Raw genomic sequence first — 55,800 nt, forward strand, 5'->3', positions numbered from 1 at the left:
GATTTCCGCAGACTCAGCGGCCCTGCGAACATGAACCGCGCGGGGCCGGCCTTGCGTGCGGAAGTGATCGGCGTGACAAGCTTGGGATCTGCGCCGAGCAGCAAGGGCTGGAGCCGTGTGCGCTCGACGCCATTGGCCTCGTAGCTGTCCGCGGCAAGGGGCGAGCAGGTCAGGATCAGGTCCGCCATTGCAATCTCGGCGTCCTTGCGTCTATTCACTTCGCCGGTGTAGGGCGTGTCTGGCGGATTCAACTGTGTGGACACCGTCCTGTGGTGGAACGCTGCAGCATCGAGAACGCAGCGTGCGCCGACAGCCTTGGCCGCCGCAAATGTGTGATACGCCGAGTTTTCGTAGGCAACCACGACTTTCGGACGCAATGCCACTACGCGTTTGGCCGCCCACGCGTCGAACCAATGGAACAGGCGATGCATTCGGTCGTTCCCCTGGCCGCTGTTCAAACGCATGGAAGCTTGCAGCATCAGTTGAAAGCGAATGGGATGAACACGAAGTTCGGAGGGGATGTCGACGCGGCGTACTCGCTTGCGAAAGTGTTCCGGCAGCCACCACGGCAGCGTTTCGCCGCCCTCTGCCACTAGCACACCAGACCAGAAGGCTTGAAGCAGCTTCCTTTCGTACAGGGCCAGAGCAAGTTGATGCGAGTGCTGCAGGCCCGGATGTGTGACGAGGACGGAGCGGGTCATCTGTGCGCCAATACTCGACACGCCAGGTTGCGGAACAGTCGGCCGGGCGGTGCCCTTGCCGAAGCCATCCGGCAAGGAAGATCGCTCTTCACTGCGAGCGGTGCTCATGCTCATCGTCGACTCACTTGTCTGCTGGAGGGTGAGGTGGGTGGTGTATGTATCCTCACATCACGTCTCAGGCGATGGCTTCTTCGCCCTGAAGCGAGCGCTCGAAATCCAGATAGGCGAGTTCGATTCCCGTGCGCAGCGGCGTGACGGCTTGCCAGCCAAGTTGCCGGATCTTCGATACGTCGAGCAGCTTGCGTGGCGCGCCATCGGGCTTGCTTGGATCGGTCTCGATGCGTCCCTTGTAGCCAACCACATCGCCGACCAGTGCCGCGAGTTCTGCAATCGTCAGGTCTTCGCCGGTTCCGACATTGATGTGGCTCTCCATCGCCTCAGTGCGGCGACCGTACTCTTCGGCGGACAGTGTCATGACATGGACTGAGGCACTGGCCATGTCGTCCACATACAGGAACTCGCGCCGGGCAGAGCCCGTCCCCCAGATCACGACCGCAGGTGCGTCGGCGACCTTGGCCTCATGGAACCGGCGAATCATTGCCGGCAGGACATGGCTGTTTTGAGGGTGATAGTTGTCACCCGGTCCATAGAGGTTCGTTGGCATGACGCTGCGGTAGTCGGTGCCATATTGGCGGTTGTAGCTTTCGCAGAGCTTGATGCCGGCGATTTTTGCAATCGCGTAGGGCTCGTTGGTGGGCTCCAGCTTTCCGGTGAGCAGAGCGGCTTCCGTCATCGGTTGCTCCGCCAGCTTCGGATAGATGCAGCTCGAGCCAAGAAACATCAATCGCCGTACACCCGCTCGCCAGGCTTCGTGCACGACATTGGTCTGCAGCATCAAGTTGGAGTAGATGAATTCGGCAGGATAGGTATTGTTCGCGTGGATGCCGCCGACGCGAGCAGCCGCCAAATAGACTTGGTCGGGTCTTTCCTCGGCGAAAAAACTTCGAACCGCGGCCTGGTCGGTCAGGTCGAGTTCGGCATGGGTGCGGGTGATGATGGTCTTGTAGCCCCTGCCCTTGAGATTTCGCACGATCGCGCTTCCCACCATTCCACGATGACCGGCTACGTATACGCGTTCTTGCAATTCGTTCATGGCGTGTCGAGCGGCAGGTGCCGCGTTCAATAGTCAACGCCGGTCGCCGTCGAGACGGCCCGGCCGCCGATCAACAGCGCAAACCGGCTGGCAATCAACGCGACCCGTCCCCGGTGATCACGGCACCGACAGTCTTCAGCAGGATCTTAATGTCAAGCCAAAGCGACCAGTTGTCGACGTACTCCGCGTCGAGTTCGACGCGTTTCGCATAGGGCAGCCGATTGCGGCCGCTGACTTGCCAAAGACCTGTGATGCCGGGTCGCATCTCGCAGTAGTGTGTCCAGTTCTTGCCGTACAAGCTGCGTTGGCGTTCCATGCAGGGACGCGGGCCGACAAGGCTCATGTCGCCTATCAGCACATTCCAGAATTGGGGCAGTTCATCCAGGCTGAGTTTTCGGATGAACTGGCCAACCGGTGTAATCCGGGGGTCTTTTTCGAGCTTCTGAAAAGTATCCCATTCGGTACGTGCCATGTCGTTGCGGCTCAGATACTCATTGAGCACCTGCTCGGAGTTGCGCAGCATCGAGCGAAATTTGTAGAACCGGAAACGCGCGCCGCCTGCGCCAAGACGGTTCTGCCAGAAATGAATGGGGCGGCCCATGCTGATAAGGACGGAAACCGCAACGACAAGATAAATCGGTCCGAACAGCATGAAAAAGGTCAATGCGCCAACGATGTCGAGTGTGCGCTTGGCGGCGCGTTCGCGCCCGGTAAGCCCCCGCGGCAGCGGAAGGGTCGTTGGCGGTAACAAGCCCCTCCCCCCTGGCAACAGGCGGGGTGCAACGGGACCATGAGCGGCGGAATCGGAACGGAACATCAAAATCCCCTGATACGGCACTGCATCGGCTGAAGTTAACTGTGTAACGCTTTACTACTATTCGCAAGAATTTGAACACATTCGGGCTACGTCGTCTTGTCAGCAAAAGGCGTAAGCCATCCGATGAAGGAAGGTACCCGCTGGCCCCCAACCGCCCGTTCGACGCTGCCCTCTGCGTTGCAAGATCCGGTGATGGACCGTAGGTCTTTCGACTCACGCATCCGTAACACCGCTCGTGGCAATGTGTTGTCTTTAAACGCCGCAAAAAAAGGCCCCTGGCGCCGGCAAGGCGGCCAGGGGCTCGTAGGAGACTGACCTGAATCAGGCCAGGGCGTTGTAGGAAACTGACCTGAATCAGGCCAAGGCGTTGTCCTGGGGCATTGCCTCCTCGATGGGCAAAGTCACCTGCGAAAGATCCTTGCGCGTTTCGACCAACACCAGCGGGCCGTCGTCGAGGACGACTGCGGGCGGTCGTTCGCGCGGCACGTGGATCTGCTTTGGCTCGGCGGCAATGGCGGCCTGGGCCTGCGCGATTCGATACGCATCGGAATTGACCCACTGCAGGCCGGATCCTTCTGCGATCTGGGCCAGTTGGGCGATGGGTAGTTCAAAAGGCGTGACCTTGGGCAGGCCGCGGCTGGGAGCAGCCACGACGACCGGCGCCGGAGTGGTCTCGATCGGAGTTGCCGCAGGCAAGGAAGCGTCGCGCTCCGAGGTCGCTGCGAGAGCTTCGCTTGCGCGGACCGGCTTTTCCTCGACGTTGGCAACACCCTCCGTGCCAGCGGTTTCGACGAAAGCCTCGGCGTTCTCGCGGGGAGCCCGGTCGCGTCGATCGCGGCCGTAGCGGTCGCGCGAACGGCCGCGGCGTTCTTCTCCTTCGGGCTGTTGAGTACCGCCGAGTCCTTCGGTTGCCGCGCCCGTCGGTGCGGCCGGCTCCGGCGCGTCACCCAGGGGCGCGTCATTCGCGGCCAAGCCCTCGGGGCGTCGGTCGCGGCGGCCCTCGCCGCGCTCGCGACGCTCACCGCGCTCACCGCGCTCACCGCGTTCGCCGCGTTCGCCTCGTTCGCCGCGCGATCGTGGCTGCCGCTCCGCCGGTGCCGAGCTCTCTTCGCCTGCGACCTGCCCCATGGCGACCTGCTCGTTCGGCACGCCTTCGCCAGCCGCCGCCATCGGGAGTGCGCGCGATTCGCCATCGCGCCGTTCGCCACGGCCACCCCGGCGCTCACCGCCTTCACGGGGAAGACGCGGTTCGCGCTGCTGTTGCGGCTCGCGCGGCTCCCTCGGTTCGCGCATCTCGCGCACGGACGCGTCGGCGCGTGCGCTTTCGGGCCGCCCTTCTCGACGTTCGCCATCGGGGCGTCCTTCGCGACGCTCTCCCGAGCGACCATTGCGACGGTCGCCGTCACGGCCACCGCGTCCGCCACGACGCTGTTCGCCGTCTCGACCGCCCCGAGCTTCGCCGCCCTGGCGACCGTCGCGGCCTTCGCGGCGCGGCTGTCTTGGCGCCTCTTCCGGCGCGACCATCGGGGCAGGGGCCGGCACCGGTGCGGGCGCAGGCGTCGGCGCGACACCAAAGAAATTCTTGAGTCGTGTGAAGAATCCTGATTCGGCGGGAGCCGGCGGCGCGACAGGCACTGCGACAGGTGCCGCGGCAATGGGTGCGGGAACGCGCACCGGTTCGGGCTTCGGCACCGCGATCGGTGCTGGCGCATCGGGAAGCACGCCCTTGATCACCGGCGTTTGCCGATTGGTCGGCTCTTGCGAGCGGCGCGTCACGGAGGTCGGATCCTCGAACTCATCGGCCATCTTGTAGCTGGCTTCGATGTGATCCAGACGCGGGTCGTCGTGCTTCAGGCGCTCGAGCTTGTAGTTGGGCGTTTCGAGCGTCTTGTTCGGCACCATCAGCACGGTGACGCGCTGCTTGAGTTCGATCTTGGCGATTTCGGGGCGCTTTTCGTTCAGAAGGAACGAAGCGACTTCCACCGGCACCTGCACATGCACGGCGGCCGTGTTGTCCTTCAGGCACTCCTCCTGGATGATGCGCAGGATCTGCAGGGCGCTCGACTCGGTATCGCGGATGTGGCCAGAGCCGCCGCAGCGCGGGCAGGGGATCGACGAGCCTTCGCTGAGCGCCGGCTTCAGGCGCTGGCGGCTCATTTCCATCAGGCCGAACTTGCTGATCGATCCGAACTGCACGCGGGCGCGGTCTTGCCGGAGCGCATCGCGCAGGCGGCTCTCCACTTCGCGGCGGTTCTTCGACTCGTCCATGTCGATGAAGTCGATGACGATCAGGCCGCCCAGGTCGCGCAGGCGCATCTGGCGGGCCACTTCGTCGGCGGCTTCGAGGTTGGTGCGGGTGGCGGTCTCCTCGATGTCGCCGCCCTTGATCGCGCGGGCCGAATTGACGTCGACCGAGACCAGCGCCTCTGTGTGGTCGATCACGATGGCGCCACCGCTGGGCAACTGCACGGTGCGGGCGTAGGCCGATTCGATCTGGTGCTCGATCTGGAAGCGGCTGAACAGCGCCGCGTCGTCGCGATAACGCTTTACACGGGCGGCATGCTCGGGCATCACGTGCGCCATGAACTGCTGCGCCTGGTCGTAGATGTCGTCGGTGTCGATCAGGATGTCGCCGATGTCGTGATTGAAGTAGTCACGGATCGCGCGGATCACGAGGCTGGACTCCTGGTAGATCAGGAACGCGCCCTTGCCGCCCTTGGCCGCGCCGTCGATGGCGGTCCAGAGCTTGATGAGGTAGTTCAGGTCCCATTGCAGTTCGGGCGCCGTACGGCCTATGCCGGCGGTACGGGCGATGATGCTGGCACCCTTCGGGTATTCCAACTGGTCCATGGCTTCCTTGAGCTCGGCCCGGTCATCGCCCTCGATGCGGCGCGATACGCCGCCGCCGCGCGGGTTGTTCGGCATCAGCACGACATAGCGGCCGGCCAGGGAGATGAAGGTGGTCAGGGCCGCGCCCTTGTTGCCGCGCTCTTCCTTTTCGACCTGCACGACCAGTTCCTGGCCTTCGCGGATCGCTTCGTTGATGCGCGCAGAATTGGCCGACACGCCTTCGGCAAAGTACTGCTTGGAGATTTCCTTGAATGGCAGGAAGCCGTGGCGGTCTTCACCGTAGTCGACAAAGCAGGCTTCGAGGCTGGGCTCGACGCGCGTGACGACGGCCTTGTAGATGTTGCCCTTGCGCTGCTCGCGTCCTTCTATTTCGATTTCGTAGTCGAGGAGCTTTTGTCCGTCGACGATGGCCAGGCGGCGTTCTTCGGCCTGCGTGGCATTGATCAGCATCCGCTTCATGATGCGTTGTCCTTGTTTCTATCGTTCTTACCGGCCCATGACGGGCGCACGATGCACGGACGACGCTTGCGAAACGAGGGGAATTGCCGCTTTATCCCGCCTGCCTTGGCCGCTTGCGCGAAAGCGCAGGCGACCCATGTCGAGCATCAGCTCAACAAGGACAACGGGGGTGGGGGCGCGTGGATGGGCGCGAGCCAGATGCGGTGTTGATTAGCTATCTTTTTGATAGCGGGGTGCGCAATGATGGCGCGCTCTGCGGACGACTCAATGTTTGCAGTCGCTGGCATCAACCAGCGCAGGCACATTTGAATCAGCAGCATCAACACAGGGGGACTCGCTTTGATCCGCAGACAGCCTTGAGCCTGTCTGCTGGTATTCCGTATCGGTGTTTCGTTGGGCGTCGGCTTGACTTGAACGCTGCGCTTGCCGCCGCGCGCGTTTGCGCTTGGCCTGCAGGCGACGCGCCAAAGCGGCATCGACCTCACAGCGCTGACTTGAGTGCTCTAAACTTCTGTTTTATCAAGCACTTACACGACCGCGCTGGTGAAAAACATTATAGGTGCGAAGCCCGGACCCGCGGCGGCTGAAGTTAGGTTTTTGACGGTTGATGACGAATCTGCCGGCCAGCGACTCGATAACTTTCTGTTCCGCCACCTCAAGGGCGTTCCCAAGACCCACGTCTACCGGATCATCCGGTCGGGGGAGGTGCGCATCAACAAGGGGCGGGTGCAGGCGGAGACGCGCGTCGAGGCCGGGGACGTGCTTCGACTGCCGCCCGTCCGGGTTTCGGCCCGGTCCGAAGACGGCGCCGTGCCGCCCGCGCCGGCGCGCGAATTTCCACCTCTATATGAAGACGATGCCTTGCTGGCCATTGACAAGCCGGCGGGCGTCGCCGTCCACGGCGGCAGTGGCGTGAGCTTCGGCGTCATCGAACAATTGCGTACGGCGCGGCCGGGCGCGAAGTTCCTCGAACTCGTTCATCGGCTCGATCGCGAAACTTCCGGTGTGCTGCTGGTTGCAAAGAAGCGCAGCGCACTGGTTGCGCTGCAGGATCAGTTCCGCGAGCGCGAAACCGGCAAGACCTACCTGGCGCTGGTCGACGGCGAATGGCCTGCCTCCCGGAAGGTGCTCGACGCGCCACTCGCCAAATACCTTCTGCCTGACGGCGAGCGCCGCGTGCGCGTGGTGGCCAAGGACCATGCGGATGCGATGCGCGCCGTGACGCTGGTCCGCGTCAAGGCGCGCATCACATTGCCAGGCGAAAGCCAGCCGATGTCTTTGCTGGCCGTGACGATCAAGACGGGTCGCACCCACCAGATTCGCGTGCACCTCGCCTCGGACGGCCACGCAATTGCCGGCGACGACAAGTACGGCAACTTCGAGCGCAATCGCGCGCTGCAGAAATCGGGGCTCAAGCGCATGTTCCTGCACGCCTGGCGACTGCAGTTCAATCACCCCTCCACCGGCGCGCGCATCGCACTGCAGGCGACGCTTCCGCCGGAACTCCTGCGGCTGCTGCCGCCGGCCACCGTTCTCGAACTGTCCCGCAATGACTGACCCCTACAACCGCCGCTTCGACCTGATCGCCTTCGACTGGGACGGCACGCTGTACGACTCCACGAGCCTGATCGTGCGCTGCATCCAGGCGGCCGTCGTCGATGTGGGCGGCGCCCGGCCGTCCGACAAGGATGCGGCCTGGGTCATCGGATTGGGGCTCGTAGAAGCGCTCGCGAAGGCGGCGCCCGACGTGCCGCGCGCAAAGTACGCCGAACTGGGCGCGCGCTATCGCCACCATTACATCGCCCATCACAATGATCTGGTGCTGTTCGACGGTGTGGTGCCGATGCTCGATGCGCTGCATGCGCGTGGACACAAGCTTGCGGTGGCCACTGGAAAATCGCGCAGCGGCCTGGACGCTGCACTTGCCACCGCGACCCTGCACGATCGTTTCCACAGCTCCCGTACAGCAGACGAAACCGCGGGCAAGCCGCATCCGCGCATGCTGCTCGAACTGATGGAAGAACTGGCCGTTCCGCCCGAGCGCACCTTGATGATCGGCGACACCACGCACGACCTGCAACTGGCCTTGAACGCGGGTTGTGCCAGCGTCGGCGTGAGCTACGGTGCGCACGAGCCCGACGCGTTCGACGCGCTGAGCCCGCTGTTCGTCGCCCATACCGTTGCGTCGCTGCAAGACTGGCTCCTGGCGAATGGCTGAAGCACTGAAATGAAGCACCCCCGACGCGCCTGCGGCGCCTCCCCCTCGAGCCCCTCCAGGGGGCGCACCCTGCGGCCCGGCACAGCCGGTTCCGCGGGTGCCCCCGAACAGACTTCGCCGTGCTCGTCCTGGTTTCATGCGCCGCGGCTCACTCGATAGCGCGGTGGAAAAGGAAAACGTCGTGCCTGAGCGAGCCATCCCCCTGTGCAATGCGGCTGACCTGGTCGAAGGCGGCCTTGCAGTTCCGTTCGATGTGGTCCACGGCGGCGAGACCTGCCGCGCCTTTGCGATCCGCTTCGAAGGCCAGGCCCACGCGTTTCTGAACCGCTGCAGCCACGTGGCGATGGAACTCGATTTCCAGCCGGACCGGTTCTTTGACGACACCGGCCAATGGTTGCTTTGCGCCACGCATGGCGCGGTCTACAAACCCGACACCGGCGAATGCGCCGGTGGCCCTTGCCGAGGTGGATTGGTGAAGATAGCCCTCAGCGAGCGTGAAGGCGTGGTGCACTGGCATACTGCCTGGAACCTTCAACCCTTGGCCTTCTGAGTGGCCTTCCTAAATGACTGACCCCACCCGTAAGGAACCTGAGGGATTCGAACCTTTTGAATCTACGGCCTCCGTTGCCTCTTCGCATGCGGCTGCGACGAATGCGGGCAAAGGCGACCCGACGCAGTCCGCCGGATGGGAACGCGCCGCCCTCGAGAAGCTTGCGTTCGCCTCGCTCAACGAGCAGAGGACGGCGCGTCGCTGGCGGACCTTCGTGCGCCTGAGCTGGTTGGCATTTTTCGTTGTCGTGCTCTGGTTCGGCTTGTCGCGCGGGACGCCGACCACGGCGAAGGCAACGGCCCACACCGCGGTGGTCGAGATCAAGGGAGAGATTGCCAACGGCGCCGATGCCAGCGCCGAATTCGTCGTCGCCGCCATGAAGACTGCGTTTGAAGACGATGGCGCCAAGGCAGTGGTGTTGCTGATCAATTCGCCAGGCGGCAGCCCGGTGCAGGCCGGCATCATCAACGACGAGATCAAGCGCATGCGGGCCAAGTACAACAAGCCGGTGTACGCGGTGGTCGAGGAGACTTGCGCATCCGCGGCCTATTACATCGCCGCTGCGACGGACAAGATATTCGTCGACAAGGCCAGCATCATCGGCAGCATCGGCGTGCTGATGGACGGGTTCGGATTCACCGGCACGATGGAAAAGCTCGGCGTCGAGCGCCGCCTGATCATCTCGGGAGAGAACAAGGGTTTCCTCGACCCGTTCAGCCCGATGAACGATGCACAGCGCGCCCATGCGCAACAGATGATCGATCAGATCCACGACCAGTTCATCAACATCGTCAAGACGGGGCGCGGGGATCGCCTCAAGCTGCAGACGCCGGGCTTGTTCAGTGGCCTGTTCTGGAGCGGACAACAGGCCGTCGAGTTCGGACTGGCCGATCAGCTTGGAAACGTCGACTTCGTGGCGCGCGAGGTGGTCAAGGCCGAAGAGGTTATCGACTACACGCGGCGCGAGAACGTCGCGGAAAAGCTGGCAAAGAAGTTCGGCGCCGCCATGGGCGACGCCGCCTTCCGCGCCGTGCGCCTGTCGCCGGCCGTGCGTTGACCTTCAGTTGCGCGGCGCATCGACTCGGCGCGCCGAAGCCGCGAGCGCGACGGCAAAGCCGACCACCAGCCACAGCGCCAGGCCGAGCGAGCTCACGCGGGCCACGAAACCGATCACCGGCGGGCCTGCCATGAACCCCAGGTAGGCGGCAGCCGAGACGGCCGCGATGCCGCGTGCCGGGTCCACGCCGGGTACCCGTGCTGCGGCCGAGAAGAGGATCGGCACCACATTGGCAAAGCCAATGCCCACGCCGGCAAAACCGAGCAGCGCGAGCCAGGGCTGGCGCGCGACGAGCACCAATGCCATGGCCGCAGCCGCCAATACCGCGCTGCCGCGCAAGAGCACGGCGGGTGCAAAGCGTGCCCGCATGGCGTCGCCGCCGAAGCGTGCAGCGGCCATGGCTGCAGAGAAACTTGCGTAGGCCAGGGCGGCCTCTCCCTGCGGACTGCCGAGATCCTGCTGAAGGTACAGCACGCTCCAGTCGTATATCGCGCCTTCGGCAATCAGCCCCAAGGCCGCCAGCACGCCCAGGATCACCAGGGCGCCGTGCGGGAGATTGAATTCATCCGCCACGGATGAGGCCGAAGTTGTCGCTGCGCGGGGCAGCATGTTTTGCGACGCCAGCAGGACCGCGAGCGCGGTCACTGCCGCCACCCACATCAGATGCGTTTGCGGTTCCATGCCGGCAGCGAGCGCAGCGCCACCGGTGACAGCGCCGGCCATGCCGCCCAGGCTGAACATGCCATGCATCCCGCTCATCAAGGTGCCGCCATCCAGCGACTCCAGTTTCGCGGCCTCGGTGTTGATGGCCACGTCGAACACACTGGTGGCGATGCCGAACACGGCCAGCAACGCGAGCAGTGCGCCATACCCCGGCATGGCGATCAGCCCGGCGATCAGCAGGGCATAGACAGTTCCGCAGACACGTGCCGTGCCGCGTGCGCCGAAGTGGCCGATCCAGCGGCCAGCGCGCGACAGGCCGGCCAGCGCGCCGAAACCTGCCGCCAGCATGGCGAACCCAAGCTGCGCCTCGTCGACGCCGTAGTGCCCTTTGACTGTCGGGATGTGCACACCCCAGGTCGCAAAGACGAAGCCCGAGGCAAAAAATTGCGTGCGCGAGGCCCAACGCAGGCCGGCGCCGATCGCAACTGCCACCTGTCAGCGCCCGATCGCGAAGACCGCGGGCAGGCGCTCATCGGCTTGCACGGTCGCCGCACGCCATCCCTTGACGGTGTCGCTGCGCACCGCGGCGCTCGCCAGCGTCAGGCCCCGTGAAATTGCCAGTCGCGTGTTGTGCTGCAAGGTCTGCAAGAGCGCCTGCTGCAGGGCGGCGTTGCGGTAGGGCGTCTCGATGAAGAGTTGGGTCTGACCTGAGCGCAGTGCGAGTGCCTCGAGTTCGCGGATGCGTTGATTGCGCGCATCGGGCTCCTGCGGCAAGTAGCCGACGAACGCGAAGTTCTGGCCGTTGAGGCCACTGGCCGCAAGCGCCAGCAGGAGCGACACCGGCCCGGTCAGCGGCCTCACCGCAATGCCGAGATCGTGCGCCGCACGTGCGACCGACGAGCCCGGGTCGGCCACGGCCGGCATGCCGGCTTCGCTCAGCAGGCCGATGTCGTGGCCGTTCAGCGCTGCGGTCAACAACGGCCGCGCGTCGAACTGTCCAGCGTGGTCGCCCTTCTTGTGTACCTCGCGCGGCAACTCGGTGATCTCTTGCGCCTGCAGCGGCGCGGCCAGCGGCGCGACGGCGTCGATGCGCTTGAGATAGGCTCGCGCCGACTTTGCGTTCTCGCAAATCCAGTGCGTGATCGACGCTGCCTTTTGCAAGGTGCCGAGGGGCAGCGCGTCCTGCAACGGGGCCTGGACATCGCAGCCAAAATCCAGCGGCGCCGGCACGAGGTAGAGCGTGCCCCGGCTCATAGCAAGTCCACGCCAGCTGCGCGCAGCATGCGGCAGGTGCGGATCAGTGGCAGGCCGACCAGCGCACTGGGGTCGTCGCTGTCGATGGCTTCCAGCAGGGCAATGCCAAGTCCTTCGCTTTTTGCGCTGCCCGCGCAGTCGTACGGTTGTTCGAGGCGCAGGTAGCGTTCGATCGCAGCGTCGTCCAGATCGCGGAACACCACGCGCACCGGGGCAATGTCTTGTTGTGCGAAGCCCGTGGCCTGGCACACCACGGCTACGGCGGTCTGGAAGATCAGCGTCTGGCCGCGCATGCGCTGCAACTGGGCGGTCGCGCGCTCGTGATCGCCGGGTTTGCCGAGCGATTCGCCGGCGAGGTCGGCCACCTGGTCAGAGCCGATCACCACGGCCTCGGGAAAGCGTTGGGCGACGGCGCGCGCCTTTTCCAGCGCCAATCGCCCGGCGAGCGCGCGGGGGCTTTCGCCGGGAACAGGTGTTTCGTCGACGTCGGGCGCGTGCACTTCAAAGGGCAGGCGCAGGCGATTCATCAACTCGCGCCGGTAGCGCGACGTGGAGGCAAGGATCACAGTGCGTTGCATAGTCCGTGATTGTGCGGGACGGGTTTAGACTGGCCGCAATGACCAGAGAATTTGTCCCCAAACGCCTAGACGTGGCCGCCTTTGCCGAGCACGGCGCCAACTTGTCAGGCCGCACGCCGTTGCTGGCCTTCACGCGCCTGGCGGCTGAAACCACCGGCACATCACCCGAGGCCGAAGTGACGTGGGCCGCCGAGGGGGAGCAGCGAACGGGTGTGACGGGTGCGGCGGTACCGTGGCTGCATCTTGTTGCCGGCGCAAATGTGCCGCTGGTTTGTCAGCGCTGCCTGGCACCGGTGGACATCGGGCTGACCGTCGATCGCTGGTTTCGCTTTGTCGAGGACGAGGAAACGGCCGCGATCGAAGATGAGGAGTCCGAGGAGGATATCCTGGTGGCGAGTCGCGATTTCGATCTTCACGCACTGATCGAGGACGAGTTGCTGATGGAAATCCCCGTCACGCCTCGCCATGAAGTCTGTCCGGACGCACCGCCCTTGTCCGCCGCCGATGCCGATTTCGATGCCGCTGGCGGATCCAGACCCAATCCGTTCGCAGTGCTTGGCAAGCTGCGCAGCGGCGAGTCGAAGTAGCGTGAAGGGGTGGCGGGTTGGCTCTTGCGCCAAGGTTGGGCTATAATCGTGGGCTTCGCGCGCCGCTGATACTGTTAGTTTGACTGTTAGTTCGTCGCCCGCACCTCCACCAACCCTATTCAAGTCCAGGAGCCATCATGGCAGTCCAGCAAAACAAGAAGTCGCCTTCCAAGCGCGGCATGCACCGTTCACACAACGCGTTGGACGTGCCCGGCATTGCAGTCGAGCCGACCACCGGCGAAACCCACCTGCGTCACCACATCAGCCCCAACGGCTTCTACCGTGGCCGCAAGGTGCTGAAGACCAAGTCCGAAGCCTGACCCTCCGTTTCGACGCCAAGGCCCGAAGCTACCTTTGCTGTAGCGTCGGGCCTTTGTCTTGATGCTCACGTCCGCTGCCCCCCCTTCGGCGCCCGCCGCGATCACCCTTGCCGTCGATTGCATGGGCGGCGACCATGGCGTTCGCGTCACGCTCGCTGCCTGTCGCGCATTCCTCGAGCGCCATGCCGATGCCTCGCTGCTGCTCGTTGGCGCCCCGGCCGCGCTCCAGGCCCTGAATCATCCCCGCGCCCGCATCGTGCCGGCCAGCGAGGTGGTCGGCATGGATGATCCGATCGAGATTGCCTTGCGGAAGAAGAAGGATTCCTCGATGCGCGTCGCGATCCAGCAAGTCAAGGATGGCGCCGCGCAGGCCGCAGTATCTGCTGGCAACACCGGCGCTTTGATGGCGATCGCGCGGTATCTGCTCAAAACGCTCGATGGAATCGACCGGCCTGCCATTGCACCCCAGATGCCCAACAGCAAGGGCGGCGCTACCACGGTGCTCGACCTCGGCGCCAATGTGGATTGCGATGCCGAGGATCTCCTCCAGTTTGCGGTACTCGGATCGGCGCTGGTTTCCGCGCTGACGGGCAATGATTCGCCGACAGTCGGTTTGCTGAACATCGGCGAAGAAGCCATCAAAGGCAGCGAAGTCATCAAGAAAGCCGGACAACTGCTCAAGATCGCCGGCGAAGCGGGCGACCTCAATTTCTACGGGAACGTCGAAGGCAACGACATTTTCAAGGGCACGACCGATATCGTCGTCTGCGACGGCTTCGTTGGAAACGTCGCGCTGAAGGCCACCGAAGGCGTTGCCACGATGATTGTCGACTTCCTGCGGCAAGAGTATTCGCGCGGTATTTTTAGCAAAATTGCTGCAATCATCTCTTATCCGGTTCTAAAGTCGCTTAAAAATCGACTTGATCACCGCCGGTACAACGGCGCGGCGTTGTTGGGATTGCGCGGGCTGGTCTTCAAGAGCCATGGGTCTGCGGACGAAGTGGCATTCGGACACGCTCTTGATCGCGCTTATGATGCCGCTCGCAACAACCTGCTCGAACGCGTGCGGGCCCGCATCGCACATGCCGCGCCGCTTCTTGCGCGGCAAGAGCAGGCGGCGCCCGTCGACGCGGCCGCAATCCACATTTGATGTCCTTATATTCACGTATCACCGGCACTGGCAGTTTTCTGCCACCTCGCCGGGTGACCAACGACGATCTCGCGAAGCAACTCGCCTCGCATGGCATAGAAACGTCTGATCAATGGATCATCGAGCGCACGGGTATTCGTGCGCGCCATTTCGCGGACGCTGGCGTCAACAGTAGCGACCTCGGCCTGGAAGCAGCGCGCAAGGCGCTCGAGGCGGCGGGTCGCACCGCCGACGATCTCGACCTGATCATCGTGGCGACTTCCACGCCGGACATGGTGTTTCCATCGTCGGCCGCGATTCTGCAGAACAAGCTCGGTATTGCCGGTTGTCCTGCGTTCGATGTGCAGGCCGTCTGCAGCGGCTTCGTCTATGCGCTCACCGTGGCCGACGCATTGATTCGCACGGGTACCGCCCGATGCGCATTGGTTGTCGGCGCGGAAGTCTTCTCGCGCATTCTTGATTTCAACGATCGCACCACCTGCGTGCTGTTTGGAGATGGCGCCGGCGCCGTGGTGCTGGAGGCCAGCGACGAACCCGGCATCTTGGCCAGCGACCTTCATGCCGACGGCAAGCATGCTGGCATTCTTTGCGTGCCGGGCCACGTGTCCGGCGGTGAAGTGCTCGGCAAGCCGTTGTTGCACATGGACGGGCAGGCCGTTTTCAAACTGGCGGTGCGCGTGCTGGAGGAATCGGCGCGGACGACGCTGGCGAAGGCCGGCAAGACTGAAGCTGACATCGACTGGCTCATTCCACACCAGGCGAACATCCGCATCATGGAAGGCACCGCGAAGAAGTTGAAGCTTTCGCGCGAAAAGCTGATCGTGACCGTGGATGAGCACGGCAATACCTCGGCTGCGTCGATCCCCCTGGCATTCGACGACGCGGTGCGCAGCGGCAAGGTGAAGAAGGGTGACACGTGCATGCTGGAGGGCGTGGGCGGTGGCTTCACCTGGGGCTCGGTGCTATTGAATTTGTAGTGCGCAGCGCCCGTGCAATGGGCGCCTCAGCGTGATTGGAGACACAAAAACCATGACGTCCTTCGCTTTTGTATTTCCGGGCCAGGGTTCGCAGGCCGTTGGCATGCTCGACGCCTGGGGTGATCACGCGGCGGTTCGGCAGACGCTTCAGGAGGCCTCCGATGCGCTGGGGGAAGACGTTGCCAAGCTGATCCACGAGGGCCCCAAGGAAGCGCTCGGCCTGACCACGAACACGCAGCCGGTGATGTTGGTGGCGGGTGTGGCCGCCTGGCGTGCCTGGCTCGCCGAGGGCGGCGCGAAGCCGGCTGTCCTCGCCGGCCATTCGCTGGGCGAATATTCGGCGCTGGTGGCGGCGGGTGTTCTGACGTTGGCGCAGGCTGCGCCGCTGGTGCGTTTTCGTGCCGACGCCATGCAGAAGGCCGTGCCGGTCGGTGTTGGCGCAATGGCCGCGATCCTGGGCATGGAGTCCGCCAAAGTCATCGCGGGTTGCGCCGAGGCGACGGCCGGCTTCGGCGCGGGCAGCGCGGAAGTCGTCGAAGCGGTCAACTTCAATGATCCGATGCAAACCGTGATCGCCGGCAGCAAGGCTGCGGTCGAGAAAGCTTGCGAAGTGCTCAAGGCCAACGGGGCCAAGCGCGCGTTGCTGCTTTCGGTGTCGGCGCCGTTTCATTCGAGCCTGATGAAGCCGGCTGCCGAGGCATTGCGCGGGAAGCTTGCGACGATCGAGTTGGCGGCTCCCCAGATCCCGGTTCTGAACAACATCGACGTCGCGGTCGAAACCGAGCCATCCCGCATCCGCGAGGCGTTGGTGCGGCAGGCGGCCGGCCCGGTGCGCTGGGTCGAGAGCGTCCAGGCGCTGAAGGCGCGTGGCGTCACGGCCGTCATCGAATGCGGTCCCGGCCGTGTGCTTGCCGGCATGGCCAAGCGCATTGCGCCCGACCTGGCTGCGGCTTCGGTCTACGATCCAGCGACGCTTGCCGACTCCCAAAACCTGTTGAGCACTACAGCATGAGCAACATCCAATTCGAAGGGCAAGTTGCCCTGGTGACAGGCGCAACGCGTGGCATCGGCGCTTCGATTGCGCTGGAGCTGGCGCAACGCGGACTCAAGGTCATCGGCACCGGCACTACGGAAGAGGGCGCGCAGAAGATCACCGCAGCGCTTGGCGCCCATGGTGGCCGTGGTCGCGCGCTTGACGTCAATGATGGCCCGGCAGTGGAGGCGCTGATCGACGAAATCGTGAAGGCCTATGGCGGACTGCACGTGCTGGTCAACAACGCCGGCATCACGCGCGACATGTTGGCGGCGCGCCTGAAGGACGACGACTGGGATGCGGTACTGAACACCAACCTGCGGTCCGTGTTTCGCATTTCGCGCGCCGTGATCAAACCCATGATGAAGCAGCGCTACGGCCGCATCATCAGCATCACCAGCGTGGTCGGGGCGTCGGGCAATGCGGGCCAGGCCAACTACGCGGCGGCCAAGGCCGGCGTCGCAGGCATGACGCGCGCGCTCGCGCGCGAACTTGGCAGTCGCGCCATCACCGTGAATTGTGTGGCGCCTGGCTTCATTGAAACCGACATGACCGCCAAGCTCCCGGAGGCAGCGCAGCAGGCACTGCTGGGCCAGATTCCACTGGGCCACCTGGGCAAGCCGGCCGACATTGCGCATGCGGTGGCATTCCTCGCGTCGCCGCACGCCGGCTACGTGACGGGGCAGGAACTGCACGTCAATGGCGGCATGCATATGTAAGCAAGGGCAAGGGCCTGCGCTTTTCACCGGACGGCCGATGCGGCAAATGCCACAATTCGGCCGGCTAAAATCCAACGATTCTTTACAACCCTCAGAGGGAACCAAATGAGCGATATCGAAGCACGAGTCAAGAAAATCATTGCCGAGCAACTCGGAGTGGAAGAGTCCCAAGTGACCAACGAGAAGGCTTTTGTGGCTGACCTTGGCGCCGATTCGCTTGACACAGTGGAACTCGTGATGGCGCTCGAAGACGAATTCGGCATCGAGATTCCCGACGAAGACGCCGAGAAGATCACCACGGTGCAAAACGCCGTCGACTACGCTTCCAAGAATCAAAAGGCCTGATAGGCCTCGCTGACGACCGTCCGGGCCCTCCGGCGCACTTCTGCACCCTGCGCGCCCCGACACGGTTCCAACGTTCCCAGAAAGGTTTGCCGGCATGACCAAACGCCGCGTCGTCGTGACCGGACTCGGTTGCATCGCTCCTGTCGGAAACACTGTCGCGGATTGCTGGGCCAACTTGTTGGCCGGCAAGACGGGCATTGACACCATCACCAGCTTCGATGCGGGTCCCTTCGCCTGCAAATTCGCCGGCGAGGTCAAGGGTTTCGACATCACCAAGTACATTGCCGAGAAAGAAGCGCGTCACATGGACCGCTTCATACACCTCGGCCTGGCCGCCGCCATGCAGGCGGTGGTCGACAGCGGCCTGCCCACAGGCGCGGCCCTGTCGCATGAAGACGCTGTTCGCATCGGTTGCAACATCGGCTCCGGCATCGGCGGACTTCCGCTGATTGAAGAGACGCATGCCGAATTGGTGAACCGCGGCCCGCGCCGTGTCTCGCCGTTCTTCGTGCCGGCATCGATCATCAACATGATCTCGGGCCACGTCTCGATCAAGTACGGCTTCAAGGGCCCGAACATCGCCGTGGTCACGGCCTGCACTACCGGCTTGCATGCGATTGGTCTTTCGGCCCGCATGATCGAGTATGGGGATGCCGACGTGATGATTGCCGGGGGCGCCGAGTCCACGGTTTCTCCGCTCGGAATTGGCGGCTTTGCGGCCGCGCGCGCCCTCAGCACGCGCAACGACGATCCCAAGACTGCGTCCCGTCCGTGGGACAAGGATCGCGATGGCTTCGTGCTTGGCGAGGGCGGAGGCGTGCTGGTGCTCGAGGAATACGAGCGCGCGAAGGCACGCGGCGCCAAGATCTACGCGGAGGTGCTCGGCTTCGGCATGAGCGCCGACGCGTATCACATGACCGCGCCCAACGTCGACGGCCCGAAGCGCTCGATGAACATGGCTCTGGCCAACGCCGGCGTGAATGCGGACCAGGTGAACTACCTCAATGCCCATGGCACCTCGACGCCGCTCGGCGACCTGAACGAAACCAACGCGATCAAGAACGCCTTCGGTGATCACGCGAAGAAGGTGGTGGTGAATTCCACCAAGTCCATGACTGGCCACTTGCTTGGCGGTGCGGGCGGCATCGAGTCGGTGTTCACCGTGCTCGCACTGCACCACCAGAAGAGCCCGCCGACGATCAATATCTTCAACCAGGATCCGGCGTGCGACCTGGACTACTGTGCCAACGAGGCGCGGGACATGAAGATCGACATCGCGGTCAAGAACAACTTCGGCTTCGGCGGCACCAACGGCACGCTGGTGTTCAAGCGGGCTTCTTGAGTCTTCCGTTGTTCTCATGCACAGCGCCCCATCGGTGAGCTATCCGGTGGGGCGTTCGCGCGATGCGGGGCGGCTCCTGATGGCTGTCTGGACAGCTGGCGCTTGCTGTGCCGGCGTCGTGTGCTGGCAGATCGGCGTCGATGGCTGGCGCGGCGCGGCGCTGGTGTGCTGCGTGTTGTCGGCTGCACTTGCCGGCGGTGTGCAGCATTGGCGGCAAAACCCCGGCGAGTTGCGCTTCAATGGACGGGACTGGCAGATGAGCGGGGCCGCGACCCTCAGCGAAGCTCGCTTGTGGCCGGCTCTCGATCTCCAATCCCTGATGCTGGTACGCTTGGCCGCGCCGAAGCAGTGCACCCGCTGGCAATGGCTGGAGCGCCGCAGTGCCCCCGATCAATGGCTGAATCTGCGCCGTGCGGTATATTCGCGCGCCCCGTCGCCTGACCCGGACGGTCCAGCCGCTGCGCCGCAGCCATCGGCGCGCCAAGGCGCTTCGCAAGACCCTCCATGACCGCCTCCGCGCCGCCGCCCGTGCCACCCGAGACGGGTTCGATTGCCGATCCCTTGGAGAGTCCGCGCCCGGGGGAAGTTGATTTCCAACTGGTCCAGCGCACCGTCGCGGGCGACCAGAAGGCATTCGAATTGCTCGTCTTGAAGTACCAGCGCCGGATCGAGCGACTTATCGGCCGCATGGTGCGCGACGTCGACTTGATCGAGGACATTGCCCAGGAAACCTTCATCCGCGCCTACCGGGCGCTTCACCAGTTCCGCGGCGAGGCCCAGTTCTACACTTGGCTCTACCGTATTGCCGTCAACACCGCCAAGAAGGCGCTGGTCGACATGAAGCGCGATCCGACGGTCTCCGAAAGCGCATTGCGGCCATCTTCGGAAGACGAAGATGAAACTTACCGCCCGACAAACGAACCAACCACCGACGAAACCCCCGAAACGGTGTTGGCAGCCCAGGAAATTGCAAGGGCGGTCGAGGCCGCCATGGACGCGCTGCCGGCTGAGTTGCGCCAGGCAGTCACGCTGCGCGAGATCGAGGGGATGAGTTATGAAGAGATTGCCGAGATCATGAACTGTCCGATCGGCACCGTGCGTTCGCGGATTTTCCGTGCGCGCGAGGCGATATCGGCGCGGGTCAAACCGCTGCTCGACAACCAATCCGGCAAACGTTGGTAAGCAGGGTGAATGAGATGAATCATCAATCAGACCGTATTCGCGAGCAGGTATCCGCCCTGGTGGACGGGCATTTGAAGGGCGAAGACTTTGCCGAGGCTGTCGGCGAAATTGGCGCGCATGAGGACTCGCGCGCTACTTGGTGTACCTATCACCTGATCGGTGACGTGCTGCGCTCGGGTTCCCATGCGCCGTGCGGCGACAGCAATGCATTCGTGGCCAAGCTGCAGCGACGCCTCTCGGACGAGTCGCCGGTGGCCGTTGCCGTGCCCGTGGTGCCGCCGGCAAGGGCGCTGCCGCGCCGTGCGGAGCCAGCCAATGAGCCGGTATTCCGATGGAAGCTGGTGGCGGGCGCTGCTTCGCTGGTGGCGGTGGCGGCGATCAGCTGGAACTGGGCCGGTACGCTGGGCGGCTCGCCGACGGGCGCCCAACTCGCGCAAACCCAGCCGGCGCCGCCGCAACAACCGATGCAAGTGGGACAGCAGCAACCGCCGGTGGTCTCGGTGCTGGCGGCGTCGGATCCGCATGCGACCAGCGCGGTGGCCGTGCCGACACGGGTGCAGATCGGAAATGGTGGTCCGCAGGTCATGTTGCGGGACCCCCGGCTCGATGAGTTGCTGGCAGCGCATCAGCAGGCGGGCGGCGCATCGCAGATGCCATCGACATTCCTGCGCAACGCTACTTTCGAAGGACCGTCGCGCTGACCGTGCTGCCCCGTTTCGTCGCCATGACCTTCATGTCACCGAGGTCCGCATGCCGGGCCGTGTGTGTGCTGGCCGTGCTTTTCCTGTGGCAGGCAGCCTTCGCGCAGACGCGCGTTGCATCTCCGGTTGCCCCACCCGCTGACAAGGCGGCATCGCCAACGCAGAGTGCCGATCCGCCGCCCTCGATGGGCGTGGTCGAGTGGCTGCAGCGGATGCATGCGGCCTCGCGCCAGCGCAGCTACATCGGCACCTTTGTGGTGTCGGCCGCAGTTGGAAATCTGTCGAGCGCGCGCATTTGGCATGTTTGCGAGGGCGACCAGCAAATGGAGCGGATCGAGGCACTTTCCGGTGCGCCACGCACGACGTTTCGCCGCAACGACCGGGTGATGACATTCCTGCCCGAAAGTCGGGTGGCCAGGAGCGAGCGCCGCGAAAATCTCGAGTTGTTCCCGAACCTGCTGGGCGCACCGGATTCCACGCTGGCCGATCTGTACAGCGCCCGCGTCACCGGCCGCGACCGTGTGGCCGGCTTCGATGCCGATGTCGTTCAGCTGGTGCCGCGCGATTCGCTGCGCTTCGGGTATCGCGTGTGGAGCGAGCGGCGCTCCGGACTGGTCGTCAAGTTGCAGACGCTGGACGGTGAAGGCAACGTGGTCGAACAATCGGCGTTCTCGGAGCTTCAGCTCGACGCGCCGGTCAAGATGCATGCGCTGTCGCAGATGATGGCGAGCACGGCCGGCTACAAGGTCGAGAAGTCCGAGTTGCAGCGCACCACGGCTCAGTCCGAAGGCTGGACGCTGAAGACGCCTGTCGCGGGCTTCAAGCCAATCAGTTGCTACCGGCGTGCGATGGGTGGCAGCGCGAATCCCGAAAACACCCTGCAGTGGACTTTCTCGGACGGGCTGGCGTCGGTATCGCTGTTCCTTGAACCGTACGATGCGCAACGCCGCTCGCAGGAAGTTGTGCTGACGCTCGGCGCCACGTACACGCTGACACGGCGGCTATCCGACAAGGATGGAGATTGGTGGCTGACCGCGGTGGGCGAAGTACCGCCGCAAACTCTCGAGGCCTTTGCCCAGGGATTGGCGCGCACGCGTTGAGCGCGGCCCCGGCGCAGAACCAATTGGGCGAGCCGTATTCATAAAGACGTGTGGTTTGTTTGTTGTTGCCCCTTTTAAGTTGAAAGAAAGCATGATGATTTTCAAGGTTGAGGGAAGTCGTATCCGTTCCGCGTTGCTGGCATTTGCACTTGCCGGTACGGCGAGCGCCACCTTTTTGCCGGTGACCGCAGCCCAGGCGCAGACCCGTACGCTGCCGGACTTCACCGATCTGGTCGACCAGGTTGGGCCGTCGGTGGTCAACATCCGCACCATCGAGAAGGTCGCGCAGCGCGGTAGCAGCCCCGAGATGGACGAGGAGATGCAGGAGTTCTTCCGCCGTTTCTTCGGCCAGCCGATGCCCGGCGCGCCGCGCCAGGGTCCACGCCAGAACCGGCCACAGCAGCCGCCCCAGGAAGAGGAGCGCCCGCGCGGCGTGGGCTCCGGATTCATCCTGACGGGCGACGGCTACGTGATGACCAATGCGCATGTGGTGGATGACGCTTCCGAAGTGCTGGTCACGTTGACTGACAAGCGCGAGTTCAAGGCGAAGATCGTGGGCGCCGACAAGCGCACCGACGTCGCCGTCGTGAAGATCGAAGCCACCGGCCTGCCGGCGGTAAGGATCGGCGACATCACCCGCCTGCGCGTCGGTGAATGGGTGATGGCCATCGGATCGCCGTTCGGCCTCGAGAACACCGTTACCGCCGGCATCGTGAGCGCCAAGCAGCGCGACACCGGCGACTACCTGCCGTTCATCCAGACCGACGTGGCGATCAACCCGGGCAATTCGGGCGGACCGTTGATCAACATGCGCGGCGAAGTGGTCGGCATCAACAGCCAGATCTATTCGCGGTCGGGCGGCTTCATGGGCATTTCGTTCTCGATCCCCATCGACGAGGCGATTCGCGTGAGTGAGCAGTTGCGTATCAACGGCCGCGTCTCGCGCGGACGCATCGGCGTGCAGATCGACCAGGTCACGAAGGATGTGGCGGAGTCGATCGGTCTCGGCAAGGCGCAAGGCGCATTGGTGCGCAGTGTCGAGGCGGGTTCGCCGGGCGAGAAGGGCGGCGTGGAGCCGGGCGACATCATCACCAAGTTCGACGGCAAGCCGATCGAGAAGCCGAGCGATCTGCCGCGCCTGGTCGGCAACACCAAGCCCGGCACTAAGAGCACGCTCACGGTGTTCCGTCGCGGTGCGTCGCGCGACCTCACGGTCGTCATCGCCGAGATCGAGCCTGACAAGCCAGCCAAGCGCGCATCCAATGATCGCGAGGAACCCGCAGCCAAGGCGACGGCATCTGCCGCAGCAAAGTCGCTCGGTCTCGCGGTGAGCGACCTGAACGAGTCCCAGAAGAAAGAGCTGAAGCTCAAGGGCGGCGTGAAGATCGAAGCGGCCTCTGAAGGCGCAGCGCGGGCAGGATTGCGCGAGGGCGACGTGATTCTTGCGGTGTCGAATACGGAAGTTGCGAACCTGAAGGAGTTCGAAAGCGCGATCAGCAAGGCCGACAAGTCCAAGGCCGTGAGTGTGCTGTTCCGGCGCGGCGAGTGGGCACAGTACGCATTGATCCGGCCGGTACGCTGAGGCCCTCGGAGACGTCAAGTGGCCCCATCCGTTAGTCGGGATTGGGGCCTTTTTTGGGGTCTTTCGGCCGGCTAGCGACGCAGTTTGAAAATTTTTTTGTCCTCGAATGGGCGGCAAATTTGGTTGGCGTTCACTAACTTTCGATGTGGCTAATGATGATTTTCGGTAGAATAGGCCCTTCTTTGGCGCAGGGTCGCGCATAAGCGGCAAGGGCTCCTCCACGATGCGAGATTCCAGCCCTCCGTCCACCGGTGCTCCACAGATCACCCACAAGTTGTTAAGAGAGTGATCCACTTCTGCTGTGGATAACATGTATATAAGTTCAATGTTGCTGGCCTGCAACGACCCATCAAGAGCCCGTTCACGGATGTACGCGACCCCCTTTTTGCCTACAATGAAGTTCCAACTACTGCAGTTGCCATTGCTTGTTGGTTCAGGGCGCGTCTCTAGCAGACGCGCCCTTTTTTCTTGCCCCACGCGTTCTGCGTGCAAGGCAATTCAAGTACTTAAGCGTTCCCGTTGATGAATCACATCAGAAACTTTTCGATCATTGCCCACATCGATCACGGCAAGTCGACACTTGCAGACCGCTTGATTCAACGTTGCGGCGGCCTCGCTGACCGCGAGATGGAAGCGCAAGTGCTCGACTCGATGGACATCGAAAAAGAGCGTGGGATAACCATCAAGGCACAGACCGCTGCGCTGCATTACAAGGCACTCGATGGCAAGGTCTACAACCTCAATCTGATCGACACGCCGGGCCATGTCGACTTCTCATATGAAGTGAGTCGCTCGCTCTCTGCATGCGAAGGCGCGTTGCTTGTTGTCGATGCATCGCAAGGTGTTGAAGCGCAGACGGTGGCCAACTGCTACACCGCACTCGATCTGCATGTCGAAGTGGTGCCGGTACTCAACAAGATGGATCTGCCCAACGCAGACCCTGAAAACGCCCGCACCGAAATCGAAGACGTGATCGGCATCGATGCGACCGATGCGATTCCATGCTCGGCGAAGACCGGCATGGGCATCGAGGAGATTCTTGAAGCAGTGGTTGCGCGTGTGCCGCCGCCGAGGGGCAATCCGGACGCGGCACTTCGCGCGATGATCATCGACAGTTGGTTCGATGCGTATGTCGGCGTCGTGATGCTGGTGCGCGTGGTGGACGGCCGCCTTGCGAAAGGCGATCGCATCAAGATGATGGCTTCCGGCGCGATGTACAACGCCGACAGCCTCGGCGTCTTCACGCCGAACAACGAGCCGCGCCAATCGCTTGAAGCGGGCGAGGTGGGCTACATCATTGCGGGCATCAAGGAGTTGCAGGCGGCGAAGGTCGGCGACACGGTGACGCTGATCAAGCCAGGCACGGGCGGCGCGGCTTTCACCGCCACTGAGCCGTTGCCGGGCTTCAAGGAAATCCAGCCGCAGGTATTTGCGGGCCTGTATCCGACCGAGGCCAGCGAGTACGAGTCGCTGCGCGACGCACTCGAGAAACTCAAGCTCAACGATTCGTCGCTGCACTACGAGCCCGAAGTGAGCCAGGCGCTGGGCTTCGGCTTCCGCTGTGGCTTTCTCGGCCTGCTGCACATGGAGATCGTGCAGGAGCGACTCGAGCGCGAGTTCGACCAGGACCTGATCACCACCGCGCCGAGCGTGGTCTACCAGGTGGTCAAGACCGGCGGCGAAGTGATCATGGTCGAGAACCCGTCGAAGATGCCCGACGTCGGCAAGATGAGCGAGATCCGCGAGCCGATCGTCACGGTGCATCTCTACATGCCGCAGGAGTACGTCGGCGTGGTGATGACGCTGGCCAACCAGAAGCGCGGCATCCAGATGAACATGGCCTATCACGGGCGCCAGGTGATGCTCACGTACGAGATGCCGCTGGGCGAGATCGTGCTCGACTTCTTCGACAAGCTGAAGTCGGTGAGCCGCGGCTATGCGTCGATGGACTACGAGTTCAAGGAATATCGAGCATCCGACGTGGTCAAGGTCGACATCCTGCTCAACGGCGAAAAGGTCGATGCGCTGTCGATCATCGTGCACCGCAGCCAGAGCCAGTACCGCGGCCGCGCGGTGGTGAGCAAGATGCGCGAGATCATTTCGAGGCAGATGTACGACGTTGCCATCCAGGCCGCGATCGGGGTCAACATCATCGCGCGTGAGACAATCAAGGCGCTGCGCAAGAACGTGCTTGCCAAGTGCTACGGCGGCGACGTTTCCCGTAAACGCAAGCTGCTCGAAAAGCAGAAGGCAGGCAAGAAGCGCATGAAGCAGATCGGTTCTGTGGAAGTCCCGCAAGAGGCCTTCCTCGCGATCCTGCAAGTCGAAGACTGATCCCCCAATGCCCTTTCTCACTTCCCTGATCCTCGCCGCGTTCGTCGGCTACATCGGTGCCTGGTACACCGGCGCGGTCGAAGGCAACTTCGCGCTGCTGCTGTTCCTGGCCAGCGTGGTCACCGGCATCTACTGGTTGGCCGAGCGCATCTACTTCCTGCCACAACGCCAGAAGGCGGCGCACGCCTACGAAGCCTCGCTGGGCGCGCGTAACGTGCGCCTGGCGCAGCAGGGCATCACCCAGGTCGACACAGTCGACGACAAGGCGCACGGGCGCCTGTTGATGCAGCCCTGGTGGCTCGACTGGACCGCGGGGCTGTTTCCCGTGATCGTCGCGGTGTTCCTGCTGCGCTCGTTCCTGTTCGAGCCGTTCAAGATCCCGTCGGGTTCGATGATGCCGACCTTGCTGACCGGCGACCTGATCCTGGTCAACAAGTTTGTCTACGGTCTGCGCCTGCCGGTGCTCAACACCAAGATCACCGACGGCACGCCGCCGGCGCGTGGCGATGTGATGGTATTCCGCTATCCGCCAAAGCCGAGCATGGACTACATCAAGCGCGTGGTGGGGGTGCCCGGCGACGAGGTGGCCTATCTGAACAAGAAGCTGACCATCAACGGGCAACCGGTCAGCAAGACGCCGTTGCCGCCCTACTTCGGCGACAGCAATGACGACAGAGACACCTATATGAAGGAAACGCCCCAGTTCGAGGAGGTGCTTGGCGGCAAGACGCACAAGATCCTGAACAACGACAGTCGCCGTGCCGGCCTGTCGGAGGCGGAGGTGATTCCGTTCGCGGATCAGAAAAATTGCCGCTATAGCGTGGAGGGTGTGGTGTGCAAAGTGCCGCCGGGCCAATACTTCATGATGGGCGACAACCGGGACAATTCCGCGGACTCGCGTTATTGGGGTTTTGTGCCGGACCAGAATATCGTCGGCCGCGCGTTTTTCGTCTGGATGAATTTCGGCAACTGGAAGCGCATTGGCCGCTTCGAGTAAACGCAGGGCCAGCAGCACATTGAGTGCAAGCCGGGTCGCGGGTGTTGCGGTACTGCCGGCCGTCTCATCGATGCCGAATGGCCGACTTTCTCGTTACCGAATCGTGACAATTGTCGTTACAGTGTCGACGGTTTGATTCGCAAGGTACTGGCAGACACTTCCACGCCGCGTGACGAGCGCGACAATCCGTCGACTCGCACTTTAGGGATTGGTGCCCGACCGGTACCGTGCGAGGCGGGCCTTTCGACCATGAACGGATCTCGATGACTTCGGCCGCATCGGTTCCTTTCAACGAGCAAGAAACATTATTCAAAGGACAGTGGGAATGAGGGCATATCGGTCGACTTCAAATAGCAGGCAGCGTGGTATTTCATTTGTCGGGCTCCTGTTCGTGGCCATCGTGCTGGCATGCGTGGGTGTCGTGGTGGCACAGGTAATTCCGACGTTGGTCGAATATCAGGCCATCGACAAGGCGGCAAACAAGGCCAAGGAAGGCGTGACCGTGCCCGAGGTGCGGTCGATCTTCGATCGAGCCCAGGCCATCGATGACTTCAAGCTGACCGGCAAGGACATCGTCGTGGAAAAAGTCGGGGAGAAGGTGGTCGTTTCGTATTCGTACGAGCGCGAGATCCATCTGTTCGGCCCGGCGTACCTGACGATGAAATACAAGGGCCAGTCGCGCTGAATGTCGTGAGTGAGGGCGGCCATGCTGCGCTGCAGGCGCGCCTACAACACAAGTTTGTCGACGCGCGGCTGCTTCAGCTCGCGCTGACGCACCGCAGCTTTTCAGCGGACCACAACGAGCGCCTCGAATTCCTCGGCGACTCGGTGTTGAACCTGGCGGTTGCGCATTTGCTCTATCGCCGGCTGGCGGAGTTGCCCGAGGGCGATCTTTCGCGTGTGCGGGCCAATCTGGTCAAGCAGGACACGCTGCACCAGATCGCGCTGCGGCTGCAGCTTTCGCCATTGCTGAGATTGGGCGAAGGCGAGGCCAAGTCCGGCGGTCCCGGCCGCCCGTCGATCCTCGCCGACGCGCTGGAAGCATTGATAGGCGCTGTGTTCCTCGATGCCGGCTACGGCGCGGCCGAGGCGCTGGTGCATCGGCTGTTCGAGACGGTCGAGATCAATCCGCGCATGGAAGCCGCGGCAAAAGATCCGAAGACCGAATTGCAGGAATGGCTGCAGGGTCACAAAATGAAGCTGCCGCTCTACCGCGTGCTCAACACGCTTGGGGCGGCGCACAAGCAAACTTTCGATGTCGTCTGCGAAGTGTCCGAGCTGGGCTTGAGCGAACGCGGCATCGGCGGTTCACGTCGCGCCGGGGAGCAGGCGGCCGCGGCAGCCATGTTGATCCGGCTCAAGGCGCGCCGCGCGTGACCGCAAAACACAATCCATGAACGACGCTACTGACGCTATGGTCCCGCCTTCCGGCGAGGCGGACACCGCTGGCCCCACCGGACCCCAGCACTGCGGCCTGATCGCGATCGTCGGCAAGCCCAACGTGGGCAAGTCGACGCTGCTCAACGCGCTGGTCGGCCAGAAGATCAGCATCACCTCGCGCAAGGCGCAGACCACGCGGCATCGCATCACCGGCATGCGCACCATCGGCCCGACGCAGTTTGTCTTCGTCGACACGCCGGGCTTCCAGACGCTGCATGCCAACGCGTTGAACAAGTCGCTCAACAAGACGGTGCAGGGCGCTGTCGGCGACGTGGACCTGATCCTGTTCGTGGTCGAAGCCGGCAGCTTCACACCGGCCGACGAGCGCGTGCTCAAGCTGCTCGGCAAGGGCATTCCGACGGTGCTGCTGGCCAACAAGCTCGACAACGTGCATCGCCGCGGCGACATCGCGCCCTGGCTGCAGACGATGCAGGCCAAACACGACTTCGCCGAGATCGTCCCGATGTCGGCCAAGAACGCCAAGGACATCGAGCGGCTGTTCGGAATCTGCGGGAAATACCTGCCCGAGCAGCCCTGGTTCTATGGCGAGGACGAGTTGACGGATCGCAGCGAGAAGTTCCTGGCGAGCGAATTGGTCCGGGAAAAGCTGTTCCGCCTGACCGGTGACGAGTTGCCCTACACGTCTACCGTGGTCATTGACAAGTTCGAGGAAGAGCCGCCGCAGAAGAAGGGCCAGAAGCGCCTGCTGCGCATCGCCGCGACCATCGTGGTCGAGCGCGACGGCCACAAGGCGATGGTGATCGGCGACAAGGGCGAGCGCATCAAGCGCATCGGCATGGAGACGCGCGTCGAACTCGAGAAGCTGGCGGATGCCAAGGTCTTCCTGGAGCTCTGGGTCAAGGTGCGATCCGGCTGGGCCGACGATGAGGCGCGGGTTCGCAGCTTCGGCTATGAATAGGCTGTGAGAGGGCTGTGAGAGCGGCCACACATCGCGTCGCCCACGAGCCGGCCTATGTGCTGCATCGCTACGACTGGAGCGAGTCGAGCCTGATCCTGGAAGTTTTCACGCGGCACCATGGGCGCATTGCATTGGTCGCGAAGGGAGCCAAGCGGCCGAGTTCGAATTTCCGGCCGGTGCTGCTGCCGCTGCAGCCGCTGCAACTCAACTACAGCGGGGACGCCGAAATCCGCACGCTCAAGGGCGCGGAGTGGATGGGTGGACACGTCATGCCGACCGGCGAGTCATTGCTGTCGGGCTACTACGTCAACGAGCTGATGATGCGGTTGCTGGCGCGCGATGACGCGCACGAAGCGCTGTTCGACGCCTATGCGGCCGTGGTGCAGGTGCTTGCCACGAACCATGGCGATGCCCAGGCGGCCACGCAGTCGTCCGCGCTGCGTGCCTTCGAATTGCTGCTGTTGCGCGAGATCGGCCTGCTGCCGTCGCTGGAGGTCCAGACTTCGACGCTGGCGCCGCTCGACCCCGATGCGCGCTACAGCCTCGTGCCCGAAGCCGGTTTGCGCGAGGCCGGGCCTGGCGAGTTGGCTGCGCTGCGCGGTGCCGAATGGCTGGCGCTGCAGCAGACGCTCGACGATCGCGCGCCGTTCTCCGCCACGGTGCACCACGTGGCGGGCATGGAGCCCGGCCTGGGCGCTGCGTTGCGCACCCAATTGCGCAGCCTGCTCAACTACCATTGCGGCGTGACGACACTGCGTACCCGGCAGATGATCCGGGATCTGCAAGGACTTTGATGGCCAATTCCTCCAAGAACCGAACCGCGACTTCGCTCTCGGTCAATCTCAACAAGGTGGCGCTGGTGCGCAATACACGCGCACTGGGCATCCCGAGCGTGCTGTTCGCCGCGGCGACCTGCCTTGATGCCGGCGCCCACGGCATCACCGTGCATCCACGGCCCGACGCGCGCCATATCCGCACCGAAGACGTGCACCAGCTGTCTGCGCTGATCGCGCGGGAATGGCCTGGCGTCGAGTTCAACATCGAAGGCAATCCCTTCCACAACCTGATGGACTTCGTGCGCGAACTGCGCCCGCACCAGGCGACCTTCGTGCCGGACAGCGAAACGCAGTCGACCAGTGACCACGGCTGGTCCTTTCCGGACGATGCGGCGCGGCTGCGCCCGCTGATCGCCGAGGCGCGCGCACTGGGGGTGCGGGTGAGCCTGTTCATGGACCCCGAGCCCGAGATGATGGCCGCGGCCAAGGCCGTGGGCGCGGACCGGGTCGAGCTCTACACCGAAGGCTATGCTGCCTCGCGCGGCACGTCGCGCGCCGGTGCCGTGCTGGCGCTCTACGCCGAGACCGCGCGAGCCGCCCAGGCCGCAGGTCTTGAAGTCAACGCCGGCCACGACCTCAGCCGGGACAACCTCGCCGAATTCCTGCGCGCCGTGCCCGGTGTGCTCGAGGTGTCGATCGGCCACGCCTTTGTCTCCGATGCGCTGGAGCTGGGCTACGAAGCGACGACCAAGTCCTACCTGCAATGCATTGCCGACGCCGGATGAGCGCTGCCCGAATGCTGGGGGCCGGGCTCTGATGATCTACGGGATCGGGACGGACATCTGCGACGTGCGCCGGATTGCGGCCACGCTCGAACGCCAGGGTGAACGCTTTGCGCAAAAGGTGCTGAGCGACGCTGAATTCGCCACCTGGAAAGCCCGCAGCGCGCGCTGGCCCCGACGCGGCGTGCGCTATCTGGCCACGCGCTTCTCGGCCAAGGAAGCGTTCAGCAAGGCGGTTGGGATGGGCATGCGCATGCCGATGGCCTGGCGCCTCTGCGAGATCGCCAACCTGCGCAGTGGCAAGCCGGTCATCGTGCTGCATGGTGGCCTGAAGGAATGGTTCGAGGCGCAGGGCTTGACGGCCCACGTCACCGTGACCGACGAAACCGACTACGCGGCGAGTTTCGTCGTCGTTGAAAAAGCATGAGTACCGAAACGACACACGCCCCGCTGATCATCGACGTCGCAGGCACCGAACTCACTGCGGCCGACCGCCGCCGCCTGGCCGATCCGCTCGTCGGCGGCATCATCCACTTCGCGCGCAACTGGGAGAGCCGCGCGCAACTCACCGCGCTCAACGCCGAAATCCGGAAGATCCGGACCGACATGCTGATTTGCGTCGATCACGAAGGTGGCCGCGTGCAGCGCTTTCGCACGGATGGCTTCACGCGGCTGCCGTCGATGCGCACGCTGGGCGAACACTGGATGCACGACCCGATGGCCGCCACGCGCGCCGCCACCGCCTGCGGTTTGGTGCTGGCGTCGGAACTGCGCGCTTGCGGCGTGGATTTCAGCTTCACACCGGTGCTCGACCTCGACCATGGCGAGAGCAGCGTCATTGGCGATCGCAGTTTCCACCGTGACCCCCGGGTGGCGTCGCTGCTGGCCAAAAGCCTGACGCATGGGCTGCTGCAAGCCGGCATGGCCAACTGCGGCAAGCACTTTCCGGGGCATGGCTTCGTCAAGGCCGACTCGCACGTCGCCGTGCCGGTGGACCGGCGCAGCCTGAAGGCAATCCTCGCCGACGACGCGCGGCCCTACGACTGGCTGTCCAACACGCTCCTCGCGGTGATGCCGGCCCATGTGATCTATCCGAAGGTCGATGCGCGGCCGGCAGGCTTCTCCAGCAAATGGCTGGGCGATGTCCTGCGCGGCCAGCTGGGCTTCGACGGCGCCGTGTTCAGCGACGACCTGAGCATGGAGGCTGCGCGCCGCATCGACGGCAAGCTGTTGAGCTATGGCGATGCCGCATTGGTCGCGCTCGGTGCGGGTTGCGACCTGGCGTTGCTTTGCAACCAGAGCGTGGGCGAGGGCGCGCCGCTCGACGAATTGCTGTCCGAGATGGCCAAGGCACGCGCCGACGGACGCTGGACCCCGGCTGTGCGCAGCGAACAACGCCGCCGCGCGCTGCTGCCCCGAACGCCTGCGCCGGCGTGGGCCGAGTTGATCGCCTCCGAAAGCTACCGGCACGCTTGCGCATTGTTGCAAGTCTGACCCGGCGATCACCTTGGCGCCCGGCCTTGCAAGCGAAGCGCCAAACGTCAAGCCATGCAGGTGATTTCTCCCTGCCTGAGTGGCGTGAACGGCAGGCCGGCTACGGCGCGCACAAACCTTCAGTCGACCAAAGGCGCTTGCCGCCCGCATCGAGGTGCGTGAGGTACAGGCGCAGGTCGAATTCGAACTGGTGATAGGCCGGTTCCATGTGCGTGCACAGGGCGTAGAAGGCCTTGTCGTGGTCCCGCTGCTTCATGTGCGCGAGTTCGTGCACGACGATCATGCGCAGCCATTCCTCCGGCACCTCCTTGAACAGGCTCGCCACGCGGATCTCGCGCTTGGTCTTCAGCTTGCTACCCTGCACCCGCTGCACCGTCGTGTGGGTGCCGAGGGCGTTGCGGATGACGTGCAGTTTGCTGTCGAAAGCCACCTTCGACAGCGGCTCCGCGTTGCGCATGAATTCGGACTTGAGCCCATTCGCGTAGTCGTAGAGCGAGCGATCGGTGCGAATGTCGTGCGCAGACGGGTAGCGCCCGCGCAGCATGCCGGCGAGACCGCTTTCCGATTGCAGTTGCTGCTTCACCTGCGCGAGCAGCGCGGGCGGATAACCGGCCAGGTATTTCATCTACGCCTTGCCGCGCGCCGCGTAGGCGAGGCCGGCAGCGACGCCGCCGAACAGGTCGCCTTCGACCACCGGCACGCCGACGAAGCCGTGGCGCAATGCCTGCTGGAACGGGCGCAGCGCAGATGAGCCGCCGGTCAGGTAGATCGCGTCGAGGTCACCGCTGCGCAGGCCGGCGCGGTGCACGCAGGCATGTGCGCACGCAACCACGGATTCGAGTTGCGCCGCGAGTTGCAGCGCCATGTCGAGTGGCGTCAGCGTGGTCGTCAGGCCGGGCTCGGCGCTGTCGAGTTCGATGAGGACTTCGGCGTCGGACACCGAGGCTTCGATCTTGGCCTGCTCGACGGCGTTGGCAATGCGATGGCCGTCGGCCTGCTTGAGAACGCGCATGAGCCTGTCGTGCAGCCGCGTGTCGCTGTAGTTGCTGCGCAGGAGTTGAGTCTGGCGGATGGCCTTGGGCGTTTGCTGCCAATGGATCAGGTGCCAGGTCGAGAGTTCGAAGAACACCGTGCTCGGCACTTCGCGGCCTTGCGGGCCGAGATGGCGAAAGCCCAGCAGGGGCATCACGCGCTCGAGGTTCAGGCGCTGGTCGAAGTCGGTGCCCCCGATGTGCACGCCGCTGGTGGCGAGCACGTCGTCGCTGCGATCGTTGCGCGCGATGCGGTCGGGGCCGACGCGCACGATGGTGAAGTCGGAGGTGCCACCGCCGATGTCGGCGATGAGGATCAGCGATTCGCGCGTGACGCGCTGCTCGTAGTCGAACGCGGCGGCGATCGGTTCCAGTTGAAAACTCACCTCGCGAAAGCCCGCAACGCGAGCGGCGTGGCGCAGGCTGTCTTCTGCGCGCTGGTCGCGCTTGGTGTCGTCATCGACGAAGTGCACCGGCCGGCCAATCACGGCCCGCTCCGGCCGATGGCCCAACTCGCGTTCGGCGCGCGTGGCGAGTTCTTGCAGGTAGCGCGCGATGATGTCCTCGAAGCTCAGCATGCCGTCGTACACGGCCGTCTGCTCCTGCATCAAAGCGCTGCCGAGCAGGCTCTTGAGCGAACGCATCAGCCGGCCTTCGGTGCCGGCGAGGTACAGCGCCACGGCTTCCCGGCCGAAGTGCGTGCTGCGGTCTTCGGCGTTGAAGAAGAGCGCGGTCGGCATGGCGGTGGCGCTGCCTTCGAGCGGCAGCAGGCGCGCCGGCCCCTCCGCCACCGCCGAAGCGATGGCCGAGTTGGACGTGCCGAAGTCGATGCCGATCGCCGCGGCCGCAGTGCCGGCGGCCTTGGCGCGGGTCATGCTTCGCGGCGCAAGGCCGGGAACAGGATCACGTCGCGGATGCTTGGCGAGTCGGTCAGCAGCATCATGAATCGGTCGATGCCGATGCCGCAGCCGCCGGTGGGCGGCATCCCGTACTCGAGCGCGCGCACGAAGTCATGGTCGTAGAACATCGCTTCGTCGTCGCCTGAATCCTTGGCCGCGACTTGCGCGTTGAAGCGCGCGGCCTGGTCCTCGGCATCGTTCAACTCGCTGAAGCCGTTGCCGAATTCGCGACCGGTGATGTAGAGCTCGAAACGCTCGGTGACTTCCGGCCGGTCGTCGTTGGCGCGGGCCAGCGGCGAGATCTCGGTGGGGTGTTCCATGATGAAGGTCGGCTGCCAGAGCTTCTCTTCGACGGTCTCCTCGAAGTACATCACCTGCAAGCTGGCCAGGCTGCGTTGCAAAAGCTTGTCCTTCCCTTCGCTCAGGCCGATCCTGCGAAGTGCGTTGATGAGCCAGGCCGTGTCGTCGACATTCGCACCCGCGTCGGTGTGCTTGAGGATGGCTTCGCGGATCGTCAGGCGCTCGAACGGCTGGCTGAGATCGACCGGCTTGCCTTGATACGTGAGCTGCTCGCTGCCGACCGTCTTCTTCGCGATCGTGCGGATGATCATCTCGGTGAAGTCCATCAGGTCCTGGTAGTTCCAGTAGGCCGCATAGAACTCCATCATCGTGAACTCGGGGTTGTGCCGCACCGAGATGCCCTCGTTGCGGTAGCTCCGGTTGATTTCGAACACGCGCTCGAAGCCACCGACGATCAGGCGCTTCAGGTACAGCTCGGGCGCGATGCGCAGGAACATTTCCTGATCGAGCGCGTTGTGGTGCGTCTTGAAGGGCTTGGCATTCGCGCCGCCGGGAATGGGGTGGAGCATCGGCGTCTCGACTTCCAGGAAGTCGTTGGCGACCATGAACTCGCGCAATGCGCTGACAGCGCGGCTGCGCGCGGCAAAGCGTGCACGGGCGTGTTCATCGGTGATTAGGTCGACATAGCGCTGGCGATACTTCTGCTCCTGGTCGGCCATGCCGTGGAACTTGTCGGGCAGCGGGCGCAGGCTCTTGGTGAGCAGGCGCAGCCTGGTCACCTTGACGGACAGCTCGCCGGTCCTGGTCTTCATCAGCGTGCCTTCGGCGCCGACGATGTCGCCCAGATCCCAGCGCTTGAACTCCGCATAGGTTTCTTCGCCGATCGCGTCGCGCGTCACGTAAAGCTGGATGCGGCCTGTCGCGTCCTGCACCGTGGCAAAGCTGGCCTTGCCCATCACGCGCTTGAGCATCATGCGGCCGGCGACGCTGACCGAAACGGCCTGTAAGTCGAGTGCTTCGGCGGCGGTTTCACCGTGCGCGGCGAGTAGCGCGACAGCACGATGACTTGGCTTGAAGTCGTTTGGAAACGCAACTCCCTTGCCCTCGGCTTGCGCTGCACGCAGCGACTTGAGTTTCTCGCGGCGCTCCGCAATGAGCTGGTTGTCCTCGACGGCAGGCTGGGCTGCGACGGGTGCGGGCGTGGGAACAAGAGGCGTCAGGTGATCAGACATGGATGCTGCGAAACAGATGAGGGAGGCGCGGAAGGCGAATGAAGGTCGCGATGCGCAAGGCGGGCATTTTAGCCCATGGGTTTGGCCGAATTCGGGCTGCAGTGCCCGTCAATCCAGCATCGGTAGCTATCAAAAATATAGCAAACTATCCAGCAATGCCACTGCGTCCGAGCAGATCGCTGACCAGTTCGAGGCGCATCAGCGGGCTGTCCAGTTCCATCAATCGTTGCCGGGCTTCGGTCTGGATCGGCAGGAACTCGCACCATCGGTTGGCGACCCAGCCGCAATCGTCGAAGCGATAGGGCGCGTAGATCGGCAATCTCATGTCGTCCATGGCCTGCATGCTGCGCCGTTCCTCGAGCGTGTCGATCAAGCGCTTCAGCGCAGTGGCCGCGTGACGTAGGTCATCGGGAATGGCCAGCGCGACATCGTCGTCGATGGACTCGACCTCCGCCGTCCACAGGCCGTATTGCTGCTGCGCGCTCCTGTGAATGCGAAAGCGCTGGGTGCCCACGCACTCGATCTGCAGCAGGCCGGCCTGCAGCGATTCAAACGAGCGGATGGTGGCGAGCGTGCCAACGGCCGCAAAGCGCTCAGTCTCCGCACCGGCCCTGAGCACCTCGGTGCCACGCGTGAGGCTCACCACGCCGAATGGTGCGCCGCTCTTGAAGCACTTGTTGATGAGGTCGAGGTAGCGCACTTCGAAGATTCGCAACGGCATGAAGCCGCCGGGGAACAGCACGGTGCCGAGCGGAAAGAGCGGAAGCGGCGAAGGCATGGGCAATAGCGACTCCAGCGCGACGATGGAAGCGTCGCTTCGATGACCCTAGCAGATTGCCGCGGCAATTTGGCGCGTTTACCGGGATGGGGCGTGGCTATCATCGCAAATCGTTTTTTGATTGCGCCCATGCTCAACGACATTTGCTCATATCTTCTGGAAGTGATCGTCGGATTGCTCGGCGGCGCATGCCTGCTGCGGCTCTACATGCAATACCAACGCGTTCCATTCGGCAATCCGCTGGGGCGCTTCGTGTTCGCGGTATCCGACTGGATCGTGGTGCCACTGCGGCGTGTCGTGCCCGCGTTCCGCCGCTGGGATCTGTCCAGCGCGGTGGCGGCGTGGCTCCTGGTGCTGGTGAAGTGCTGGCTGCTGTTGTTGCTGGGGCAGTTGAGCCGCATGTCGACGCTGCCGCTGGTCGCGCTGATCGATTTGTTGCGACTGGGCGTGTCGGGATTGATGGCCTTGCTGGTCGTCTACGCCGTGCTGTCCTGGGTGCCCGGGGCTTCCTCCATGCTGCAAGACCTGATCGCCCGGCTGTCCAAGCCGCTAGTGCGCCCGATTCGCCGCTTTGTTCCGCTGATCGGTGGCGTCGACCTGACGCCGCTCATCGCTGTCGTGCTGCTGCAAGTGGTCGCTTTCGTGCTCGTCGACGCCAGGAATTGGGCAAGTCACCTAGGGTGACGGCGGCAAGAGGGCGAACCGGGGCGAACTGGGGCGAACTGGGGCGATTGGCCGGCGCCAACTCGGCCGCTGGCGTCGGCTTCCACCGCCGGGAGGGTGGAGGAGCGTTCGAAGCGCACGAAGTGCGCGGAACCGCCTGAAGGCGACTGCTAACTGACTGCGTCGGCGGGCTGGCGCAGCAGCATGGCGAGTGTGTTGGCAATCGTCTTGCGCAGTTCGCGGCGGTCGCTGATGAAGTCGATCGCACCCTTGGTCTGCAGGAACTCGGCGCGCTGGAAGCCTTCGGGCAAGGTCACCCGCACGGTCGATTCAATGACGCGCGGGCCGGCAAAGCCGATCAGCGCCTTGGGCTCGGCAATCACCACATCGCCCACGAAAGCGAAGCCAGCCGAGACGCCGCCCATGGTCGGGTCGGTCAGCACGCTGATGTAGGGCAATCCTTTCTTGGCCAGACGCGTGAGCGCGGCATTCGTCTTGGCCATCTGCATCAACGACAACAGGCCTTCCTGCATGCGCGCGCCGCCGGTGGCCGTGAAGCAGATGAAGGGCACCTTCTGCTCGATCGCGGTTTCGACGCCACGCACGAAGCGCTCGCCCACCACGCTGCCCATGCTGCCGCCCATGAATTCGAACTCGAAGCAGGCAACCACCACGCTGATCGAGTGCACCGATCCGCCCATCACGATCAGTGAATCGGTTTCGCCGGTGTTCTCAAGCGCTTCTTTCAGGCGCTCGGGGTACTTGCGGCTGTCCTTGAACTTGAGCGCGTCGACCGGCAGCACTTCCTGGCCGATCTCGTAGCGGCCTTCCGCGTCCAGAAAGGCATCGAGCCGGGCACGGGCGCCGATGCGATGGTGATGGCTGCAACTCGGGCAGACGTTCTGGTTGTGCTCGAGGTCAGTCTTGTAGAGCACCGTCTCGCAGCTCGGGCATTTGATCCACAAGCCCTCGGGCACCTGGCGACGCTCGCTCGGGTCGGTTTGGACGATCTTGGATGGAAGCAGTTTTTCAAGCCAGCTCATGAGGGCAATCCTGAGGTTTCACGAAGGGCGGCCCTTCGTGCCGGTAACGCCCTCTCCCGTGTGCGGGGGAGGGTCGGGGGAGGGCAATTGCCCTGATTATCGACTAGCCGCGTTCTTTGCGGCAGCCGCAGGCAACGCATCCAGCGCCTGGCGGATACCCGCCAGGAATTCGCCGACCACCGGCACCACCTTCTCTCGTGGCTGTTCTTCGATCAACTGGATGATTTTGGTGCCGATCACGACGGCATCTGCCGCCGAACCGACCGCTTGCGCCGTGTGCGCATCGCGAATGCCAAAGCCCACGCCGACCGGAATGCTCACATGGGTGCGGATGCGCGGAATCATCTGGCCGACCGCATCGGTGTCCAGGTGCCCCGCGCCGGTCACGCCCTTGAGCGACACGTAATAGACGTAGCCACTCGCCAGTCGCGCCACCTGCGCCATGCGCTCGTCGGTGCTGGTGGGGGCCAGCAGGAAGATCAGGTCGATGTTCGCGGCGCGCAATGCGGCGGCGAAGTCTTCGCATTCCTCGGGCGGGTAGTCGACGATCAGCACGCCGTCGACGCCCGCAGCCGAAGCATCGCGCACGAAGGCGCCCTTGCCATGGATGCCGTCGTAGCGCTCGACCGGGTTCGCGTAGCCCATCAGTACGACCGGCGTGCGGGTGTCGGACTTGCGGAAGTCGGCGACGATCGCCAGCACCTGCTTCATGCCGATTCCGAGCGCCAGCGCCGCTTCGCCCGCTTTCTGTATGACCGGGCCGTCGGCCATCGGATCAGAGAACGGAACGCCGAGTTCGATGACGTCCGCGCCGGCCTTGACCATGCCGTGCATCAACTCGGGCGTGATGTCGGAAAAGGGGAAACCGGCCGTCACATAAGGAATCAGCGCGCGACGGCCGTCTTTCTTCAGGGCCTCGAAGGTTGCAGCAATCCGGCTCATGCCTTGCCTCCCTTCACTTGCAGGCCGCGCATCGATGGGCGGTCATAGAAATCGACGCCGGACAGGTCGGCCACGGTACCGATGTCCTTGTCCCCCCGGCCCGAGAGATTGACGAGGATGGATTGATCAGGTCGCATGGTCTTGGCAAGCTTCATGGCATAGGCCATCGCATGGCTCGATTCGAGCGCCGGGATGATGCCTTCGGTGCGGCACAGGTAGTGGAAGGCGTGCAGCGCCTCTTCGTCGGTGATGCCGACGTATTCGGCACGGCCGACGTCGGCAAGGTACGCGTGCTCCGGGCCCACGCCGGGGTAGTCCAGGCCGGCGCTGATGCTGTGGGTCTCGGTGATCTGGCCGTCCTCGTTTTGAAGCAGGTAGGTGCGGTTGCCATGCAGCACGCCCGAACTGCCGCGCAGGATCGATGCCGAATGCTTGCCGCTGTCCAGTCCTTCGCCAGCGGCTTCGACGCCGATGAGACGCGTGTTCTTGAACGGGATGTACGGATAGAAGATGCCCATCGCGTTGCTGCCGCCGCCGACGCAAGCCACGACCACGTCGGGCTGCTTGCCCTCGGCCTCGCCGGTCATGCCTTGCGCCGCCAGCATGGCCGGCATCTGGTCGATGCACTCGGTGCCGATCACGCTCTGGAAGTCGCGCACCATGGTCGGGTAAGGGTGAGGTCCGGCGACGGTACCGATGATGTAGAAGGTGTTTTCGACGTTGGTGACCCAGTCGCGCATCGCTTCGTTGAGCGCGTCCTTCAGCGTCTTGCTGCCCGACTCCACCGGCACGACGGTGGCGCCCAGCAGGTTCATGCGGTAGACGTTGGGGCTCTGGCGCTTCACGTCCTGGCTGCCCATGTAGACCACGCATTCGAGGCCGTAGCGCGCGCAGATGGTCGCGGTTGCCACGCCGTGCTGGCCGGCGCCGGTCTCGGCGATCACCCGCGGCTTGCCCATGCGCTTGGCCAGCATCGCCTGGCCGATCACGTTGTTGATCTTGTGGGCGCCTGTGTGGTTGAGGTCTTCGCGCTTCAGGTAGATCTGCGCGCCGCCCATTTCCTTGCTGGTGCGTGCCGCGTGGTACACCGGCGAGGGCCGGCCGACGAAGTGCTTCAGTTCGTAGTGGAATTCGGCGAGGAAGGCCGGATCGTCCTTGAAGCGCGCATAGGCGTCGCGCAGTTCGTTGATCGCATGGGTGAGCGTTTCGCTCGCGAAGGTGCCGCCGTAGGGGCCGAAGTGGCCGCTGGCGTCGGGTTGCTGGTAGGTGGTCGTGTCCATGGTTTCCATTCGTTGGCCGCAGCCCACGCGGATTACATGGGTGCGATGTCAGGTGGAGGAATCGGCCGCACGCACTGCGGCGATGAATTCGCGGATCTTGCCGGCGTCCTTGATGCCCTTGGAGGCTTCCACGCCGGAACTCACGTCAACGGCCAGCGTCTTGCAACGCGGCCGCAGCGCACGGATGCCATCGCCGACGTTGGCAGGCGACAACCCACCAGACAAGACGAGGTGAGCGTTTGCGACGTGTGGAAGGTGTGACCAATCGAATGCCTTGCCGCCTCCGCCAAAGCCCTCGACATGGGCGTCGAGCAGGATGGCCTGGGCGTTGGAGAAATCTGCCGCGTATTTTACGAGGTCGAACCGGGCGCCGGCCGGGCCGATCGGGATGCGGGCGGCACGCAGGTAGCGAAAGCGGCCATTGCCTGCACCGGCGTCGCATCGGGCGGGCGTTTCATCGCCGTGGAACTGGGCCATGGCGCCGGGCACGAGAGCGAGCGAAGCGATGGTGGTTGCGGCGTCCTCATTGACGAACAACAGCACGGGTGTCACGAAGGGTGGCAACCGGGATGCGAGTTGCGCAGCCCGCTCGGCCGTCACGGCGCGTGGGCTTTTCGGATAGAGCACGAAACCGATGGCGTTGGCACCGGCTTCGACTGCGGCGTCGACGTCCTGCTCGCGGGTGAGTCCGCAAATCTTGATTCGAGTGATGGTCATGCCCAGCCATCATAGGCAGGGCGATCACTCTGCATCGTGGCCTCGGCCGGCAGGCCCCACCTGGCGTCGTACAACGGGCCGAGAAAATAGAGGCCATCGGGAGAGAACGTCGGTGCAGCGACCCCACGGCTGCGCGCCGCCAGCACCTCACCGATCCATTCGGGGCGCTCGTCTCCGTGGCCGACGCGCACCAGGCAACCCATGATGTTGCGGATCATGTGGTGCAGGAACGCATCCGCCTCGAACTCGAATTGCCACCGGCAGCGCTCGCCTGTGCCGATTCGCGTGATCTCGATGCGCCGCAGGTTCTTGACCGGCGATTTCGCCTGGCAGGCCGAGGCGCGAAACGAACTGAAGTCGTGCTCGCCAACCAGTTGCTTGGCGGCGGCGCGCATCGCATCGCCATCGAGCGTTCTCATCGACCAGCCCACGCGGCCCGCTTCCAGGCTGGGCCGCACCGGCGATTGGGACAGCAGATAGATGTAGCGCCGCGCAAGCGCATTGGCTCGGCAATGGAATTCGTCGGGCACTGGAACGGCCCATTGCACGGCGATGTCGTCCGGCAAGAAGCGGTTGGTGCCGCGCACCCACGAATTGGGCGTGCGCTCGATGTCGGTGTCGAAGTGGATGACTTGCAGGATGCCATGCACACCGGCATCGGTGCGACCCGCGCAAAGGGTACCGATGCGTTGCTGGGCAAAGGCCGCGAGGGCCTTCTCCAGCTTGTCTTGTACCGTGAGGCCCGAGCGCTGGCTCTGCCAGCCTTGATAGCCCTGACCGTTGTAGCGAATGCCGAGGGCCAGCCTCACAGTGCAACGGTCAAGGGCATGGCCCTGATCAGGCGAGTTGCGTCAGCAACTGCCTGGCTTCGGCCTTGAGGTCGCCGGTGGCTTCGTTCGCCACTTCCTCGACCAGCGAGCGGGCGCCTTCGGCATCGCCGATGGCTTGCAGTTCACGCGCCAGCGACAGCTTGATGGCGTGCGGGCTCTCATGCGGGTCGTCGTGCCCTTCGAGGCGGCCGGGGCCGGTTTCGAGGGGCGCGCGGCCGGTCATCGAACTCATGTCGAATTCGACGAAGCCAGTGTCGCCAGGCAAGCCCGCGCGCAGCGTGGCCGGCTGGGTGCGCTCCTCATCGAGGCGCGAGGCGCGACGGTGCGATTCCAGTGCCGCGGGCGCCGTGTCGAAGTCGTTGACAAAGTCCGTGATGTTCTGGTTGCCGTCGTCGAGCGGGGCGCGTACGGTGCGCTCGTAGTCGTCGGGGTCCGCGATCGGCGGCCGGGCCGGCGGCAGGCTGGCGCTCGGCGGCGCCGGCACCGGGGCGGGCGCTGGTGCCTTGATGGTTGGAGCATTCAGGTCGAAATCGAAGTCCAGCGGGGCAACCGACGGCACGAAGGCCGGTGGCGATGCAACCGGCTCGCGCGCGATTCGCTTTGTCGGCAAATCGAGCGGCATGGTGACCGGATCGTCGGCGCCGGCGAGGGGCGTCGCAGTCGCTGCCTGCTGGCGCACGCCGGATTGGTACAGCGGATTGCCCGGGTCCAGTTCGCGACCCATTTCGACCACGCGGTTCCATTCGGTGCCGGTGCCGCCGGTCAGCTTGTGTACATCGGCGGCCATGGCTTCATAGGCGCGGAGGTCGCGGCGCTTGGCATGGATTTCGAGAAGCTTCAGGTGGATGGCGGTGCGTTCGGGCGTGGCACGCAGGGCCTCGCGCAGAATTTCCTCGGCTTGCAGGTCGCGGCCATAGGCAAGGTAGACATCGGCTTCGGCCACTGGGTCCACGTCGCCTGCATCGAGTTGGCTCGGCGAGTACGAGAGCGACGATGCCGTCGCGCCGCGGTTCTTGGTGTCGACCGATTCGCCACCGCTGGCGCCGAAGAACGAATCCTTCGGAATGCGGCTTTCCAGGAATACGCTGTCGCCGGCGTCCTGGCGCTTGCGGCCGAGCACGCGATAGAGCAGGAAGCCGATGAGCAGCGCGATCAACCCCGCGGCACCCAGCATCAACGGGTTGTCCATCAACTCCGCGAAGAAGCCGCGTTCGGCCGGCGCCGGGACCTTCACGGGCGTGGCGGCTGGTGGCTTGGCGACGGCAGGCGACGCAGGGGCTGCGGCAGGCGGCGCGGGCGGAGTGGTTTCAGCCGTTGGGGGCACTGCTGGCGGTGCGGTGACAGGCACCGTCACGCCGGGCGCTGGCGCCGGAGCGGGCGCGGCAGCGGTCGGCGCGGCGCCTGATGGCACGGCAGCGGGCGTTGCAGGCGTTGCGGCGGACGGCGCGGATGAACTCGTCGCGCTCTGCAACTTGTTCAACTCGGAGATGTTTTTCGACAGTTCGGCTACGCGCGAACTGGTGTCCTTGGCTTGGCGTTCCGCCGCCAGCTTTTCGTCGGCGGCCTTGGCCGATGTGCCAGGCGACACGGTGAGCCTGTCGGGCGTGGCAACGCCGGCATTGCGGTCCTCGACATTGGTCTGGACCTTGCCGCCGGCCCGGCGATCGGCGAGCCCCACCCGGGAGGTCGGCGCGTTCCCGGCCAGGCGCTGGCGGTAGTCGTTGAAATCGCGGCTTTGCGCGGTCACCGTCTGGCGGGCCTCCTCGGGCGGTGTCGCGGCGGCCTGCGCGGCGCTCGGCACGGTGATGATGGCACCGGCCTTCATCCGGTTCACGTTGGCGCCGAGGAAGGCATCCGGGTTGTTTCGCAGCATCGCCACAAGCATCTGGTCGAGCGACACGTCGGCCGGCTTGTAGGCGCCGGCGATCTTGCTGGCGGTGTCGCCGGGACGAACCGCGACTTGCTGGCCATCGCCAGTGCCGGCCCGCACGGCGCGTTCGGGCGCCGCGGCGGGCGCGGCGGCGGGCGCGGCGGCGGGCGCGGGGCGCGGGCGAGGGGCTACCTGCGCCACGGGCGGCGCCGCGGGAGCGGGAACAGGAGCAAGGGCCGCGCGTGTCGGTGGCGCGCTCTGGATCTGGGGTCCGACCGGGCTGACCGGGTTGACCGGTGCCACTGCAGCGGCCTGGCGGCTGCGCGGCGGGTCGAGCAGCACGGTGTAGTCGCGTACGACACGACCTCCGCCCCAATTGGCCTCCAGCAGCAGATCGATGAAGGGATCGTTGAGCGAGCGGTTGCCGTTCAGGCGGATGAAGTAACGACCATCGGCACGCCGTTGCAGGACCATGCGAACGTCGGCCAGGGCGGAGTTGTATCCGACGCCCGCCGCCTGGAAGGCTCCGGGCGACGCAATATTGAGCCTCAGGCTATCGGCTTCCGCAGCGCTGATCTCGGTGACGTCGATCTCGGCGCGCAGCGGCTCGCCGAGTGTCGACTGCACGTTGAGCCGGCCCAGCGCCAGCGCGCTGGCATCCATGCTAACGACTCCCAGAGCGAGCGCGATCGCCGCACTCAGCAGCGAGAGCTGACCGCTGCCCGACGACGTCGAGATGGGCAGGATGACCGGATTCGGTTTCACATGCAGCAGAGGTCTTGTCATGCTCATAGGGGGCACGATGGCCCGGAAGTGTAAGGGAACGTTAACACCATCACCCCCCAGTGACAAGGCAGCAGCTTAGATCAGACCAGTGCGCGCCAACTTCAATGGTAGAAACCCGTGGCTGTTTTACAACGGAGGGCTTCTGGTTCAAGCGTCAAGCAGGATGCGCAGCATACGACGCAATGGCTCAGCAGCGCCCCACAGGAGTTGGTCGCCGATTGTGAAGGCTCCGACGTATTCCGGCCCCATCGCCATTTTGCGGATGCGGCCGACAGGGATATTCATGGTACCGGTGACGGTGACGGGCGTCAGGTCCTTGACAGTGTCTTCACGCGTGTTGGGCACGACCTTGACCCAGGCATTGTCGGCGGCGACCAGCGCCTCGATATCGGCCAGGGGCACGTTCTTCTTGAGCTTGAAGGTCAGCGCCTGGCTGTGGCAGCGCATCGCGCCGACGCGCACGCAGAAGCCATCGACCGGCGTCGCCGCGGTGCCGAAGCCCGGGCCCTGGCCGAGGATCTTGTTGGTTTCGGCGCCGCCCTTCCATTCTTCCTTGGACATGCCCCATTCGGCATCGTCCTGCGCCTTGCCGATGCCGAGGTCCTTGTCGATCCAGGGGATCAGCGAGCCGCCCAGTGGCGCGCCGAAATTGGCCGTCTCCGCGGCCGACAGGTTCTGCTGCTTGTGCAGCACCTTGCGGTCGATCTCGAGGATGGCGGACTTCGGATCGTCCAGCAGTGCCTTGACTTCCGAGTTGAGCGTTCCGAATTGCGTCAGCAACTCGCGCATGTGCTGTGCGCCACCGCCGGACGCGGCCTGGTAGGTCATGCTGGTCATCCACTCGACCAGGCCGGCCTTGTAGAGCGCGCCCACGCCCATCAGCATGCAGCTCACCGTGCAGTTGCCGCCGATCCAGTTCTTGCCGCCCTTGGACAGTGCGTTCTGGATGACCGGCAGGTTGACCGGATCGAGAATGATGATCGCGTCATCCTTCATGCGCAGCGTCGAGGCGGCGTCGATCCAGTGGCCGTTCCAGCCGGCAGCGCGCAGCTTGGGGAAAACCTCGGTCGTGTAGTCGCCGCCCTGGGCGGTGATGACGATGTCGCACTTCTTCAGCGCGTCGATGTCGTACGCATCCTTCAACATGGTTTCGTTCTTCGCCATCGACGGGGCCTTGCCGCCCGCGTTGGAGGTCGAGAAGAACAGCGGCTCGATGAGGCCGAAGTCGCCTTCGGCCTGCATGCGATCCATGAGGACCGAGCCGACCATGCCGCGCCAGCCTACCAGGCCGACCAGGGGTTGAGATGCGTACGCCATTTGATTGAATGCCCTTGTCAAAAAAAGAAAAGTTGTTTCTCTTTGCGCCCGGCTCGTCGAGCCGGGTGGGCGTGACGAAGCGGGCTGCGGTTAGCCGGTAATCGTCTTTTTGGTGATCGCTGCGACGACCGCGTCACCCATTTCGCGGGTGCCGACGCGCTTCGTGCCTTCCGACCAGATGTCGCCGGTGCGCAGGCCGGAGGCCAGCACCTGCTGGACCGCCGACTCGATACGAGCGGCAGCTTCGGGTTGGTTGAGGGAGAAGCGGAGCATCATGGCAGCAGACAGGATTGTAGCCAAAGGATTTGCAACCCCCTTGCCTGCAATGTCGGGCGCGCTGCCGTGGCTTGGCTCGTACAGGCCCTGGTTGCTCGAATTCAGCGAGGCCGACGGCAACATTCCGATCGAACCAGTGAGCATGGCGGCCTCGTCCGACAGGATGTCGCCGAACATGTTGCCGGTGACCACCACGTCGAACTTCTTCGGCGCCTTCACGAGCTGCATGGCCGCGTTGTCGACGTACATGTGGTCGAGTTCGACGTCCGGATATTCCTTGCCGACCTCGGTGACGATGTCTTTCCAGAACTGGAAGGTCTCGAGCACGTTGGCCTTGTCGACGCTGGTCACGCGCTTGCTGCGCTTGCGCGCGGCCTGGAACGCGACGTGCGCGATGCGCTCGACCTCCGGGCGCGAGTAGCGCATCGTGTCGAAGGCTTCATCGGCGCCGGGGAAGTGGCCGTCGACGGCGGTGCGGCGGCCGCGCGGCGCGCCGAAGTAGATGTCGCCGGTCAGCTCGCGGATGATGAGGATGTCCAGGCCGGAGATCAGCTCGGGCTTGAGGCTCGACGCGCCGACCAGTTGCTCATAGCAGATCGCAGGACGGAAATTGGCGAACAGGCCGAGGTTCTTGCGCAGGCCGAGGATGGCCTGTTCAGGGCGCAGCGGGCGATCGAGCTTGTCGTATTTCCAGTCGCCGACGGCGCCGAACAGCACGGCGTCGGATTCCTTCGCGAGCTTGAGCGTCGACTCGGGCAGCGGATGGCCGTGCGCTTCGTAGGCTGCACCGCCAACGAGGGCGGTTTCCATCTCGAGCTTCAGGTCGAGGACACCGAGCACGCGTACCGCTTCCGCAACGATTTCGGTGCCGATGCCGTCACCGGGAAGAACTGCGATTTTCATGAGAGTCAGAGGTTGTTGATTGTTTTGATGTAGAGCAGTCCTGCTGAGGTCGGAGCTCAGCTCACCATCGTGTGCGCCAGCCAGGGCTTGGTGGCAAGGCGTTCCTTTTCGAAAGCCTCGATCTTGTCCTTGTGGCGCAGCGTGAGTCCGATGTCGTCGAGCCCGTTGATGAGGCAGGACTTGCGGAACGCCTGCACGTCGAACGGCAACTCGACGCCGTCGGGCTTGATCACGACTTGCCGCTCGAGGTCGATGGTGAGCTGGTAGCCGGGGAAGGCGAACACTTCGTCGAACAATTGCGCGACTTGCGCTTCAGGCAGCACGATAGGCAGCAGGCCGCTCTTGAAGCTGTTGTTGAAGAAGATGTCGGCATAGCTGGGCGCGATGATGACGCGGAAGCCGTACTGGTCGAGTGCCCACGGCGCATGTTCGCGCGAGGAGCCGCAACCGAAGTTCTGGCGTGCCAGCAGGACCGACGCGCCGGCATAGCGTGGCTGGTTCAGCACGAAGTCCGGGTTTGGTTTGCGGCTGGCCGGGTCTTGTCCAGGTTCACCCGTGTCCAGGTAACGCCAGGCGTCGAACAGATTGGGTCCGAAGCCTGTCTTCTTGATCGACTTGAGGAATTGTTTGGGAATGATCGCGTCGGTGTCGACGTTCTCGCGGTCCATCGGGGCCACGAGGCCTTTGTGAATTGTGAATGCTTTCATGAGTTTTTACCCAGTGTTCAAAGTAGTGCCCCGCGTGGGGTGCATCAAACTAACGTGAAGAATAGAGCCAAGACAATCAGGCCCGCGCCAGCACCTGCAAACACCGAACTGAAGGAACGAAGCCTGTCACCGATGAGACCGCAAACAAGGAGCAACGCCGCCAGCGCAATGGGCAGTACGACCGGCCAAAGATAGAGGGGTGAGATCCAACTACCGAATAGCGCCCAACCGAAAAAAAACGTTGCACCAAGCCCTGCAAAAACTGCAAAGAAGCCGCAGGTCAAACCGAGAAGTTCACGCTTCGAGCTTACGGCCCCACCTTGGGCCGGCGCCTTGTTGGAACTGGTTGACGACATGGTGGACAGGCGCCTCATAGGTTTCTGACGTCCACGAAGTGGCCGCGCACCGCCGCCGCGGCGGCCATCGCGGGACTCACGAGATGCGTTCGGCCACCGGCGCCCTGGCGGCCCTCGAAGTTGCGGTTGCTGGTCGATGCACAACGTTCGCCGGGCTCGAGGCGGTCGGCGTTCATCGCGAGACACATCGAGCAGCCCGGTTCGCGCCATTCGAAGCCGGCGGCCTTGAAGATCTGGTCGAGGCCTTCGCGCTCGGCCTGCTCCTTCACGAGACCGGAGCCAGGCACCACCATCGCGAGCTTGACGTTCCGGGCGACCTTCTGGCCGAGCTTCTTCACGACGGCAGCGGCTTCGCGCATGTCCTCGATGCGGCTGTTGGTGCAGGAGCCGATGAACACCTTGTCGACGAAGATGTCGTTCATCGGCTTGTTGGGCTCCAGGCCCATGTAGGTCAGCGCGCGTTCCATGGCGCCGCGCTTGTTGGCATCCTTTTCCTTGTCGGGATCGGGCACGCGGCCGGTGATCTCGATGACCATTTCGGGCGAGGTGCCCCACGTGACTTGCGGCGGAATCTTTGCCGCGTCGAGTTCGACCACGAGGTCGAAGTGCGCGCCGGGGTCGGAGTGCAGCGTCTTCCAGTACGCGACGGCCTGGTCCCACTCCACGCCGGTGGGTGCGAGGGGGCGGCCCTTGACGTAGCTGATGGTCTTCTCGTCGACCGCCACGAGGCCCGCACGCGCGCCGGCTTCGATGGCCATGTTGCAGACCGTCATGCGGCCTTCCATGGTCAGGTCGCGGATGGCCGAACCTGCGAATTCGATCGTGTAGCCGGTGCCGCCGGCGGTGCCGATCTTGCCGATGATCGCGAGCACGATGTCCTTGGCGGTGCAGCCCAGCGGGAGTTTTCCCTCGACCTTCACGAGCAGGTTCTTTGCCTTCTTGGCAAGCAGCGATTGCGTGGCCATCACATGCTCGACTTCGCTCGTGCCGATGCCGTGCGCGAGCGCACCGAATGCGCCATGCGTCGATGTGTGCGAGTCGCCGCAGACCACCGTCATGCCCGGCAGCGTCGCGCCCGACTCGGGGCCGATCACGTGCACGATGCCCTGGCGCTTGCTCAGGAACGGGAAGAACGCGGCCGCGCCGAATTCGGCGATGTTGTGGTCGAGCGTGGTGACCTGTTCCTTGCTGGTCGGGTCGGTGATGCCGTCGTAGCCGCGCTCCCAGCCGGTGGTGGGCGTGTTGTGGTCGGCCGTGGCCACGACCGAGCTGATGCGCCACAGCTTGCGCCCGGCCTCGCGCAGGCCTTCGAAGGCTTGCGGGCTGGTGACTTCATGCACCAGGTGGCGGTCGATGTAGAGGATCGCGGTGCCGTCTTCCTCGGTGTGGACGACGTGTTCGTCCCAGATCTTGTCGTAGAGCGTGCGTGCCATTTGGGCCTTCTTTCGTGGGGATGTGATTGTCTTGTTTTCAAGCGGCCAGTTCGGCGGCCGCGGCGGGTTCGCGGGCCGCTTCGCCGCAGGCTTGCAAATGCGCGACCAGCGTGCGCGCGGCTACGGGCAGTGTCGAAAAATCTCGCGCGACGAGTTGGATCTCCCGCTTCGCCCAGGTGTCGGTGAGCGCCACGCTGGTCAGCCGGCGGCCGACACCGCCGCGCATCAAGTCGAACGCCTGGCCCGGCATCACGCCGATGCCAAGGCCGTTTTCGATCATGCGGCACATCGCGTCGAGGCCGGTGACATGGATGCGCAGCTTGATGGTGCGGCCGGCATCGAGCGCGGCCTGGCGCGTGGCAACGTAGATCGAGCTGTTGGTGTGCAGGCCAACGTGGTCATGGACGAGCGAGTCGACGAAAGCGATCGGGCCTTCGCCCGCGAGGGGGTGCCCGGCGGGCACGATCAGCACGAGGTGATCGCGGCGGTAGGGCAGGGCCTGCAATTCGGTTTCGCCGTCTGCCACGTTGCAGATGCCGAGGTCGGACGCCCCCTCTTGCACCGCGCGCAGCACTTCGCTGCTGAGGTGCTCTTCGAGGTCGATCTTGATGGCTTCGTGCGCCCGCCGGAAGGCGCCGAGGTCTTCCGGCAGGAATTGCACGATGGCCGAGATGTTGGCATGCACGCGCACGTGACCGCGCACGCCGTCTGCGTATTCGCTGAGCTCGCCCTGCATCTTTTCGAGGCTGTAGAGCACCGATCGGGCGTGGTGGAGCAGGCTCTCGCCGGCCGGCGTCAGGTCGACGCCGCGGGTGTGGCGATAGAGCAGGGGGGTGTTGAGCGTCGCTTCGAGATCCGACAGGCGCTTGCTGACCGCCGAAGCCGCGATGAACTCGCGTTCCGCCGCGCGGCCAATGCTGCCGAGCTCGCACACAGCCACGAAGAGCTGCAGCGAAGTCAGGTCGATCCGGCGGACGAAACTGCGTTCAGAGGTGTTCACGGGGCGTTCGAGCCATCGCAACGGGCGATGTAGCGGAGCGCCATTTTGCTAGAGAAAGGTCAGCATCGTCATCGCGATCCGCGATGACACTGCTGCTGCCTCAAGATGAAAAAAGCGGGCTTCCCTCGCCCGCCTGGTCAGTCGAAGACGTGAACCCGACGTCAGTTCTTCTTTTCGGCGGCGTTCTCGACCTTTTGGCCAGCCTTTTGCACGTCCTGGCCGGCACCCTTCATGGTGTTGCAGCCAGACAGCGGGATGCTGAAGGCGAACGCGACGGCCATCAGAGCAGCGATTTTTCTCATTTCAGACTCCTTCGAACAAGTGGTTGAGCGAGATGCGTGGAGTGATCCCTCCGCCTTGAAGGCTAAGGACGCAGGCCCACCGGCCGTGTCAGCCAAAACGCAAAAGGGCTGCCCGAAGGCAGCCCTTTGGAGGGTGAGGCGTATGCCCCCTCGTCGACGCTCAGCGCGTGGCGATCGGTTGCACGTCGCGCTTGACCGAGCCTTCGAACAACTGGCGCGGGCGGCCGATCTTGTATTCCGGGTCGCCGATCATTTCGTTCAACTGGGCGATCCAGCCGACCGTGCGGGCGAGCGCGAAGATCGCGGTGAACAGCGGCACCGGGATGCCGATGGCGCGCTGCACGATGCCCGAGTAGAAGTCGACGTTCGGGTAGAGCTTGCGCGAGACGAAATATTCGTCTTCCAGGGCGATTTTTTCGAGCGCCATGGCCAGCTTGAACAGCGGGTCGTTTTCCAGGCCCAGTTCGCTCAGCACTTCCTTGCAAGTCTCTTGCATGAGCTTGGCGCGCGGGTCGTAGTTCTTGTAGACGCGATGCCCGAAGCCCATCAGCTTGACGTTCGAGTTCTTGTCCTTGACCTGCTTGATGAACTCGCCGATCTTCTCGACGCCGCCGGCCTTCTGGATGTCGTAGAGCATGTTGAGCGCCGCTTCGTTGGCGCCGCCGTGGGCCGGCCCCCAGAGGCAGGCCACGCCGGCTGCGATGGCGGCAAACGGGTTGGTGCCCGACGAGCCGCACAGCCGCACCGTCGAGGTGGACGCGTTTTGTTCGTGGTCTGCGTGCAGGATGAAGATGCGGTCGAGTGCGCGCTCGAGGACCGGGCTCACGTGGTACGGCTCGCACGGCGTGGCGAACATCATGTGCAGGAAGTTGCCGGCGTAGCTCAGGTCGTTCTTCGGGTACATGTACGGCTGGCCGATCGTGTACTTGTAGGCCATGGCGACCAGTGTCGGCATCTTCGCGATCAGGCGGATGGCAGCAATCTCGCGGTGCTTCGGATTGTTGATGTCCGTGCTGTCGTGATAGAAGGCCGACAGTGCGCCAACGAGGCCGGTCATGATGGCCATCGGATGGGCATCACGGCGGAAGCCGCGCAGGAAGAACTGCATCTGCTCGTTGACCATCGTGTGATTGGTCACCAGCTTCGTGAAATCCTTCTTCTTGGTTTCATTCGGGAGCTCACCGTACAGCAGCAGATGGCAAGTTTCCATGAAGTCGCAGTTGGTCGCGAGCTGTTCGATGGGATAGCCGCGGTACAGCAACTCGCCTTTGTCGCCGTCGATGTACGTGATGGCCGACTGGCACGATGCAGTCGACATGAAGCCCGGGTCATAGGTGAACATGCCGGTCTGGGCGTAGAGCTTGCGGATGTCGATGACGTCCGGTCCGATCGAGCCCTTGTAGATCGGCAGGTCGATGTTGTCGGTGCCGTTGCTGAACGACAGCGTGGCCTTGGTGTCAGAGGCTTTCATTGAGGCTTTCTTTCGTCAAATAAACATTCTGGAAGGGCTTGCACGCGTTCAGACGCGCAAGAGATGCAACAAATCGACCACATCCGGTCCGGCCAACGCGGGCTCAGGCTCCTTGCGTCTCAGCAACAAGTCGAGGAGATCATGGTCCGACAGGTCCATCAGGGCTTCCATTGCCTGCGCCTGTCCAACAGTCAAGCTGGATTCATGCCGCTCGAAGAAGCGGGCGATGAACAAATCGTTTTCGAGCAAGCCGCGCCGGCAGCGCCATTTCAGCTTGCTCAGCGCGCGGACGCCGAGGGGCTGGTCGAGGTTGTCGGTGGCTTGCATGGCGGACAGCGATCTGATGTTTAGATGGCGCGGCGGACCATCAATTCCTTGATCTTGCCGATTGCCTTGGTCGGGTTGAGGCCCTTGGGGCACACGTCGACGCAGTTCATGATCGTGTGGCAGCGGAACAGGCGGTACGGGTCTTCCAGGTTGTCCAGGCGCTCGCCGGTGGCTTCGTCGCGGCTGTCGGCGATGAAGCGGTAGGCCTGCAGCAGGCCGGCCGGGCCGACGAACTTGTCGGGATTCCACCAGAAGCTCGGGCAGCTCGTCGAGCAGCTTGCGCACAGGATGCACTCGTAGAGGCCGTTGAGCTCGTCGCGCTCCTCGGGCGACTGCAGGCGCTCCTTCTCGGGCGGCACGGTGTCGTTCTGCAGGTACGGCTTGATCGAGTTGTACTGCTTGAAGAACTGCGTCATGTCGACGATCAGGTCGCGAATGACAGGCAGGCCGGGCAGCGGCTTCAACGTGACCACGCCCTTGAGCGTGTTCATGTTGGTCAGGCAGGCGAGGCCGTTCTTGCCGTTGATGTTCATGGCATCCGATCCGCAGACGCCTTCGCGGCAGGAGCGGCGGAACGACAGCGTCGGATCTTGCGCCTTGAGCTTCATCAGGGCGTCGAGCAGCATGCGTTCGTGACCGTCGAGTTCGATCTCGATGGTCTGCATGTACGGCTTGGCATCCTTGTCCGGGTCGTAGCGGTAGATCTTGAAAGTGCGCTTCATCGTGGTTTTCCTGTTCTTGATCTTCAGAAGGTCCGGACCTTCGGGGGCACGGACGCGACGGTGAGCGGCTGCAGCTTGACCGGCTTGTACGACAGGCGATTGCCTTCGCTGTACCAGAGCGTGTGCTTCATCCAGTTGGCATCGTCGCGGCCGAGCGGCGCGACCGGATCGTCCGCCGGACGTTCGTAGTCTTCCACCGTGTGGGCGCCACGGCATTCGCGGCGAGCCGCGGCGGAGACCATCGTGGCTTGCGCCACTTCGATCAGGTTGTCGACTTCAAGCGCCTCGATGCGCGCGGTGTTGAACACGCGGGACTTGTCCTTGAGCGTTACGGCGCGGACGCGTTCGCGTACGGCGGCGATCTTCTGGACGCCTTCGTCCATCGAGGCCTGCTTGCGGAACACGGCTGCGTGCTGCTGCATCACGGCGCGGATTTCGCCGGCGACATCCTGTGCATAGAGGCCGTCCGTGGAGCGTTCCAGCTCATTGAGACGAGCTAGCGAGCGGTCGGCGGCGTCGTCGGGCAGCGGCTTGTGTTCCTGGTTCTTGTCGTTGTACTCGACGATGTGGTTGCCGGCAGCACGGCCGAACACCAGCAAGTCGAGCAGCGAGTTGGTGCCCAGGCGGTTGGCGCCGTGCACGCTCACGCAGGAGCATTCGCCCACCGCATAGAGGCCGTTCACCACGGCGCTGTTTTCTTCGCCCTGCTGGATGACGACCTGGCCGTGGATGTTGGTCGGGATGCCGCCCATCTGGTAATGGATGGTCGGCACGACCGGGATCGGTTCCTTGGTAATGTCGACGTTGGCGAAGTTGACGCCGATTTCGTACACCGACGGCAGGCGCTTGTGGATGGTCTCGGCGCCCAGGTGGTCGAGCTTGAGCAGCACGTAGTCCTTGTTCGGACCGCAGCCTCGGCCTTCCTTGATTTCCTGGTCCATCGAGCGGGACACGAAGTCGCGCGGCGCCAGGTCTTTCAGCGTGGGCGCATAGCGCTCCATGAAGCGTTCGCCGTTGCTGTTCAACAGGATCGCGCCTTCGCCGCGGCAGCCTTCGGTCAGCAGCACGCCGGCGCCGGCCACGCCGGTCGGGTGGAACTGCCAGAACTCCATGTCCTGCAGCGGGATGCCCGAGCGTGCCGCCATGCCGAGGCCGTCGCCGGTGTTGATGAAGGCGTTGGTCGAAGCGGCAAAGATGCGGCCGGCGCCGCCGGTGGCGAGCAACACGGTCTTGGCCTGCAGGATGTGCAGGTCGCCGGTTTCCATTTCGAGGGCGGTGACGCCGACCACGTCGCCGTCGGCGTCGCGGATCAGGTCGAGCGCCATCCACTCGACGAAGAATTGCGTTCGGGCTTCGACGTTCTTCTGATAGAGCGTGTGCAGCATCGCGTGGCCGGTACGGTCGGCCGCGGCGCAAGCGCGCTGTACCGGTTTTTCACCGTAGTTGGCGGTATGGCCGCCGAACGGACGCTGGTAGATCGTGCCGTCGGGATTGCGGTCGAACGGCATGCCGAAGTGCTCGAGCTCGTACACGACCTTCGGTGCTTCGCGGCACATGAATTCGATCGCGTCCTGGTCGCCGAGCCAATCCGAACCCTTGATGGTGTCGTAGAAGTGGTAGTGCCAGTTGTCTTCGCTCATGTTGCCGAGCGAGGCGCCGACGCCACCTTGCGCGGCGACGGTGTGCGAGCGGGTCGGGAACACCTTGGAGAGCACGGCGACGTTCAGGCCGGCGCGCGCCAGCTGCAGCGAGGCGCGCATGCCGGAGCCGCCGGCGCCCACGATGACGACGTCGAACTTGCGCTTGGTGATTTGGTCTTTTGTATAGGTCATGGGAATCAGGCCTTCCGCCGGGCCGTGCCAAGGGGGGCGAAGTGATGAGCGTGGGGGTTCATGTTTCAGGCCTTCCGCCGGGCCGCCCCAAGGGAGGCCTGCGCCCCCGCGGGGGGCAGCGAATACACGAAGTGATGAGCGTGGGGGTTCATGTTCACACCCTCCAGAGCACTTGGATGGCCCAACCCGCGCAACCGACAAGCCAGACGAGCGTAAAGATTTGAAGCAGGAGGCGAATGCTGACCGGCTGGACGTAGTCCATCCAGATGTCGCGCATGCCGACCCACACGTGGTACAGCAGCGAGACGATGACCGCGAAAGTCAGGACTTTCATCCACTGTGTCGAAAAGATGCCGGCCCATTTGTCGTAGCCGATGTTGCCCGTCGTGAACAGCACCTGGCCGAGCAGGATGAGCGTGAAGAGCGCCATCAGGCCGCCCGTGATGCGCTGGCTGAGCCAGTCGCGAAGTCCGTAGTGCGCGCCGACGACGATGCGCTTGGAGCCGTAGTTCACTGCCATGTCGAGTCCTCAGTAAGCGCCGAACAGCTTCAGGCCGAGCGCGATGGTCAGGAGGATGCTGATCGTCAACGTGGCGATCGCCGAGGTCTTGCCGAACTCCTTGGTCACTGCGGAATGGCTCACGTCCATCCACAAATGGCGCAGGCCGGCAACGAAGTGGTGAAGGTAGGCCCAGATCAAGGC

Annotated in this window: 57 protein-coding genes (2 of these 57 running past the window's edge); 27 read left to right on the plus strand and 30 right to left on the minus strand. The window is 64.0% G+C overall.

Features of this window, described 5'->3' with window-relative positions; all coding sequences use genetic code 11:
* The 4 genes from WKW80_RS02125 to WKW80_RS02140 all read right to left on the minus strand — a co-directional run.
* A protein-coding gene (locus WKW80_RS02125; RefSeq protein ID WP_340361866.1) for a glycosyltransferase family 4 protein crosses the window boundary here: on the minus strand, positions 1 to 815 show its 5' portion. It extends 484 nt beyond the left edge of the window; the window shows 815 of its 1,299 coding nt (coding positions 1–815); its start codon is at positions 813 to 815; the stop codon falls past the left edge of the window.
* A gap of 61 nt (positions 816 to 876) precedes the next feature.
* A complete protein-coding gene (gene fcl, locus WKW80_RS02130; RefSeq protein ID WP_340361867.1) occupies positions 877 to 1,854 on the minus strand; it encodes a GDP-L-fucose synthase in 978 nt (325 codons plus the stop codon).
* Between the two features lie 94 nt (positions 1,855 to 1,948).
* Complete coding sequence (locus tag WKW80_RS02135) at positions 1,949 to 2,671, minus strand: sugar transferase (RefSeq protein WP_340361868.1); 723 nt, start codon at positions 2,669 to 2,671, stop codon at positions 1,949 to 1,951.
* 354 nt (positions 2,672 to 3,025) lie between these two features.
* Positions 3,026 to 5,980, minus strand: a complete 2,955-nt coding sequence (locus tag WKW80_RS02140) for an Rne/Rng family ribonuclease (RefSeq protein WP_340361869.1) — start codon at positions 5,978 to 5,980, stop codon at positions 3,026 to 3,028.
* A gap of 543 nt (positions 5,981 to 6,523) precedes the next feature.
* Here WKW80_RS02140 and WKW80_RS02145 point away from each other — a divergent pair.
* The 4 genes from WKW80_RS02145 (at position 6,524) to WKW80_RS02160 (ending at position 9,805) form a co-directional block, all read left to right on the plus strand.
* Entirely contained in the window at positions 6,524 to 7,537 is a 1,014-nt protein-coding gene (locus tag WKW80_RS02145) for an RluA family pseudouridine synthase (RefSeq protein WP_340361870.1), read from the plus strand.
* Positions 7,530 to 8,198, plus strand: a complete 669-nt coding sequence (locus WKW80_RS02150) for an HAD family hydrolase (RefSeq protein ID WP_340361871.1) — start codon at positions 7,530 to 7,532, stop codon at positions 8,196 to 8,198. The genes WKW80_RS02145 and WKW80_RS02150 overlap by 8 nt, the downstream gene beginning before the upstream one ends.
* 136 nt (positions 8,199 to 8,334) lie before the next feature.
* A complete protein-coding gene (locus tag WKW80_RS02155) occupies positions 8,335 to 8,748 on the plus strand; it encodes a Rieske (2Fe-2S) protein (RefSeq protein ID WP_340361872.1) in 414 nt (137 codons plus the stop codon).
* A gap of 13 nt (positions 8,749 to 8,761) precedes the next feature.
* Positions 8,762 to 9,805, plus strand: a complete 1,044-nt coding sequence (locus tag WKW80_RS02160) for a S49 family peptidase (protein ID WP_340361873.1) — start codon at positions 8,762 to 8,764, stop codon at positions 9,803 to 9,805.
* 3 nt (positions 9,806 to 9,808) lie between these two features.
* Here WKW80_RS02160 and WKW80_RS02165 read toward each other — a convergent pair whose 3' ends face one another.
* Genes WKW80_RS02165 through WKW80_RS02175 form a run of 3 tightly spaced genes read right to left on the minus strand, consistent with a single transcriptional unit; the run spans position 9,809 to position 12,300 of the window.
* A complete protein-coding gene (locus WKW80_RS02165; protein ID WP_340361874.1) occupies positions 9,809 to 10,960 on the minus strand; it encodes an MFS transporter in 1,152 nt (383 codons plus the stop codon).
* A gap of 3 nt (positions 10,961 to 10,963) precedes the next feature.
* Positions 10,964 to 11,722: an SAM-dependent methyltransferase gene (locus tag WKW80_RS02170; RefSeq protein WP_340361875.1), complete on the minus strand. Its 759-nt coding sequence runs from the start codon at positions 11,720 to 11,722 to the stop codon at positions 10,964 to 10,966.
* The gene (locus WKW80_RS02175) at positions 11,719 to 12,300 is read right to left on the minus strand and encodes a Maf family protein (RefSeq protein WP_340361876.1); all 582 of its coding nucleotides are present in this window, start codon (positions 12,298 to 12,300) and stop codon (positions 11,719 to 11,721) included. The genes WKW80_RS02170 and WKW80_RS02175 overlap by 4 nt, the downstream gene beginning before the upstream one ends.
* Before the next feature lie 71 nt (positions 12,301 to 12,371).
* Between WKW80_RS02175 and WKW80_RS02180 the strand changes: the two genes are divergently transcribed.
* From WKW80_RS02180 to nagZ, 22 genes are all read left to right on the plus strand, one after another.
* Complete coding sequence (locus WKW80_RS02180; protein ID WP_340361877.1) at positions 12,372 to 12,887, plus strand: YceD family protein; 516 nt, start codon at positions 12,372 to 12,374, stop codon at positions 12,885 to 12,887.
* A 137-nt stretch (positions 12,888 to 13,024) separates the two neighbouring features.
* Complete coding sequence (gene rpmF, locus WKW80_RS02185; protein ID WP_213959550.1) at positions 13,025 to 13,207, plus strand: 50S ribosomal protein L32; 183 nt, start codon at positions 13,025 to 13,027, stop codon at positions 13,205 to 13,207.
* Positions 13,208 to 13,268: 61 nt separating this feature from the next.
* On the plus strand, positions 13,269 to 14,357 hold the full coding sequence (gene plsX / locus WKW80_RS02190; RefSeq protein ID WP_340362194.1) for a phosphate acyltransferase PlsX: 1,089 nt from the start codon (positions 13,269 to 13,271) through the stop codon (positions 14,355 to 14,357).
* Positions 14,357 to 15,334 (plus strand): beta-ketoacyl-ACP synthase III, encoded by a 978-nt coding sequence (locus WKW80_RS02195; protein ID WP_340361878.1) that lies wholly within the window; start codon positions 14,357 to 14,359, stop codon positions 15,332 to 15,334. The genes plsX and WKW80_RS02195 overlap by 1 nt, the downstream gene beginning before the upstream one ends.
* 52 nt (positions 15,335 to 15,386) lie before the next feature.
* Entirely contained in the window at positions 15,387 to 16,346 is a 960-nt protein-coding gene (fabD, locus tag WKW80_RS02200) for an ACP S-malonyltransferase (protein ID WP_340361879.1), read from the plus strand.
* Positions 16,343 to 17,086, plus strand: coding sequence for a 3-oxoacyl-ACP reductase FabG (gene fabG, locus WKW80_RS02205; protein WP_340361880.1), 744 nt, complete (start codon positions 16,343 to 16,345; stop codon positions 17,084 to 17,086). Before fabD ends, fabG begins: the two co-directional genes overlap by 4 nt.
* A gap of 105 nt (positions 17,087 to 17,191) precedes the next feature.
* Entirely contained in the window at positions 17,192 to 17,431 is a 240-nt protein-coding gene (gene acpP / locus WKW80_RS02210) for an acyl carrier protein (RefSeq protein ID WP_140843300.1), read from the plus strand.
* Between the two features lie 94 nt (positions 17,432 to 17,525).
* Positions 17,526 to 18,773 (plus strand): beta-ketoacyl-ACP synthase II, encoded by a 1,248-nt coding sequence (gene fabF / locus WKW80_RS02215; RefSeq protein WP_340361881.1) that lies wholly within the window; start codon positions 17,526 to 17,528, stop codon positions 18,771 to 18,773.
* Between the two features lie 16 nt (positions 18,774 to 18,789).
* Complete coding sequence (locus tag WKW80_RS02220) at positions 18,790 to 19,281, plus strand: hypothetical protein (protein ID WP_340361882.1); 492 nt, start codon at positions 18,790 to 18,792, stop codon at positions 19,279 to 19,281.
* The gene (gene rpoE / locus WKW80_RS02225; RefSeq protein ID WP_340361883.1) at positions 19,278 to 19,955 is read left to right on the plus strand and encodes an RNA polymerase sigma factor RpoE; all 678 of its coding nucleotides are present in this window, start codon (positions 19,278 to 19,280) and stop codon (positions 19,953 to 19,955) included. Before WKW80_RS02220 ends, rpoE begins: the two co-directional genes overlap by 4 nt.
* 14 nt (positions 19,956 to 19,969) lie before the next feature.
* Positions 19,970 to 20,656, plus strand: coding sequence for a sigma-E factor negative regulatory protein (locus tag WKW80_RS02230; protein WP_340361884.1), 687 nt, complete (start codon positions 19,970 to 19,972; stop codon positions 20,654 to 20,656).
* 23 nt (positions 20,657 to 20,679) lie between these two features.
* Positions 20,680 to 21,756 carry a MucB/RseB C-terminal domain-containing protein gene (locus tag WKW80_RS02235; RefSeq protein ID WP_340361885.1) on the plus strand — a complete coding sequence of 359 codons (1,077 nt, stop codon included), beginning with the start codon at positions 20,680 to 20,682 and terminating at the stop codon, positions 21,754 to 21,756.
* Between the two features lie 94 nt (positions 21,757 to 21,850).
* Positions 21,851 to 23,338, plus strand: a complete 1,488-nt coding sequence (locus WKW80_RS02240; protein ID WP_340362195.1) for a DegQ family serine endoprotease — start codon at positions 21,851 to 21,853, stop codon at positions 23,336 to 23,338.
* Between the two features lie 522 nt (positions 23,339 to 23,860).
* Positions 23,861 to 25,672, plus strand: coding sequence for a translation elongation factor 4 (gene lepA / locus WKW80_RS02245; protein ID WP_340361886.1), 1,812 nt, complete (start codon positions 23,861 to 23,863; stop codon positions 25,670 to 25,672).
* Positions 25,673 to 25,679: 7 nt separating this feature from the next.
* Positions 25,680 to 26,669 carry a signal peptidase I gene (gene lepB, locus WKW80_RS02250; RefSeq protein ID WP_340361887.1) on the plus strand — a complete coding sequence of 330 codons (990 nt, stop codon included), beginning with the start codon at positions 25,680 to 25,682 and terminating at the stop codon, positions 26,667 to 26,669.
* Between the two features lie 325 nt (positions 26,670 to 26,994).
* Entirely contained in the window at positions 26,995 to 27,354 is a 360-nt protein-coding gene (locus WKW80_RS02255) for a DUF4845 domain-containing protein (RefSeq protein WP_340361888.1), read from the plus strand.
* 5 nt (positions 27,355 to 27,359) lie between these two features.
* Positions 27,360 to 28,046, plus strand: coding sequence for a ribonuclease III (gene rnc, locus WKW80_RS02260; RefSeq protein WP_340361889.1), 687 nt, complete (start codon positions 27,360 to 27,362; stop codon positions 28,044 to 28,046).
* A 16-nt stretch (positions 28,047 to 28,062) separates the two neighbouring features.
* On the plus strand, positions 28,063 to 29,028 hold the full coding sequence (era, locus tag WKW80_RS02265) for a GTPase Era (RefSeq protein ID WP_422822840.1): 966 nt from the start codon (positions 28,063 to 28,065) through the stop codon (positions 29,026 to 29,028).
* A gap of 14 nt (positions 29,029 to 29,042) precedes the next feature.
* Positions 29,043 to 29,822: a DNA repair protein RecO gene (recO, locus tag WKW80_RS02270; protein WP_340361890.1), complete on the plus strand. Its 780-nt coding sequence runs from the start codon at positions 29,043 to 29,045 to the stop codon at positions 29,820 to 29,822.
* Positions 29,822 to 30,589, plus strand: a complete 768-nt coding sequence (locus WKW80_RS02275; protein WP_340361891.1) for a pyridoxine 5'-phosphate synthase — start codon at positions 29,822 to 29,824, stop codon at positions 30,587 to 30,589. Before recO ends, WKW80_RS02275 begins: the two co-directional genes overlap by 1 nt.
* Before the next feature lie 31 nt (positions 30,590 to 30,620).
* Positions 30,621 to 31,013, plus strand: coding sequence for a holo-ACP synthase (acpS, locus tag WKW80_RS02280; RefSeq protein WP_340361892.1), 393 nt, complete (start codon positions 30,621 to 30,623; stop codon positions 31,011 to 31,013).
* Positions 31,010 to 32,080 (plus strand): beta-N-acetylhexosaminidase, encoded by a 1,071-nt coding sequence (nagZ, locus tag WKW80_RS02285; protein WP_340361893.1) that lies wholly within the window; start codon positions 31,010 to 31,012, stop codon positions 32,078 to 32,080. The genes acpS and nagZ overlap by 4 nt, the downstream gene beginning before the upstream one ends.
* 100 nt (positions 32,081 to 32,180) lie before the next feature.
* On the opposite strand, the gene WKW80_RS02290 is transcribed toward nagZ, so the two are convergent.
* The 4 genes from WKW80_RS02290 to WKW80_RS02305 form a co-directional block, all read right to left on the minus strand.
* On the minus strand, positions 32,181 to 32,705 hold the full coding sequence (locus WKW80_RS02290; protein ID WP_340361894.1) for a YgjP-like metallopeptidase domain-containing protein: 525 nt from the start codon (positions 32,703 to 32,705) through the stop codon (positions 32,181 to 32,183).
* Positions 32,706 to 33,986, minus strand: a complete 1,281-nt coding sequence (locus WKW80_RS02295) for an Hsp70 family protein (RefSeq protein ID WP_340361895.1) — start codon at positions 33,984 to 33,986, stop codon at positions 32,706 to 32,708.
* Complete coding sequence (gene lysS, locus WKW80_RS02300) at positions 33,983 to 35,542, minus strand: lysine--tRNA ligase (protein WP_340361896.1); 1,560 nt, start codon at positions 35,540 to 35,542, stop codon at positions 33,983 to 33,985. The genes WKW80_RS02295 and lysS overlap by 4 nt, the downstream gene beginning before the upstream one ends.
* 145 nt (positions 35,543 to 35,687) lie before the next feature.
* Positions 35,688 to 36,320: an LON peptidase substrate-binding domain-containing protein gene (locus WKW80_RS02305; RefSeq protein ID WP_340361897.1), complete on the minus strand. Its 633-nt coding sequence runs from the start codon at positions 36,318 to 36,320 to the stop codon at positions 35,688 to 35,690.
* A 129-nt stretch (positions 36,321 to 36,449) separates the two neighbouring features.
* Between WKW80_RS02305 and WKW80_RS02310 the strand changes: the two genes are divergently transcribed.
* The gene (locus WKW80_RS02310; RefSeq protein ID WP_340362197.1) at positions 36,450 to 37,004 is read left to right on the plus strand and encodes a YggT family protein; all 555 of its coding nucleotides are present in this window, start codon (positions 36,450 to 36,452) and stop codon (positions 37,002 to 37,004) included.
* 149 nt (positions 37,005 to 37,153) lie between these two features.
* Here the strand turns inward: WKW80_RS02310 and accD are convergent, their stop codons facing one another.
* From accD to sdhC, 19 genes are all read right to left on the minus strand, one after another.
* A complete protein-coding gene (accD, locus tag WKW80_RS02315) occupies positions 37,154 to 38,026 on the minus strand; it encodes an acetyl-CoA carboxylase, carboxyltransferase subunit beta (RefSeq protein WP_340361898.1) in 873 nt (290 codons plus the stop codon).
* Between the two features lie 96 nt (positions 38,027 to 38,122).
* The gene (gene trpA, locus WKW80_RS02320; protein ID WP_340361899.1) at positions 38,123 to 38,968 is read right to left on the minus strand and encodes a tryptophan synthase subunit alpha; all 846 of its coding nucleotides are present in this window, start codon (positions 38,966 to 38,968) and stop codon (positions 38,123 to 38,125) included.
* The gene (trpB, locus tag WKW80_RS02325) at positions 38,965 to 40,248 is read right to left on the minus strand and encodes a tryptophan synthase subunit beta (RefSeq protein WP_422822841.1); all 1,284 of its coding nucleotides are present in this window, start codon (positions 40,246 to 40,248) and stop codon (positions 38,965 to 38,967) included. Before trpB ends, trpA begins: the two co-directional genes overlap by 4 nt.
* A 48-nt stretch (positions 40,249 to 40,296) precedes the next feature.
* Positions 40,297 to 40,965: a phosphoribosylanthranilate isomerase gene (locus WKW80_RS02330; protein ID WP_340361901.1), complete on the minus strand. Its 669-nt coding sequence runs from the start codon at positions 40,963 to 40,965 to the stop codon at positions 40,297 to 40,299.
* Positions 40,962 to 41,774 carry a tRNA pseudouridine(38-40) synthase TruA gene (gene truA / locus WKW80_RS02335; RefSeq protein WP_340361902.1) on the minus strand — a complete coding sequence of 271 codons (813 nt, stop codon included), beginning with the start codon at positions 41,772 to 41,774 and terminating at the stop codon, positions 40,962 to 40,964. Before truA ends, WKW80_RS02330 begins: the two co-directional genes overlap by 4 nt.
* Positions 41,775 to 41,802: 28 nt before the next feature.
* Complete coding sequence (locus WKW80_RS02340; RefSeq protein ID WP_340361903.1) at positions 41,803 to 44,451, minus strand: motility hub landmark protein FimV; 2,649 nt, start codon at positions 44,449 to 44,451, stop codon at positions 41,803 to 41,805.
* A 147-nt stretch (positions 44,452 to 44,598) separates the two neighbouring features.
* On the minus strand, positions 44,599 to 45,768 hold the full coding sequence (gene asd / locus WKW80_RS02345; protein ID WP_340361904.1) for an aspartate-semialdehyde dehydrogenase: 1,170 nt from the start codon (positions 45,766 to 45,768) through the stop codon (positions 44,599 to 44,601).
* Between the two features lie 90 nt (positions 45,769 to 45,858).
* Positions 45,859 to 46,947: a 3-isopropylmalate dehydrogenase gene (leuB, locus tag WKW80_RS02350; protein WP_340361905.1), complete on the minus strand. Its 1,089-nt coding sequence runs from the start codon at positions 46,945 to 46,947 to the stop codon at positions 45,859 to 45,861.
* A 56-nt stretch (positions 46,948 to 47,003) separates the two neighbouring features.
* A complete protein-coding gene (leuD, locus tag WKW80_RS02355) occupies positions 47,004 to 47,654 on the minus strand; it encodes a 3-isopropylmalate dehydratase small subunit (protein WP_340361906.1) in 651 nt (216 codons plus the stop codon).
* Positions 47,655 to 47,698: 44 nt separating this feature from the next.
* Positions 47,699 to 48,010, minus strand: coding sequence for a hypothetical protein (locus WKW80_RS02360; protein ID WP_340361907.1), 312 nt, complete (start codon positions 48,008 to 48,010; stop codon positions 47,699 to 47,701).
* Between the two features lie 14 nt (positions 48,011 to 48,024).
* Complete coding sequence (gene leuC / locus WKW80_RS02365; protein ID WP_340361908.1) at positions 48,025 to 49,443, minus strand: 3-isopropylmalate dehydratase large subunit; 1,419 nt, start codon at positions 49,441 to 49,443, stop codon at positions 48,025 to 48,027.
* A 37-nt stretch (positions 49,444 to 49,480) separates the two neighbouring features.
* On the minus strand, positions 49,481 to 50,443 hold the full coding sequence (locus WKW80_RS02370) for a LysR family transcriptional regulator (protein ID WP_340361909.1): 963 nt from the start codon (positions 50,441 to 50,443) through the stop codon (positions 49,481 to 49,483).
* Positions 50,444 to 50,604: 161 nt separating this feature from the next.
* The gene (locus tag WKW80_RS02375; protein ID WP_340361910.1) at positions 50,605 to 50,745 is read right to left on the minus strand and encodes an entericidin A/B family lipoprotein; all 141 of its coding nucleotides are present in this window, start codon (positions 50,743 to 50,745) and stop codon (positions 50,605 to 50,607) included.
* Positions 50,746 to 50,905: 160 nt separating this feature from the next.
* Complete coding sequence (gltA, locus tag WKW80_RS02380) at positions 50,906 to 52,216, minus strand: citrate synthase (RefSeq protein WP_340361911.1); 1,311 nt, start codon at positions 52,214 to 52,216, stop codon at positions 50,906 to 50,908.
* A gap of 48 nt (positions 52,217 to 52,264) precedes the next feature.
* Entirely contained in the window at positions 52,265 to 52,543 is a 279-nt protein-coding gene (locus tag WKW80_RS02385) for an FAD assembly factor SdhE (protein ID WP_340361912.1), read from the minus strand.
* Positions 52,544 to 52,563: 20 nt separating this feature from the next.
* Positions 52,564 to 53,265: a succinate dehydrogenase iron-sulfur subunit gene (locus WKW80_RS02390; protein ID WP_340361913.1), complete on the minus strand. Its 702-nt coding sequence runs from the start codon at positions 53,263 to 53,265 to the stop codon at positions 52,564 to 52,566.
* 23 nt (positions 53,266 to 53,288) lie between these two features.
* Positions 53,289 to 55,097 carry a succinate dehydrogenase flavoprotein subunit gene (gene sdhA, locus WKW80_RS02395; protein ID WP_340361914.1) on the minus strand — a complete coding sequence of 603 codons (1,809 nt, stop codon included), beginning with the start codon at positions 55,095 to 55,097 and terminating at the stop codon, positions 53,289 to 53,291.
* 154 nt (positions 55,098 to 55,251) lie between these two features.
* Entirely contained in the window at positions 55,252 to 55,617 is a 366-nt protein-coding gene (gene sdhD, locus WKW80_RS02400; protein WP_340361915.1) for a succinate dehydrogenase, hydrophobic membrane anchor protein, read from the minus strand.
* A gap of 9 nt (positions 55,618 to 55,626) precedes the next feature.
* Positions 55,627 to 55,800 carry the end of a succinate dehydrogenase, cytochrome b556 subunit gene (gene sdhC, locus WKW80_RS02405; protein ID WP_340361916.1) on the minus strand. 273 nt of this gene lie beyond the right edge of the window, so 174 of the gene's 447 nt are visible here — the last part of the coding sequence; its start codon lies beyond the right edge, outside the window — the gene reads right to left on this strand; the stop codon is at positions 55,627 to 55,629.

The sequence above is a fragment of the Variovorax humicola genome (assembly GCF_037889915.1).
GTDB lineage: Bacteria > Pseudomonadota > Gammaproteobacteria > Burkholderiales > Burkholderiaceae_C > Variovorax > Variovorax humicola.

What these genes read in the sequence shown, in the direction of transcription:
- WKW80_RS02220 (WP_340361882.1), top strand. Translation starts at nt 18,790, where the DNA reads ATGCACAGCGCCCCATCGGTGAGCTATCCGGTGGGGCGTTCGCGCGAT.
- WKW80_RS02375 (WP_340361910.1), bottom strand. Translation starts at nt 50,745, where the DNA reads ATGAGAAAAATCGCTGCTCTGATGGCCGTCGCGTTCGCCTTCAGCATC.
- WKW80_RS02160 (WP_340361873.1), top strand. Translation starts at nt 8,762, where the DNA reads ATGACTGACCCCACCCGTAAGGAACCTGAGGGATTCGAACCTTTTGAA.
- sdhA (WP_340361914.1), bottom strand. Translation starts at nt 55,097, where the DNA reads ATGACCTATACAAAAGACCAAATCACCAAGCGCAAGTTCGACGTCGTC.
- trpB (WP_422822841.1), bottom strand. Translation starts at nt 40,248, where the DNA reads ATGGACACGACCACCTACCAGCAACCCGACGCCAGCGGCCACTTCGGC.
- acpP (WP_140843300.1), top strand. Translation starts at nt 17,192, where the DNA reads ATGAGCGATATCGAAGCACGAGTCAAGAAAATCATTGCCGAGCAACTC.
- WKW80_RS02175 (WP_340361876.1), bottom strand. Translation starts at nt 12,300, where the DNA reads ATGCAACGCACTGTGATCCTTGCCTCCACGTCGCGCTACCGGCGCGAG.
- WKW80_RS02230 (WP_340361884.1), top strand. Translation starts at nt 19,970, where the DNA reads ATGAATCATCAATCAGACCGTATTCGCGAGCAGGTATCCGCCCTGGTG.
- WKW80_RS02195 (WP_340361878.1), top strand. Translation starts at nt 14,357, where the DNA reads ATGTCCTTATATTCACGTATCACCGGCACTGGCAGTTTTCTGCCACCT.
- fabG (WP_340361880.1), top strand. Translation starts at nt 16,343, where the DNA reads ATGAGCAACATCCAATTCGAAGGGCAAGTTGCCCTGGTGACAGGCGCA.
- leuC (WP_340361908.1), bottom strand. Translation starts at nt 49,443, where the DNA reads ATGGCACGCACGCTCTACGACAAGATCTGGGACGAACACGTCGTCCAC.
- plsX (WP_340362194.1), top strand. Translation starts at nt 13,269, where the DNA reads ATGCTCACGTCCGCTGCCCCCCCTTCGGCGCCCGCCGCGATCACCCTT.
- leuD (WP_340361906.1), bottom strand. Translation starts at nt 47,654, where the DNA reads ATGAAAGCATTCACAATTCACAAAGGCCTCGTGGCCCCGATGGACCGC.
- sdhD (WP_340361915.1), bottom strand. Translation starts at nt 55,617, where the DNA reads ATGGCAGTGAACTACGGCTCCAAGCGCATCGTCGTCGGCGCGCACTAC.
- WKW80_RS02235 (WP_340361885.1), top strand. Translation starts at nt 20,680, where the DNA reads ATGACCTTCATGTCACCGAGGTCCGCATGCCGGGCCGTGTGTGTGCTG.
- nagZ (WP_340361893.1), top strand. Translation starts at nt 31,010, where the DNA reads ATGAGTACCGAAACGACACACGCCCCGCTGATCATCGACGTCGCAGGC.
- lysS (WP_340361896.1), bottom strand. Translation starts at nt 35,542, where the DNA reads ATGTCTGATCACCTGACGCCTCTTGTTCCCACGCCCGCACCCGTCGCA.
- WKW80_RS02290 (WP_340361894.1), bottom strand. Translation starts at nt 32,705, where the DNA reads ATGAAATACCTGGCCGGTTATCCGCCCGCGCTGCTCGCGCAGGTGAAG.
- rpmF (WP_213959550.1), top strand. Translation starts at nt 13,025, where the DNA reads ATGGCAGTCCAGCAAAACAAGAAGTCGCCTTCCAAGCGCGGCATGCAC.
- leuB (WP_340361905.1), bottom strand. Translation starts at nt 46,947, where the DNA reads ATGAAAATCGCAGTTCTTCCCGGTGACGGCATCGGCACCGAAATCGTT.
- acpS (WP_340361892.1), top strand. Translation starts at nt 30,621, where the DNA reads ATGATCTACGGGATCGGGACGGACATCTGCGACGTGCGCCGGATTGCG.
- WKW80_RS02135 (WP_340361868.1), bottom strand. Translation starts at nt 2,671, where the DNA reads ATGTTCCGTTCCGATTCCGCCGCTCATGGTCCCGTTGCACCCCGCCTG.
- lepA (WP_340361886.1), top strand. Translation starts at nt 23,861, where the DNA reads ATGAATCACATCAGAAACTTTTCGATCATTGCCCACATCGATCACGGC.
- WKW80_RS02330 (WP_340361901.1), bottom strand. Translation starts at nt 40,965, where the DNA reads ATGACCATCACTCGAATCAAGATTTGCGGACTCACCCGCGAGCAGGAC.
- WKW80_RS02360 (WP_340361907.1), bottom strand. Translation starts at nt 48,010, where the DNA reads ATGTCGTCAACCAGTTCCAACAAGGCGCCGGCCCAAGGTGGGGCCGTA.
- WKW80_RS02310 (WP_340362197.1), top strand. Translation starts at nt 36,450, where the DNA reads ATGCTCAACGACATTTGCTCATATCTTCTGGAAGTGATCGTCGGATTG.
- WKW80_RS02140 (WP_340361869.1), bottom strand. Translation starts at nt 5,980, where the DNA reads ATGAAGCGGATGCTGATCAATGCCACGCAGGCCGAAGAACGCCGCCTG.
- WKW80_RS02305 (WP_340361897.1), bottom strand. Translation starts at nt 36,320, where the DNA reads ATGCCTTCGCCGCTTCCGCTCTTTCCGCTCGGCACCGTGCTGTTCCCC.
- WKW80_RS02340 (WP_340361903.1), bottom strand. Translation starts at nt 44,451, where the DNA reads ATGACAAGACCTCTGCTGCATGTGAAACCGAATCCGGTCATCCTGCCC.
- fabF (WP_340361881.1), top strand. Translation starts at nt 17,526, where the DNA reads ATGACCAAACGCCGCGTCGTCGTGACCGGACTCGGTTGCATCGCTCCT.
- WKW80_RS02385 (WP_340361912.1), bottom strand. Translation starts at nt 52,543, where the DNA reads ATGCAAGCCACCGACAACCTCGACCAGCCCCTCGGCGTCCGCGCGCTG.
- accD (WP_340361898.1), bottom strand. Translation starts at nt 38,026, where the DNA reads ATGAGCTGGCTTGAAAAACTGCTTCCATCCAAGATCGTCCAAACCGAC.
- WKW80_RS02240 (WP_340362195.1), top strand. Translation starts at nt 21,851, where the DNA reads ATGATTTTCAAGGTTGAGGGAAGTCGTATCCGTTCCGCGTTGCTGGCA.
- lepB (WP_340361887.1), top strand. Translation starts at nt 25,680, where the DNA reads ATGCCCTTTCTCACTTCCCTGATCCTCGCCGCGTTCGTCGGCTACATC.
- WKW80_RS02255 (WP_340361888.1), top strand. Translation starts at nt 26,995, where the DNA reads ATGAGGGCATATCGGTCGACTTCAAATAGCAGGCAGCGTGGTATTTCA.
- WKW80_RS02150 (WP_340361871.1), top strand. Translation starts at nt 7,530, where the DNA reads ATGACTGACCCCTACAACCGCCGCTTCGACCTGATCGCCTTCGACTGG.
- trpA (WP_340361899.1), bottom strand. Translation starts at nt 38,968, where the DNA reads ATGAGCCGGATTGCTGCAACCTTCGAGGCCCTGAAGAAAGACGGCCGT.
- fcl (WP_340361867.1), bottom strand. Translation starts at nt 1,854, where the DNA reads ATGAACGAATTGCAAGAACGCGTATACGTAGCCGGTCATCGTGGAATG.
- asd (WP_340361904.1), bottom strand. Translation starts at nt 45,768, where the DNA reads ATGGCGTACGCATCTCAACCCCTGGTCGGCCTGGTAGGCTGGCGCGGC.
- WKW80_RS02170 (WP_340361875.1), bottom strand. Translation starts at nt 11,722, where the DNA reads ATGAGCCGGGGCACGCTCTACCTCGTGCCGGCGCCGCTGGATTTTGGC.
- WKW80_RS02155 (WP_340361872.1), top strand. Translation starts at nt 8,335, where the DNA reads ATGCGCCGCGGCTCACTCGATAGCGCGGTGGAAAAGGAAAACGTCGTG.
- era (WP_422822840.1), top strand. Translation starts at nt 28,063, where the DNA reads ATGAACGACGCTACTGACGCTATGGTCCCGCCTTCCGGCGAGGCGGAC.
- WKW80_RS02275 (WP_340361891.1), top strand. Translation starts at nt 29,822, where the DNA reads ATGGCCAATTCCTCCAAGAACCGAACCGCGACTTCGCTCTCGGTCAAT.
- WKW80_RS02295 (WP_340361895.1), bottom strand. Translation starts at nt 33,986, where the DNA reads ATGACCCGCGCCAAGGCCGCCGGCACTGCGGCCGCGGCGATCGGCATC.
- gltA (WP_340361911.1), bottom strand. Translation starts at nt 52,216, where the DNA reads ATGAAAGCCTCTGACACCAAGGCCACGCTGTCGTTCAGCAACGGCACC.
- WKW80_RS02390 (WP_340361913.1), bottom strand. Translation starts at nt 53,265, where the DNA reads ATGAAGCGCACTTTCAAGATCTACCGCTACGACCCGGACAAGGATGCC.
- fabD (WP_340361879.1), top strand. Translation starts at nt 15,387, where the DNA reads ATGACGTCCTTCGCTTTTGTATTTCCGGGCCAGGGTTCGCAGGCCGTT.
- rpoE (WP_340361883.1), top strand. Translation starts at nt 19,278, where the DNA reads ATGACCGCCTCCGCGCCGCCGCCCGTGCCACCCGAGACGGGTTCGATT.